Raw genomic sequence first — 55203 nt, 5'->3', positions numbered from 1 at the left:
GAACTTCTGTGCGCCCGGCTGCGCTGGGTCAGCGGCGAACTCGGCGACCAGGCCTTCTTCGGCATCGAGGCGAGGCTCGCCAAACGCCTGGTCTTCCTGGCCAAGGTGATGGCCGACAGCGCCGGCTGGATCCCGATCTCGCAATCGGAACTCGGAGAGTTCCTCGGCGCCACGCGCGAGTCCGTCAACAAGACGCTCAACGACTGGCGCAACCGCTCGTTCATTGCCATCAAACGCGGCGGCCTGCGCATCACCGACACCGGGGCACTGCGCCACATCGCCGAGTCGCAGGACGACGACTGACGCCGAATCAGAGCCGCGAAATCAGGTAGCGCAGCGCCGAGCGGCTGGGCATGAAGAAATATCCACCCCCCTTGGTGGTGACGAATTGCGGCATGTCACGGAGCGTCGTGACCTTTTCCCATGACGGAATGGTGAACCTGCCATCGCCGCCGCGCGAACCAATCGTCGGGTCCTTTTCAGCGACGAGGCCCTGGAACGTGGCCGACGAAACCCAGGTCTGCTGAATGAATTCGTACTGGCGCTCTATGTCGGCGTTGAGGCACATGAACAGCAGCCCCTTTTCGACCTTGCCATTCTTGCCGTCCTGCTTCTGATAGGTGCGGCCGACCCGCAGGATACGATGGCGCTTGCCGATATTGATCTGCGTATCGCGGTCCTCACCCAGCGAGTCGCGTGGGTTGGAACGGCGAATGTGGGCACCAAGCGGGCAGCGATGGCCTTGCGGATCCTCGGCGCCAGCGGCGAAGTTGTTGTCGATGACGCGTCCCGGATGATCGGGGTTGCGCACCAGCGAGCTACCGTTCTGCCAGCGGCCGAGCATCTTGGCGGCAATCCAGTCTTGCGTGATGGCTTGGTTGCCGAGTTGGCTCGCGACCAAGGCTGCAGCCTTTTTGCAGTAGTTGTTGAAGACGTCGACGTGCTGCTCGAACTGGCGAATAACCAGGAATGAACCGTTGCGCCCGAAATCGCGCGGCGGTGGCGGCAGGCCCGGAATCAGCCGGCTACGGCGCACCTGCGAAAGGATTCCAGTCCGATCGCGTGATGCGCTTACCGAGGGCGAGGCTGGATAGAACCCATGCTCATCACGATAGCCGAACAGGAACTCGCCGGGCGCGACCAGATGCATGGGCGCGGCGCCCCTGCTGGCGCGGGTCGTGCCCCGGACAATCGGCTGCGAAATCCCGTCCGCGAAACCGAAATGCTCGTAGGCTGGCCCACGTTCCGACCGATCGTCACGCTTTGCCCCGTCGGACGATTTCGTCTTCGTGTCGGTCGGACCCCGGTTTACGGCGAGCGGCAGTTCGGCAACGACCTTCATGCCTGCACCGGTCGTCTTTCGTCTCACGGTGGCAATCTCGGTCTTCAACCGTCCCGGGTCTTCAGCATAGCAGACGATGACCAGGTCCACAGGGTTCTCCAGCGACCCCCACTCCCATTCGTCCGGGCCGTCGCGGCCTCGGTCGTCCAGTATGCGCCCACGCTCGGGGTTGCCCATGCCATGGCGAAAGGCGATCGGAAATGTTTCCAGTGGATCGCCCTCCACACCCTCGTCGAGCCCAAACTGCCGCAGGCCACCGGGACCAAAGGCGACTATCATAGCGCGCCCGGCGGGCCTGCCTTCGCCGAAACTCGTCTGCTCGACAACGAAATCGAGCCAGGCTCTGCGCTTGGGCGCCGGCAACTTGTCCGGCACCCGGATCGCAAGCATATGCGAATAAGCGAGCGGGCCGAGCGGGCCGAAGAAGATGGACTGGATCTCGCCGGTTTCCAGCTGCTGTTCGAGAGGCGCCGGAAAGGCAGAGCTGATATTGGCCAGCAGCGAAGTGGTCTTTTGAACGGTGGTTGTTTCGCTCGCCGGGCGCCGTAGCGAACCGAACAAGCTCAGCCAGTCGCGCGCCTCGTTGCCGACGGCGGAAGCAATGCCGCGCCTGACCCGGGAATTGATCCGGATGCGCTCTGTGTTGATTTGCGGATAGGCGGAGTACCAGAACAGGGTCGGCACCTGCTGGCGCCGCGCCCAGCGCTTGAAACGATCGCCGTCGCGCGCGCCGTCCAGGAACAGCCATCGTGTGCGTGGATAGCCCACGGTGTTGCTCCACACGCCGGTCAGGCCAGCGGACGCCTTGGCGATGAAGTCCTCAAGATAGCTTTCCCAGCTGCCGCCGTAGTTGGAGAAGAACATCAATCGGTTGGAGCCGGGCAGCAGTATCCAGCGGGCGAAATGGATGGTGTTGATGGTGTTGAGGAAGCCTGGCTTGAATACCTTCTGGGCAGCTATCGAGATCAGGTAGAAAGAAAACCTGAGCGCCAGCCGCCGCAGAATGCCGGCCTTCATCGTCGAAATCGCAGTCAGATGGTTTTGTGCCGCGTGGCCCTCCTTGACGAGTATCGCGTTCAATTCAGATATGCCGATCGATGTGCTTTCCGGCCGATCCCTGTCCTCGCGGCGTCGCAGCGCCAGCAAGCACGAAAACGCCAGCAGCGCCGCTGCCACCAACACTCCAAGTCCCGACAACAGAAGTGAGGTGATTGCTACCGCTATGGCGGTGAAGGAGATTTCCTGGGAACTGATGTCGATAGATCTGCCGAACACCACACTGTAGGTCATGTACCAGCAAGCAGCCCAGATGATCGCCACCGTGACGAAGACCGGTGGTACCAGCAACGTCGTCATCAGGGCACGGCCCCAATGACCCGGCGGCTTTTCGAGCAGGCTTTCGGCCGGCTCGAACGCCCAGGCAAACGTCCCTAATGACTGGACACGCTGGCGAACTTCAGCGAGCACGGCAGGAGCGTTGCCGGCCCCTTTGCGTGGCCGCTCGACGATGTCGCGCACGGCTTCGAAAAGCTGCTGCTCGGCCTTGATACGCTGGACCGAGTGCCCCGGCGTGCCCGAAAACACCAGTCCGGCATTGCTGCCGAAGGACGGCGATATGTCGACATTGTGCTTGCGCAGGAAATCGTTCAATGCGCCGCCATCGCGCAGATCGCAGACATCCTTGAAGATCGGCCGCAGCCGGTGCCCGATGGCGTGCGTGACCGCATCGATGACATCGTCGATGCTGCCGTCACCGGAAATCTCGAGAACCAGAGCTCCTTTTTCCTGACCGGAATCAGCGCCGATCTCGCCGGTGCCGACCACGGTCAGGCTGGTGAAGTGGACGGTGCCGGCAATGTCGAGCGCGGTGCGGATCTCTTCGACGGCCGGGTTGCCGAGGCTGGCAACCTTGTCGCGGACAGCATCCAGCGACGCGGATCGGGTGACCGGGCAGACCACCGTCACCATAGACTGCGTTACGGTGCGGCAGAGTTCTGCCCGTTCGAAATCGACCTTGAGCGTTTCGGGATAGGCGCCGATGCGGGTCATCCGCCCGGCCTTGCCGGGCATGCGGCGCACGCCCTGCTTCTGGAACAGGGCGCGCAGGCTTTCGCCGATCTGGATCCTGGCAATCTCGGCGCCGATGCACTGATGAATGCCGTGGCCGAAGACCATGTAGTCGCGATACGGGCGCGATGTGTCGAACTGGTCCGGGTTCTGCACGGCGTCGGCATCGAACATCGCCGACAGCGTCGCCGGCATCACCACCGTGCCGGCCTTCACCAGGCGCTCGCGGCGCGTACCCTTGCCGATGATCGCGTCGCGGGCCGTGTAGCGCCAGGGGCCGACCCAGATCGGCTTGAAGCGCATGGCTTCAAGGACGGCCCTGTCGAGCTTGGCGGTATCGTTTTCGGCCAATGCGGCATCGATAGCCTGCCGTGCGTCGGGCCGCGACAGGATCACGTCGAGGCAATTGCCGGCGGCCAACACATTGGTCGGGACGAAGCCGGCGATCATGCCCAGCATGATCGAATTGAGGTCGTCCCGCGACAGGCGGCCCTGATCCGTCTGGACAACCAGCCTCGCCAGCGGTTGCTCGGCCTTCAAGCCCCGGTCCCTCGCCGACTGGATGGAGCGATCGATGACTTTGAGAAGACGGTCGCCCGCCACCACTGCGAGTTCGCGCATGACGGGGCTCGCCGTCGGGTCCGAAAAGAACAGCGCACTCAGCGCGATCGCCCAGTCGGCGAATTCGGATTCATCGTCGATCTCGACGCCGAAATAATCGCGGCAGATGTGCACCGGGACGATCTTCATCAACCTGGAGATCGCATCGAAGCCGGGGCTGGCGCGCGTCATGATCTCTTGCGAATGACGCGCCGCGATCGGCCTGACGGCGGCTTCGACCTCGGCCGGCGGGAATGCACTCAGCACCGACGATTTCATGCGCCGGTAGTCGGCGCCGTCCTGCATGCCGAGGATGAAGTTGGATCCCCGGGCAAGCTCGGTCATTTCCGGGCCGTATGGGGTCTGGAATTCGTCGCCGCGCTCCAATATGTCGCGGACATCGGCGTTCTTGGTGACCACGAGAACACCGAAGAGCTTGCCGGTCGGCCGGAAACGCCGCAACAAGGAAAGCGCCCAGCGGGGGTCTTCGGCCAGAGACCCGACGATGCGCGCAATCAGCCCTGTCTTCCGGATCCGGCCGAGATCGAAGGGCGGCATTTCCGACAGCGGGCGCTGGTTTTTCTGGGCCGCGCGAATAGCGTCGAAATACTTCAGTTCGGTCATGCGCGTTCAAGCCCCCCGGCTATCCACGTTATTGCGATGCCGGCCGTTCAACGCCTAGGTTTGCATCGGTTGCACGTATGTGAATCTTTTCACAGTTGGTCCATGTTCCAGCCAGCATTGACGCCATGTTCATTTGGCCAGTCGGAAATTGGCGACGAGGAACTCGTTCGCGGCCTTGTCGGTGAAAGGTATCCAGCGCACACGCTGTTCTGAAAAATCAGGATGCCGGGTGGTGAAAATGGTCATCTCGCGCCGCGCCTGTTCCGGCCGGCCGCTTCGCATCAGCGCGCCGATCTTCAGGAACCTGGAATAAAAATAGCCGGGAGACAGGTTGAGCGAGCGATCGGCGGCAGCGATCGCCGCCGGCCAGTTCTCGACCAAACAGTAGGCCGCCGTCAGTTCCCCCAGATTGTGGAAGCGGTAGAGGTCGAACGGGCTCAATCGCTCGGTATCGAGAAAGAACGGTATCGCTGACGCGGCATTGCCGAGCAGCAGCTGGGCGCTGCCCATGGCCGAGCGCGCGAAGGCAAAGCTCGGATTGATGTGGATCGCTTCCTCGAAATGGTCGACGGCCGATCGCGGTTCGCCGCGCATGATGTCGACGGCGCCGAGATGGGCGTGCGGGCGTGCATCCAGGCTGTCCACCAGCAACGCCTTGCGGGCAAACTGCTCGACCTTGTTCAAATCGTCGCTGTCGCCGAAACGCAGCCATGCCCGCCAGAAATACCACCACGCCAGTTCATTGAGCACGGCGCTCGAGTTGGCGTCCTCGCGGTACGCCTTCTGGAAGAACTCGAGTGCGGTTTCGGTGTCGCCACGGGTGCGCCGGTTCATGTGCCAGCGGCCGCGTCGCACCAGTTGCCAGGTCTCCAGGCTTTCCCAGGGAACCTGGAAGGTGCGTGCCTGTTCCGCCCGGTCGACCTCCTTGTCGAGGATCGAAACAATCTCAGCGCCGATCTGGTCGCGCAGGTTGAAGATGTCGACCAGATCGCGATCGAAGCGCTGCGACCACACCAGCCGCCCGTTGGACGCGTCGGCCAGCGAGGTGTTGAGGCGGATCTGGCCACCATTGCGCATCAGCGTGCCGCTGACGATGTAGCGCGCGCCGAGCGCGTTGCCGATCACCCGGGTGCCCAGCGTGTCGTCGCGGAACTGGAAGCTGGAGCCCTTGGCGATGACCGAGAGCCATCTGGTGTTGGATAGACCATAGATGATGTCCTCGGCGATGCCGTCGGCCATGTAGCCGATGTCATGCTCGCCGCCATCGGCGTGGAAGGGCAGGACGGCGATCGCCGGCGGCCCCTTGGACGACAGCTTCTGCTGCGCATTGGCCTGGGGAATGGCCGCGAACGACGCCGCCGGCGAGGATCCGTTGCCGCTGCGGCCGGCGATCAGAACGCGCACCGGCAAGGCGATGTTCTTCAGCCTGAATTCGCCGAGATCGGTGAATTCGGCCGCCGTCTTGTCCTTCACATGGTGCCAGGTCGTCTCCGAAACGGCGAGACCGTCGCCCGGCGCGAATTCCTGGATTCTCGCGGCGATGTTGACGTCGTCGCCGTAGAGGCGGCCACCACGCACGATGACGTCGCCGGTGTTGATGCCGGCGCGAAACGGCATGCGCATATCGTCGGCAACCTCGGCGTTGAGGGCGACGATGCGGCCCTGGAAATCAAAGGCCGCGCGCAACGCCTCGATCGGATTGCCGAACTCGGCCATGATGCTGTCGCCGGCGTCGCCGAACGTGCGGCCGCCAAATGTGCCACAGCTGTCGGCGATGATGTCGCGCCGTTCCTCGAATGCCGCGACAGCAGACTCGTCGTCGATGCCCATCAGCCGGGAGAACCCGACGGCATCGATAGAAATGATTGTCGCCAGCTGACGGGTGTAGTTCCGTACAGCCATGTTCGAGCCCCCGCTCCCTTTCTGGTTCTGGTCCAGCACAGGCGACGACCCGTTCCTGAAACACTTCGCCGCGCGCTGAGAGATGAAGATTCCGGCGGGGTTGGCGCGCCATGCCACCCCGCCAGGACCAGAAGTCTAGCAGGGTCTTGGGCAAAGCTCTACCACCATCGGGTTGTCCAGCGCGGGCCGTGGCAGCACTCATGGTTGGCCGGCGGTTGGCGCAAATATTGGCGTGCCGTAGCTCTGAGCGCGGCGATCCAGGGCTTCACGGAACCTGCGCGACGTCAGCACTCGGAACAAACTGTGCTGCCTGCGAGTTTCCGGTGCGGTTCATACCAACGTGAAATGAGGGTAATCATGCGAAATCTTGTTCTGGCGACCGGCGTCGTCGTTCTTCTGGCCGGCTCGACGGCCTTTGCCGCGGATGACAGCCCACTGCCGCCGACGAATGCCCAGAAACTGTCGGCAATCATCGCCAAGGTCGAGCAGCGCGACGGCTTTCGCTATGTGAAGGAGGTCGACTGGGACAAGGACGGGTACACCGTCACCTATTACACCGCCGACAAGGCGAAAGTCGAAATCACCTTCGATCCCGTAACAGCCGAACCGAAATAGCGCTGATACCGCACCGCTTCGGCAATTCCGTCCGCCGCGTTTTTTGCCTACGATGGTGGCAGTTGTCGGACAACGGCGCGACCATGCTTTCTTCCAATCGAATTGCCAACTCGCTTGCGCTTGTCGTTGCACTGGCTGGCGCGGCGGTCTGCCTTGGTCCAGCGCGTGCCGACGGGCCATCCTTCGACTGCCGCAAAGCCAGCCTGCCGGTGGAAAAGGCGATCTGTGCCGACCCGCAACTGTCGGCAATTGATGCCTTGGTCGCCAAGGCCTTTACGGGTTTCGAGCCAGCCTTTGGCCGCGACAAGCGCAAGATCGCCCGTGCGCTCATCACTGACAGGAACGCCTGCGGGCAGGATGCCGCCTGCATCGTCAGCGCCCAGAACAATGCGCTGCAGACCTACGGCAATGCGCCGTCCTGGGTGCAGGATTACAACATCGCCCTGATCGGCAAGAAGGCGCTCGACACCGCAGCCCGCCATCCAGGCAGCCCCGACCAGCCCCTGCCCTCGTCGATCGGGCAATGCGCCTTCACCCACATCACGGCGCTGACTACGCGGCTTGGCGACGACCCGCTGGAAACGGCCAGTCCTGAAGCCGGCAGTGTGACGCGGTTCAGCAATGGCGGCGCCGGGGTTTCCTACGAGCGGGAGCCTGGCCTTGCCAGTTCGAAAGCCGGCGATCCTGTCGTCATGTGCCTGATATCGATCCCGAGGGATTGTCCGCAGGGCGACGAGCGCGGGCGGGTCTATTACGGCGTCGACCTCACGATAAAAGGCACATGGATTTTGCCGGATTCGCAACATCTATGCGGCGGCGCCTGAAGATTTGCCGCAAAGCACTGCTGGATGCACTCTTGCGCCGATCCGCCTTTGATGGCTGAGTGCGCGTAACAGTTGCAGGGCACGGGGGTGCATGGCCATGGTTAAGCATGTTTTGAAGCGCATCCTGATGATGCTTGCCGGCTATTTCGTTTCGGTGCTGATCGGATTGTTCGCGGTCGTGGCGATATATTGCGCACTCGCCGTATTGCCCAACGCGCCGGACTATTTCGGCGCCATGCAATTTTCGCCCATTGTCGTGCTGCTGTGGCCGCCGCTCGGCATGGTCGTCTATTTCTTGACGATCGTGCTGACCGGCCTGCAGACGCTGATCTTCGCGCTGCTCGCCGAATTCTTTGCCCTGCGCAATTTCCTGGTGCACATGCTGTTTGGCGCCGCTGCCGCTGCAGCCGGCTTTTTCCTGGTCTGGCCGGCCGCGGAAGAGGATGCCGGACGCTGGGCCGATATCGGCATCATCGCCGCCGCCGGCCTCGTAGCCGGTCTGGTCTATTGGCTGATCGCGGGCCGCGACGCCGGCTTCCGGCGTCCGCTCATCCAGCGCTGATCGCAGGAAACGGGCGACCGTCCATCGGCCAAAAATCTAATAAAACCAGAGAGACAAAGTGAGTTCCTCGTTCGTTGAACGAGGAACTCCGCTGGTTTCAGCTCGTCGGCGAGCGCACCGCTTCAGTCGCTTCCAGCGCCTGCATCAGCCGCGTGTCGCGGTCGTAGACATCGTTGAAATATTCGACTTTGCCGGACAGGTCCGGCCAGGCAGTGAAGTAGGAGACATAGACGGGAATCGTGCGTGTCACGTCTTCGCTGGCATGGCCGTGCTTGAGCTTTTCGGCGATGTCGTCGACCGAGACGCCGAGCACCGCCGCCGCCATCCCACGTGGATCCTGAAGGCGAATACAGCCATGGCTGAGCGCCCGCATATCGCGCTGGAAGAAGGATTTTTGCGGCGTGTCGTGCATGTAGATGGCGTGCTTGTTGGGGAACAGGATCTTCAGTTCGCCCAGCGCATTGGCTTCGCTCGGCTGCTGGCGCACGCTGTAGGGAATGTTGGCGCCGTAGGCGCCCCAATTGACCGAGGAAGAGGGAACCCGCCTGCCGCGCGAGTCGGTCACCTCGTAGCCGGCACGGTCGAGATAGCCCGGATCGCCACGCAGCCTTGGCAGCATCTCGTTGACGATGATCGACTGCGGCACGCCCCAATAGGGATGGAAATCGACCTGCTTGATCTCCTTGAAGAAGAAGGCGGTCTGGTTGGTGGTCCGGCCGATGACGACGCGGGTCTTCAGCTTCTCCTCGCCATTGTCGATATAGCTGGCGGTGAAGGCGGGCTGGTTGATGAACACCCGCGGGCTGCCGAGATCGGACGGCATCCAGCGCAATTCTTCCAGCGCGACCTGCACCTTCTGCAGCCTGTCGGCCTTGGACGTGCCGGCGAGCGAGGCGACGGTGCGCGGGCCGATGACCCCATCGCCCTTCATGCCGGCCTTCACCTGCACGGCCTTGATGATCGGAACCAGTTCGGGAACATAGACATCGCTGGTGCCGAGACGAGACAGGATCTCGCCATAGGCGCCGCCCATCTCGTCGTCGAGATTGCGCGCGATCAGCGTCAGCAGCTTCGGCAGTTCGGCGCTGGTCTCGCCGGGCTTCAGCAACAGCTTGGGATCGACGACGATTTCGTTTTCGGCGCTCGCCTGCAGCGATTCAAGTTCGACGCGCAGCGCCTGATATTCCGCGTTCTCCGGGTGCCGCGATTCGAGGTAGGTGCGCACTTCCTGGGTGTGGGCCAGCGTCTTGAGCGCGCCTTCCATGTCGACCGGCTTCGGCGGAAATTCATAGTAGCCGGTGATACGATTGGGATCGACGCGCCCGCTCTGGGCGTCACGGGCATAGCGCAGTACGCGCGCCGACAGCGCCATCTCGAAGCGGACGAGTTCCTTCAGATGGGCGTCGGCATCGACTGCCGATGCGTTGGCTGCCGGCACCTCGACCGTGTAGTCGGCCGACGTGAGACCATAGCTTGCGGCTTCGCCAAGCACCCGCACCGCATCCTGGGCGCGGGCATTGGGATTGCCCTCGTTCACCCAGATGAAATCAGGATTGGCAGAGTAATAGGCAATCAATGCCTTGGCGATATCGGGCTCGGCATAGAGTTCATAGTCACTAAGGCCTGCAGCGGCTTCGCGGAAGGCAGTGCTGGTCGCCGACGGCACAAAGGCGGCGTCTTCAGCTGTTGCCACCTGGGGAGGTGCTGCCACCAACGCGGCAAAGTCGACGCGCACCAGCCGGTCGGCCTTGTAGGTGTAGTAGGACGGGCTGCTGATCCTGGTGCCGCCGCCGCCCGATACGGCGGGCTTCGGCTTGCGCTTTGGCGGCGGCGGGAATTCGCCTTGCGGCCTGTGCTTGACGCCACCGCCGAACAGCATGTCGAACAGGCCCTGCGCGCTTGCCTGCGGCACACCGAAGGCCAGTGCTGCCGCCACTGCAAGCGGCATCACGGTGGCTTTATTTCCGAGGAATTTCATTAATCACCCGCTCCGGCTGCAAGCCGGCTCCCGTTCCGCGCCGCTAGACGATCTTGCCAACCGCATGGCGGATGTAAGGCGCTACTATACCGATTCATACCGATTTCGTTAAGCTTCCATAAATTTCCGCAGGCCTGTTGCAGAACGGTTTCACAACATCGTGACGTCTGGAGCGGCGTTGCCGCTCCAGACCGGTCAAAGCGGCTGCTGCTTCAGGCGTTGGCGCCACCGTCGATGGTGAGCGCGGCGCCGGTGACGAAGTGCCCTTCCGGACCGGCGAGCCAGGCAACCATGCCGGCGATCTCGTCAGCCTTGCCGAAGCGGGGCGTCGCCATCTTCCGCCGCTGGTGTTCGGCATGCGGGCCTTCGGCCGGGTTCATGTCGGTGTCGGTCGAACCGGGATGAACGACGTTGGCGGTGATGCCGCGCGGACCGAGGTCTCGCGCCAGCGCCTTGGTCAGGCCGACCAGCGCAGCCTTGCTGGTCGAATAGGCGCTGAGGCTGGTGTCGGTGACGCGCTCGGCCAGATTGCTGCCGATCGAAATGATGCGGCCGCCCTCGCCCATGTGAGCCGCTGCCGCCTTCGAGGCCACGAACGGCGCTCTCAGATTGACCTCAATGGTCTCGTCAAAGTCGGCCAGCGACATCTGTTCGATGGGCGCCGCGCGCCAGATGCCGGCGCTGTTGACCAGGATGTCGAGCCGGCCGAAGGCATTCACCGCCTCGGTGACCGAATTTTCGATGGCGGCAGCGTCGCGATTGTCGGCTTGGATGGAGATCGCGCGACCACCTGCCGCTATAATCTCGGCGACGACAGCTTGGGCCGGCGCCGCACTGTTGACATAGGTGATGGCGACGTCGGCGCCATCGGCCGCGAGCCGCTTCGCAATCGCAGCACCAATGCCGCGGCTGCCGCCGGTGACGAGTGCTGCCTTGCCGTTCAATCCGTTCGCTGACATGTCATGCTCCTTTTATGTAACGATCGATACATAAATCTGGCAACCTTGCCTCGCGACGTCAAGTGAATTATGTATCGGTCAACACAGAAAAGATCGTCATGCCGGAAAGAGGCCGTCCCCGCACCTTCGATCGAACCGCCGCCTTGCGGCAGGCGATGGAGCTGTTCTGGGCCAAAGGCTATGAGGGCACCTCGATCGCCGACCTGACCGCCGCGATGGGGATCAGCTCGCCCAGCCTCTATGCCGCCTTCGGCAGCAAGGAGGCGCTGTTTCTGGAAGCGACCGAGTATTACACCCGCAACGAAGGCACCGAGATCTGGAGCGCGCTGGACGAAGCGCCGACGGTATGCCAGGCGATCGAGAATTTCCTGCGCCAGACGGCAAAAGCGTACTCTCAGGACGACCGCCCGCAGGGCTGTCTTATCGCGCTGGGCGCACTGCACCAGGATTCAAGCAGCGGCGCGATCTGCGATGATTTGCGCCGCCGCCGCGCCGAAAACCACACCCTCTTGCTGAGACGGCTGGAACGCGGTGTGGCGGAAGGCGAATTGCCGGCGGGCTTCGACAGCAACGCGGCGGCGACCTTCTATGCGACGGTCCAGCACGGCATGTCGATCCAGGCCCGCGACGGCGCCTCGTGCGAAGCGCTGATGGCCACAGTGGCCGGAGCGATGGCGGCGTGGCAGGGGCTGGTCGGAACAGCGTGACAAAGCGCGGAGCTTGTGCTGGAAATCCAGTCGGCGGCGAAATGCGCCGGGAGGGATCATCCGTGAAAAAAGGGTATCGCGAGTTGCTCGACGAGGCCAATGCCGATATCGAGGTGGTCTCGCCCGAGGAAGCGGCCGGGCTGCTCGACGACGAGGACACCATCTTCGTCGACCTGCGCGATCCACGCGAGATCGAGCGGGACGGCCAGATCCCCGGCGCCAAACATGCCACTCGCGGCATGCTGGAATTCTGGATCGATCCCGAAAGCCCTTACCACAAGCCGTTCTTTGCCTCGGGCAAAAGCTTCGTCTTCTTTTGCGACGGCGGCTGGCGCTCGGCGCTGGCCACCAAGACGGCGCAGGATATGGGGCTGTCGCCGGTCAAGCACATCCTTGGCGGCTATACCGCCTGGAAGGCGGCCGGATTGCCCGTCGAGCCGGGCGGCAAGAAGAACGGTTAGCTCACCGCTCCGGCGTTGTCGGAGTCGACAATACACCCATTGGAATCAATGCAGTATCAGCTCGCACTCGTTTTTGACAAAAGTCACAGCGCGTTCGACAACACCTTTGTCGGCGAGAATGCGACGGTGGCCGAGCCCATCGGCCCAGTGCAGCCGCACATGGCTGCCGGCGCCGGCATAACGTGTGGCATGATCGGCGGGGACTTCGCGGTCGTCCGGCGCGTGGATGACCAGCGTCGGCACCGGCGCCTCAGCCAACTGGCGGTCGCCGGTGAATTCATGCAGCGGCCGGCCCGACAACCTTTTCACCTGATCGGCCATGGAAACCTGCGAACGCGGACCGACATTGAGCATGCGGCTGAAGTCGGCGAAGATCGCCGGCAGGGAACTTGGCGCGGCGACCAGCACCAGCCGCTCGGCCGCGACGGGCTGGATACCCTTGATCGAACCGGCAATGGCATTGGCGGCGACGGCGCCACCGAAGGAATGGCCGACGATCGCCTTGAACGGACCGAACCATTCGCCGGCGACCCTGACCGCCTCGACCGCATTGACCATATTGAGATGACGGCCCAGCGACTGGCCATGGCCCGGCAGGTCGAGCGAGGCGACCCGGTAGCCCGCATCGCGAAAGCCTTCGATCAGCGCCCGCATATATTCCGTGCGCGAACGCCAGCCATGGACCACCAGCACCGTGCCGGCGGACGCCCTGCCCGGCTCGGGCCGGAATTCGTGCACCATGACGCAGCCGGCCTTGGTCGGCAGCCGATGATGGCGCGCCTCGGCCATGAAGCCGGCGGCGCGGTCGACCGCACGCCGTTCACCGTCGCTGAGCGCCTTGACGCTGGGCGTGCGGCAGAACAGTTCGAAGGCGGCGCGCCCGCTCAGGCGGGGCGCCACATGCTCGGCGGCGCGGAACACGCCCCGGATGACCTTCAGTCCAAATGATGCCATAGTGGCGATCCATCCATTCCGTTCAAGCATGAACATAATAGTTCAAACATGAACATTAAACAAGAGCTGCCCTGGGACAACCCGCGCTTTCGCAACTGGGTCGCGGTGGCGCGCGCCTGCCATGTGCTGGAGCGTACGCTGGCGGTAAAGCTGGCGCCGCTGGATCTCAAGCCGGCGCAGCTCGACGTGCTGATGAACCTCTATCGCCATCCCGGCATGTCGCAGCACGATCTCGCCCGCAAACTGCTGGTCGGCCGCTCCAACATCACCATGCTGTTGCCGCAGCTCGAGGCGCGCGGCCTGCTGCGCCGCGAAGGCGACGAGAAGGACAAGCGCGTGCTGCGGCTGACGCTTACCGAGGCCGGCACGGAGCTCCTGATGAAAGCGCTGAACGTGCATATGGCGCTGATCGAAAAGGCGATGAGCCAGTCGACAGCGGAACAGTGCGACATGATCGGTGAACAGATGCGCAAGATCTATGACGTACTGAAGGATACCTGAGCCGTTCGATCCACGCGCCTCCCACCTCACCACATCGTCTTCTTCGCCCGCTCCGGCCATTCCTTGTCGTAAGTACCGGCATCGATATTCTTGCGGCTGGTGACTTCCAGGATTGTTCCGGGTGTCGGCAGCGATTTCGGGTCGACGTGCTTTGCCGGATTCCACAGCTCCGAGCGAACGATGGCGCGGGCGCACTGGAAATAGACCGAATCGACATCGACCACGGTGACCGAGCGCGCCGGCTTGCCTTCGACGGCGAAGGAGGCGCAAAGCGCGGCGTCGGTGGTGATGCGGGCGCGGCCGTTGACGCGCAGCGTCGTGCCCGAACCCGGCACAAGAAACAGCAGCCCGACGCGTGGATCGCGGATGATGTTCTTAAGCGAATCGGCGCGGTTGTTGCCGCGTCGGTCCGGCATCATCAGCGTTCTCGGGTCATGCATGCGCACAAAGCCGGCGAGATCGCCGCGCGGCGAGCAGTCCAGCCCTTCCGGCCCGCTCGTCGCCAGAGCGACAAAAGGCGAGGCTTCGATGAAGGCGGCATATTCGGGAATGACGTGGTCGAGTTCCTTGACCGTCGACGCTTCGCCGGGCAGGCCGTAGAGGGCTTCGAGCTGTTCGACCGTGGTGATGTCAGACATTTTCCCGTCTCCGAACCTTTGCCAGCGTTATCCCCAGTCAATGACGTTTTGCGGACAGTGCCGACTAGGAGTCGCGGCTCAGTCCCTTCTCCTGGAGCTCGGCGAGATAGGCATTCCAGCGCGCGTCCCTTTCGTGGCCGAGCGTGTGCAGGTAATTCCAGGTGAAGATGCCGGTGTCGTGAAAATCGTCGAAGGTGATGCGCACGGCGTAGTTGCCGACCGGCTCGATCTTCAGGATAGCAACGTTACGCTTGCCGGGAACCGTCACCCGCTGGTCCGGCGAATGGCCCTGCACCTCGGCCGAGGGCGAAGCGACGCGCAGCAATTCGGCCGGCAGTTCGAACGGCCGATGATCGGGAAAGGTGACGGACAGCAGTTTTCTGTCCTTCGAGACCCTGAGTTCCTTCGGCGCCGTCATTGTTCTGCATCCCGCATCAATCCGCCCTTCCCTACGCTGCTTCGCGCGAGCGGAAAAGGCCATTTGGACCCGGCCGACATCGGATGTCGGCCAGGGAATGTCACCAAAGATCGAGAGCGGCTATCTTGAATGGCGGGTTGGATCGTATCACATAGCCGTATATAACGGCACCACTCGCAGCATTGGAAACGCTTGAACGCATGGACATGATCGATCCCTTCGGTCGCACGATCAGCTACTTGCGCGTGTCGGTCACCGACCGCTGCGATTTCCGCTGCACCTATTGCATGGCCGAGGACATGGCGTTCCTGCCCAAGAAGGACCTGCTGTCGCTCGAGGAACTCGACCGGCTCTGCACCGTCTTCATCGAAAAGGGCGTGCGCAAACTGCGCCTCACCGGCGGCGAGCCGCTGGTGCGCAAGAACATCATGCATCTGGTGCGCCAGTTGTCGCGGCACTTGAAGAGCGGCGCGCTGGAAGAGTTGACGCTGACCACCAATGGCTCGCAGCTGTCGCGCTTTGCCGCTGAGCTTGCCGATTGCGGTGTCGAGCGCATCAATGTCTCGCTCGACACGCTCGATGCCGACAAGTTCCACGCCATCACCCGCTGGGGCCATCTAGACAAGGTCATGCAAGGCATCGATGCCGCGCAGGCGGCGGGGCTGAAGGTGAAGCTCAACGCCGTTGCGCTGAAGGACTTCAACGACGTCGAGCTGCCGGAGATGATGCGCTGGGCGCATGGCCGCGGCATGGACTTGACCGTCATCGAGACCATGCCGATGGGCGAGATCGACGCCGACCGCACCGACCAGTATCTGCCGCTATCGCTGCTGCGCGCTTCGCTCGAGCGCCAGTTCACGCTGAGCGACATCCCCTACAAGACCGGCGGTCCGGCCCGCTACGTCCATGTCGCAGAGACCGGCGGCAGGCTGGGCTTCATCACGCCGATGACGCATAATTTCTGCGAAAGCTGCAACCGCGTGCGGCTGACCTGCACCGGCACGCTCTATATGTGCCTGGGCCAGGAGGATGCCGCCGACCTGCGCGCACCGTTGCGTACCTCGGAAGGCAACGAACTGGTCGCTGCTGCCATCGACGAAGCGATCGGCCGCAAGCCGAAAGGCCATGATTTCATCATCGACCGCCGCACCAGCCGCCCGTCGGTGTCGAGACATATGAGCGTCACCGGCGGCTGATTTTCTCCGCGATTTGGTGCAAGGAATGTCTCCCATTGTCGGCTGGAGACATCGAATGAAGCGTCTTTCCATTGGATTGGCAGTTGCACTGATCGCGGCAGGCAGCGCCAATGCAGCGCCGTTCACCTACACCAATGCGCGCTTCGGCACGGTCTGCACCTTTCCCGACGACATCTTCACCGATCGCCAGCCCGAGCCGTACAATGGCGACGGACAGCAGTGGCTCAGCGCCGACGGCGCCAGCCTGATCTGCTCCGGTATTTTCAACGTCAGTGACGACACCCCAAAGAGCTTCGTCGCCGAGGAGAAGGCAATCAAGGAAGCGGGCTACCAGATCAGCTACAGCAAGACCGGCAAGAACTGGGCGGTGCTGTCGGGACTGAAGGATGGCAAGATTTTTTACGAACGGCGCCTGTTCGGCAAGGACGGCGTCATCCGCACCGTGCGGATCGACTATCCGCCGGCCGTTAAAGCGAAATACGATCCGCTGGTCGGCGCCATTGCCGGCAGCCTCAAAGGACCGTGAGCTTTTCGGACACACACCAGAAAAAGTCTCATGCGCATATAGCTGGCGGATTTACCGCAAGCGCGTTCGAGCCTAGATTCCTGGACATAGCGGCTCGTCGCTCGGTTTGGGGGAATACGACATGCGCACATTCTTACTTTCTCTTGCAATGCTTGGGTTTGCCGCCGCGCCGGCAGCAGCACAGTCCATCGGTGGCAGCTACACCGTCGCGGGCACCAATTTCGACGGCTCGAAATATGGCGGCGAAGCCACCATCACGCTGACCAGCGAGACCACCTGTACCATCCATTGGGAGACCGGCGGATCATCGTCGGACGGCATCTGCATGCGCAACGACGATGCCTTTTCCGCCGGCTATGTCATGGGCAAGGAAATCGGTCTCGTCGTCTACAAGGTAGAGGATGACGGCTCGCTGCACGGCCTGTGGACCATCGCCGGCAAGAACGGCAGCGGCACCGAGGTGCTGACGCCGAAATGAGCCTGCTGGTCATCCAGCCAGCCCTCTCAGGGATTTCTATTGGCCACGGGTGAAAATCCTTGGCCTATTTCTTTGACGTTGCTGTCTTGCCGCCGGCTGCTACAGGCTTGAGCGGTTCACCGTTTCGCCGAAACGTCGAACCGCTTTATTCTTTGTTTTCACGCAATTCCGGACGGAAAACCGTTTCACACTTTTCCTGGAATTGCTCTTGCAAAACCGGTAACGCCCTTGCCTCTTTCCCCAAACATTCGCGGCGCGCTGTGCATGATGGTGGCCATGATCGGCTTCACCCTCAACGACGCCATTACCAAGTTCTCGTCGGAATCGATGAACATGGCGCAAGTCATGCTGGTGCGGGGCGCCTTTGCGTCGCTGCTGGTCGGCCTGCTCGCCTGGCAGCAAGGTGCGCTCGCACGGCCGGGCTCGATGCTGCAGCCGCTGGTGGCGCTTCGCGTGGTCGCCGAGGCCGGCGCCACCGTCGCCTTCCTTGTCGCATTGGCGCATCTGCCGATCGCCAATGTCTCCGCGGTGCTGCAGGCGCTGCCGCTGGCGGTGACGATGGGGGCGGCACTCGTATTCAGCGAAGCGGTCGGCTGGCGGCGCTGGCTGGCGATCGCCGTCGGCTTCGGCGGCGTGCTGATCATCGTGCGGCCAGGCTTCGAAGGCTTCAGCGTCTATTCGCTGTACGCACTCGTCAGCGTCGCCTGTTGCGCAGTACGTGACCTCGCCACCAAGCGCATCCCGAGGGCTATCCCGACCTTGCTGGTGTCGACGGCAACGGCAATCGCCATGACCATCGTTGGCGCCGTGCTGCTGTCGCCGATGGGTGGCTGGACGCCGATGTCCGGCAAAGGCACGGCACTGTTGGCATTGGCGGCGGTGCTGGTGCTGATCGGCTACCAGTTCATCATCATGGCAATGCGGGCCGGCGACATCTCCTTCATTGCGCCATTCCGCTACACCGCCCTCTTTTGGTCGATGCTGCTTGGCCTCATCATCTTCGGCGATGTTCCCGACCTGCCGATGATCTTCGGCTCCGCCATCATCATCGGCTCCGGCCTCTACGCGCTCTATCGCGAGCGGGTCGCCGGCCGGCAAAAACCCGCAGCCGAAAGCGCTGGACCCGACATGGCGCCGGACGGCATATAGTTTGGCCATGAGCCAAGACATTGCAGGAATTATCCTCGCCGGAGGCCTATCACGGCGCATGGGCGGCGGCGACAAGACTTTGCTGGGGCTTGGCGGGCGTCCGCTTCTCGACCATGTCGTTGCCCGCCTGGCGCCGCAGGTCGGATCGCTGGCGGTCAGCGCCAATGGTGACCCGGCGCGCTTCGCCGCGGCCGGTCTTCCGGTTCTCGCCGATACGGTCGAAGGCTATGCCGGACCTCTTGCCGGAATCCTCACCGGCCTCGAATGGGCGGCAGCGAATACCGCTTTCAAGGCATTGGCGACGGCCGCCGGCGACACGCCGTTCCTGCCGGTGGATCTGGTGGCAAAGCTGGCCGCTGCCGCGACCAGTCGGCCGGGCTCGATGGCGGTTGCCAGTTCCGGCGGCCGGCAGCATCCGACCTTCGCGCTGTGGCCGCTCGGGCTGCGTGAGGCCTTGCGTCATTTCCTGATCGACGAGGACAACAGGCGCGTCTCCGCCTTCATCGAGCGGCACGACTGTGTCGAAGTGGAATTTCCGTTGCTGGCCCACGGCAGTGACGAGATCGACCCGTTCTTCAACATCAACACACCGCACGACCTTGCGGTGGCCGAGCGTCTGTTGCAGAGCATCGGCCCATGAACATCTTCGGCATCACCGGCTGGAAGAATTCCGGCAAGACCACACTGACCGAGAAGCTGGTCACAGAGCTCGTCCGGCGCGGCTGGACGGTGTCGACGGTCAAACACGCCCATCATGAGTTCGACATCGACAAGCCTGGCGCCGACAGCTTTCGCCACCGCCAGGCGGGCGCCACCGAAGTCGCGGTGGTGTCGGGCAAACGCTGGGCGCTGATGCATGAATTGCGCGGTGAGGACGAGCCGACGCTGGAGACGGTCCTGTCGCGGTTGGCCCCGTGCGACATCGTGCTGGTCGAAGGCTACAAGCGCGAGGCGCACAAAAAGATCGAGACCCGGCGGCGGGAGGCCAAGGACCGCTCGCCGCTGTCGGCCAACGACGGACATATCGTGGCGATTGCCGCCGACTTCGCGGTTACCGGCGAAAGCCTGCCTGTGTTCGATCTCGACGACTCGGGAGGGATAGCCGACTTCATCGAGCGCATGACCGGCCTCAAACCTTGAGGCCCCTGCCCTCGCCCGGGTCAGCCGCCCTCTTCAGCCGTTGCATTGTCTAAGCGCGTCGCGCCTGAACGGCCTCATGCGACGCGCTTCAGGTTGTTTTATTTATGCATGTCGTCGTCCCAAAACCGCTGCGCACTTTTGGGCGACATGCATTAACCCGGCGTCGGCATTGGCTGGACCCGCAAATCCCGCAAGCAACGGTTTTACAGTTGCTTTTCTCCCGAAAACAGTGGGAGTATCGCGCCAGCGGGCGGTCAAAAGCACCGCCCCACAGAGCCGTTCCGGAACGACGGCCGGGAGCCATAAAGAGAGGACTATCATGCGTATTGCACTGCGTATCGCGCTCGCCGCATCGGCTGCGCTGCTGACGCTCGGCGTCGCCCAGGCTCAGGAAACGACCCTGAGAATCGGCACCGAAGGCGCGTACCCCCCATTCAACAACCTGACCTCCGACGGCCAGCTCGTGGGCTTCGACATCGACATCGCCAAGGCGCTCTGCGACGAGATGAAGGTCAAGTGCACCTTCGTCGCCCAGGATTGGGACGGCATCATTCCGGCCCTGCAGGCCGGCAAGTTCGACGCCATCGTCGCCTCGATGTCGATCACGCCGGAGCGCGCCGAGAAGGTCGACTTCACCCACAAATACTACAACACGCCGTCGGCGATCGCGGTACCCAAGGATTCGACCCTCAAGGGCGTGACCAAGGAAGACCTGGCCGGCAAGACCATCGGCGTCGCAACCACCACGACGCATTTCAATTATGCCTCGAAAACCTATACGGACAGCACGGTCAAGGGCTATCCGAGCAGCCCCGAAGAGCAGGCCGATCTCGCCAATGGCCGTCTCGACGCGATCGAGGACGATATCGTCGTGTTGCAACAGTTCCTGGATTCGCCTGATGGCGCCTGCTGCAAGATTCTCGGCCAGCCTTCGCCGCAGCCGGTCGATATCTTTGGACCGGGCGCCGGCATCGCCGTGCGCAAGGGCGAGACGGATCTGGTCAACAAGTTGAACAGCGCCATCGACGCAATCCGCGCCAACGGAAAGTACAAGGAAATCAACGACAAGTACTTCAAGTTCGACGTCTTCGGCGCCGAGTCCTGATCGTCTGAAACAAGGCGGCAGGGGAAGTTTCCTGCTGCCGCCTTGGCCTGACAGAAGTGGAGACAAGACCCGTCAATGCCAAGCCAGAACATATGGATACTTCTCACTTGGGGACCCGATGGCTGGATTGACGATATTGCCTATGGCGCACTGGTCACCATTGCGCTCGCGCTGGCGACACTGCCGATCGGCCTGACGATCGGCTTTTTCGTCGCCTGGGCAAAACAATCCGAAGAGCCGTCGCTTCGCGTGGCCGCCAACATCTACACCACGGTGTTTCGCGGACTGCCGGAACTGGTGACGCTTTTCCTGTTCTTCTTCGGCATGCCGATCCTCTTGCAGTATGTCATCCGTCTGTTCAGGCCGGAAGCGACGGTCGATGTCGACAGCTTCCTCGCCGGCATGATCGTGCTGTCGCTGATCTTTTCGTCGTATTCCAGCGAAGTCTTCCTGTCGGCCTTTCGCGCCATTCCGAAGGGCCAGTATGAGGGCGGCTATGCGATCGGGCTGTCGAAATGGCAGACGATGCGCAAGGTGATCCTGCCGCAGCTGCTGCGCATCGCCTTCCCCGGCCTCGAAAATTGCTGGCTGAGTCTGCTCAAGGACACGGCCCTGGTGTCGGTCGTCAACCTGGCTGAAACCTTGCGCAACGCCGGCGTGGCGGCCCGTGTCACCAAACATTCCTTCCTGTTCTACAGCGTCGCGGCGATGGTGTTCCTTATCCTCGCCATCCTGTCGTCGATCGCCACCGGCTTCATCCTGCGCTCGCTCGGGCGGAGGGAGGCACGATGAGCGTCGTAACGCGCGCCGCCGTCGACATCGAGAAGCCACCACCACGGGCGCGGGGCTGGCCGCGGGCCCGTGTCGTCGGCTACGGACTGGTCGGCTTCTGGATCCTGTTCGGCATCGGCATCGCCGTCTATCTGGTTTACGCCTGGAATGGCGAATTCTTCGCCAGATACGCGCCGGCCTATCTACAGGGCTTGGGAACCACGCTTGCGCTGGTGGCCATCTCGATGGTGCTCGGTGCGCTCTTTTCGCTGCCCGTCACCTATGCCCGCATGTCGAAGAACCGCTATCTGTCCGTCCTGGCTTATTGCTATGTCTATTTCTTCCGCGGCACGCCGCTGCTGGTCCAGGTCTATCTCGTCTATTACGGCCTAGGCTCATTCCGGGTGCAGCTCGAATCCGTCGGACTGTGGTGGTTCTTCCGCGACGCCTTCAATTGCGGTGTGTTTGCCTTCGCGCTCAACACCGCCGCCTACCAGGCCGAAATCCTGCGCGGCGCCATCGAGAGCGTGCCGAGAGGCCAATGGGAGGGCGCTGCTTCGCTCGGCCTGCACAAATTGCAGACGCTGCGCAAGGTCATCCTGCCGCAGGCGTTTATCGTCGCGCTCCGGCCCTATGGCAATGAACTCGTCCTGATGATCAAGGCCTCCGCCATCGTTGCCATCATCACCGTCTATGATTTGATGGGCAACGCGAAGCTCGCCTACGCCAAGTCCTTCGACTTCCAGGCCTATGTCTGGGTCGCCATCGTCTATCTGGTGATGGTCGAGATTTTGCGCCACGGCGTCGAATGGATCGAGCGACGGATCACCATTCATCTGATCCGCTGAGCGGTCGGCTGTACCAGTAGATCGGCTTCCACGCGTCTTGACGAATTGTGTGCAGTGCCTAGAGCTTGCGCTGACAATTTCGCTTTCATCTGAAGGGCAAACCCATGGCATCTGTGGCATTTCTCGGTCTTGGCGTGATGGGCTATCCCATGGCCGGGCACCTCAGGAACAAAGGCGGCCACGACGTCACCGTCTACAACCGCACCGCGGCGAAGGCGGAACAATGGGTGGCCCAGCATGGCGGCAAGTCTGCCGCGACGCCGGCGGACGCCGCAGAGGGCCAGGATTTCGTCTTCTCCTGCGTCGGCAATGACGACGATCTGCGCTCGGTGACGACCGGGGCCGATGGCGCCTTCGCCGCGATGAAAAAAGGCTCCGTCTTCATCGACAACACCACCGCTTCGGCCGAAGTCGCGCGCGAACTGGCCGACGCCGCTGAAAAAGCCGGCTTTTCCTTTCTCGATGCCCCGGTCTCCGGCGGCCAGGCGGGCGCTGAAAACGGCATGCTGACGGTGATGGTCGGCGGCGAGCAGGCTGCCTTCGACAAGGCCAGGCCGGTCATCGACGCCTTTGCCCGCATGGTCGGGCTGATGGGTCCGTCGGGCGCCGGCCAGCTCACGAAGATGATCAATCAGATCACCATTGCCGGGCTGGTTCAGGGACTGGCCGAAGGCATCCACTTCGGCAAGAAGGCCGGGCTCGACATCGAGAAGGTCATCGAGGTGATTTCCAAGGGCGCTGCCGGGTCCTGGCAGATGGAGAACCGCCACAAGACGATGAATGCCGGTAAATATGATTTCGGCTTTGCCGTCGACTGGATGCGCAAGGATCTCGGCATCTGCCTCGATGAAGCCGACCGCAATGGCGCCAGACTGCCGGTGACCGCCCTTGTCGACCAGTTCTACAAGGATGTGCAGGCGATGGGCGGCAAGCGCTGGGACACCTCGTCCTTGCTGGCACGCCTGGAAAAATAGGCGTTCGCAATGGCCGAGCTTTCGCCCCAATCGAGCGCCGATGAGATCGTCGCCCATTTGCGCTCGATCGGCTTGGAGGACAATCGCCGCGGTATGCTGCGCTACGGCATCAAGATCGAGCGCGCGCTCGGCATCTCGCATGGCATGCAGCGGCAGATCGCCAAAAAGATCAAGCGCAACCACGAGCGTGCTTTCGAGCTTTGGCAGACCGGCATCATGGAGGCGCAGTTCATCGCTTCCGTCACGGTCGACCCGAAGCGCTTCTCAGCCGCGGATGCACGACAATGGGCCGCGGCCTTCGATTCCTGGGATATCGTCGACGGCGTCTCCGATCTCTTCGTCGACACGGACGCCTGGAAGGAGCTGATCGAAGAGTTCGCGGCGGACGAGCGCGAGTTTGTTCGACGCACGGCCTTTGCAATGATGGCGTGGTCCGTCGTGCACCGGAAGCAGGAGCCGGTGGCGACTTTCCTCGGCTTCCTGCCGATCATCGAAGCGCATGCCACCGACAGCCGCAATTTCGTGAAGAAGGCGGTAAACTGGGCGCTTCGTTCGATCGGAAAGCGATCGTTGGAGATGCACGGCGCTGCCCTTGCCGTCGCCGAACGACTGGCCCAGTCGGCCGACAAGACGGCGCGCTGGATTGGCAAGGACGCCGTACGGGAACTCACCAATGCCAAGATCATCGAGCGGATCGCCGCCAGAAAAGGCTGACCTAGCCAACGTCCGGTTCACCGAGGTGACGCGGCAGACGCGCGCCGATTTCGAAGGCCTCTTCGAAGCGCAAGGCGGTCCGAAGTATTGCTGGTGCATGGCCTGGCGGCCCCTGCCCGGCCGCCGCGAGCATGTCCAGCACGCCGAGTTGAAACGGGCCATGATGGCGCTTGTCGAGGCCGGTACGCCGGTCGGAATCTTGGCCCAGATTGACGGCAAGACCGTCGGCTGGTGCTCGGTCGCGCCGCGCCAGACATATCGGAAGCTGACGTCGCAACAGGACGATGACGAGACCGGCATCTGGTCGATCGTCTGCTTCTATGTGCCAAGGGCGCTGCGCGGCGGCGGGCTGGCGGCAGCGCTGCTTGACGCTGCCATAGATCACGCCTTTGCCAAGGGCGCCGGCGTGATCGAGGCCTACCCGGTCGACGAGGCATCGCCGAGCTACCGTTTCATGGGGTTTCGCGACATGTTCATCGCTCGCGGGTTCCATGAGGTCGGCATGGCCGGCTGTCGCAGACATGTGATGCGGCTCGAGCGTTGACGCGATCGGCCGCGGCGTCTTTACTCCTGCACAAAGGAAGCGGCCGATGAGCAGTCCTCTCAAATCGACCTTAGCGCTTGCAGCCGCGTTGTTGGTGTTCACCGCTACCAACGCCTCAGGCCAAACCGCGCACATCTTCTGGAAAGATCTGCGTCCTGCGACGCAGGCGGTGGCCGAAGATGCCGGCCTGCCGATGATTGCGGCAAAACTGCCCGATCGTGGCGAGACATTGTCGCTCAACCTGCAGGACAAGACGGTACAATTAGCCGGCTATGCATTGCCGGTCGACCGTGATGGCGATCTCGTCTACCAGTTCCTGCTGGTGCCGTGGACAGGCGCTTGCAGCCACATGCCGACGCCGCCGCCCAACCAGATCGTGCTGGTGACGCCGGCCCGTCCCTACAAGATGTCGCAGGCCTATGAGTCGGTTGCCGTGACCGGCGCCTTGCGGCCCGGCTTGGAGAAGAGCCAGTTGTTCATTCTCGACGGCGTCAGCATCATCCAGTCCGGCTACACCCTACGCAAAGCCGATGTGGTGGCAGTCGACACGGTGCCGGACACGATCACGCTGCCGGTCAACTCGCCCTGGAGTTTCCTCAACAAAAATAAAAACTAAGCGCCGCCTGCTTGTGCAGCGTCACCACCCAGTCACGGACAACCGCGCTCAGGCCGCGTTGGCGCCGGATTCCTTGTCCAGCAGCATGTAGTCGAGCGGCATTTCGGTGGTGTACTTGATCTGCTCCATGGCGAAGGACGACGACACGTCGCGGATCTCGATCTTGGCGATCAGCCGCTTGTAGAAGGCGTCATAGGCGGCGATGTCGGGCACCACGACGCGCAGGAGATAGTCGACGTCGCCGCTCATGCGGTAGAATTCGACCACTTCGGGAAATTCCTGGATGACTTCCGAGAAACGCCGCAGCCATTCATGGCTGTGCGAATTGGTGCGGATCGACACGAAGACGGTGACGCGCACATTGACCTTTTCGTGGTCGAGGATGGCGACGCGCCGCTTGATGACGCCCTCTTCCTCCAGCTTCTGGATGCGGCGCCAGCACGGCGTCGTCGACAGGCCGACTTTCTTGGCGACATCGGCAACCGCGAGCGTCGCGTCCTCCTGCAGGAGGCGGAGAATTTTTCTGTCGAGGCGATCCATTAAGGTGCTCCTGGTGCAGGCCGCGTTCCCTCGGGCGCGACGCGCTTTGGGAATAGATTGGCTATACTCCCTCTTATTTCGACCTTTCACAAGAAAGAAATTCTGCCGGATGGCACAAAAGCGAGTGATATCTTGCTTAAAGTCTAATCTATGCGATAGCGGATTTCCGATCTCAGAAACGGCAGCAAATCCATTTCAAACCATGGATTCTGCTTCAGCCATCCTGAGTTGCGCCACGACGGGTGTGGCAGCGGCAGCACTTTCAGGCTGGCCGGCGCATCCCAGATGGTGCGCCAGTCCTTCACGGTTTCGGTCAGCGACGGCCGGCGCGTGGCGCCCATATGCCAGGATTGCGCGTAGGAGCCGATTGTCAAAACGAGGTCGATCTGCGGCATCAGCGCCATCAGCGGCGCGCGCCAGGCCAGCGCGCATTCTCGGCGCGGCGGCAGGTCGCCGCCCTTTGCGTCCTGGCCGGGGAAGCAGAACCCCATCGGCACGATGGCGAATTTATCCGTGTCGTAGAATTCCTCGCTGGTTACGCCCAGCCAGCTTCGCAGCCGGTCGCCGGACGGGTCGGTGAACGGCATGCCGGACGAATGCACCTTTGTGCCTGGCGCCTGGCCGGCGAGCAGGATGCGGGCGCTGGATGATGGCAGCAGCACCGGGCGCGGCTCGTGCGGCAGTGGCCTGCCGACCGGAGTGTCGACGCAGATGCGGCAGGCGCGGACCTTTGCCGTCAAGCGTTCGAGTTCCGCCTCCATCAGGCGGAAGCGCTCGGACGGCTGGAGACGGCGCTGTACCAGCGCAGCACGTTTGTGCACTCGTCCGGCACTTTGATGCGCGCTGGTTTCATGAAATCCATGGCGATCATGCCGGTGATATCGGCGATCGAATAGGCGTCACCGGCGGCGAATTCGCGGTTTGCCAGTTCGGGGTCGAGCAGTTTCAGGAATTCGACCGCTTTCGCCTTGTTGGCCTCGCCCCATTCGGGGATCTGCGGAATTTCCCATTCCTTCATCGCCGGATGGATGTGGCGAAAAGCCTGGGCGACGCAGCTGAGCAGATTGAACTCCATGCGCCTTGCCACATCTCGACCTTGGCCTTGCCGAGCGCGCCTTGCCCGAACAGCGCCGGTTCGGGATGCAGTTCCTCGAAATAGCGGCAGATGGCGACGGATTCGGTGAGGATGGTGCCGTCGTCGAGCTCCAGCACCGGCAGCCGCTGCAGCGGGTTGCGCGACCTGACCGGCTCCTGCTTGTGCCCCATCGCACCCATATCGACCGGCACCAGTGGCACTGCGATGCCCTTCTCGGCCAGGAAAACCCGCACGCGCCGCGGATTGGGGGCGCGGCCGCCATCGAACAGTTTCATGCTTTCCTCCCGATATGGTCCTTCAACTATAGTGCTCGTCACCAGACGCGAAACATCTCTCGCAAGGCGTCACCGACCGAAGCCAGCGTGCCGTGCTTTCTTTCGAGCGGGCCGCCGTGGTGGCTTTCGCGCCAGTCTTGCGGCTCATCGAACGTGCCGGCCCAGATGCCAACCTTGCCGGCGCGGGCAATGGCCTGCTCGGTGTCGAAATCGCCATAGGCAATTGCCCAGCCGGCCTCAACCTGGGCCCGGTTGAGATCCTTTCCACCGGCCTTGCAATCGCCGAGCAGGCGGCCGTAGCGCTCGCGCTGCCAGCCGCTGCAGGTCACCGGATTTCCTGATATCAGCCGCACCAGCGCCTGGCGCGCCAGCCTGCCGCAGGCGTAGTCTGCGCCATCCCTACGGCAGATCTGCTGGTATTCCGGAGCGTCGATGCCGCGCATGCGGATACGTTCGGTGCCAAGAGTGAGTGAATCGCCATCGTTGACGATCGCCACCCCTTCCGCCTTGCGCGTCTCGAAACGGTCAAGGCGTGCGGCGAGCAGGATCAGCAGGCCGAGCAGAATGACCGTCAGCGCGTAATCCAGCAGCTTGCGCCACAGGCTTCGCGGCGGCGGCGGATAGTATCGCCGGCGCGGCCTTGGCGACCACGAACGGCTCATATGGCAAACAGTCTCTTAATCATTCGAACGTAGCTTAACGAATTGAGATCGCTGCGCGCATAAATCGAAGTTTCCATGCCTCTGCTACGCTCGAACACAGCGGATAAATTCATTGTGGACCGCCGGAAACCGCACCGCAACAGCGATGTGGCGCGCGCGGTGCGCAAGACGCGCGACCGTCTTTCGCAGCAGGTCGGCAATCTCGACTTCGACCGCGAGCTGCTGAAGCTGCATGCCGGGACCATGGTGCGCGGCGCAGCCGTCATCCCACTGCTGGTGTTGGCGGTCGCGGCGGCCGGGCTGCTGGCCGGTGTGGACAAACAGATCAGCGTCTGGGCGCTGTTCACCCTGATCTGCTATTCGATCGTCGCCTTCATGGCGCGGCGCGTCGGCCGCACCGAAGCTGCCGAGCTCAACCCTGTTCGCACCCGCAGGGAATTCCTGATCGGCCATTCGCTGTGCGGCCTCGGCTGGGCGTGGTTCGCCTGGCTCGGCTGCGCCACCTGCCAGATCGACCAGTTCCAGGTGGCCAAGGCGGTGGTGCTGCTGCTGGTCATGGCGGCGACCGCTATCATGGCGTCGTCCTTGCGCGGCTCGCTGATTGCCACCTTCGTCGTTCCGGTGGCGGTCTATGCCTATGCCGAGACGAAATTTTGGGTGCCGGTCGGGACGATCATGGTCGCCCTGCTGGTCGCGGCATTGCCGTTCTTTGCCTATATCGCGCGCCATCTCAACCGCTCGTCGCTGATACTTCTGTCCTTCCGCTCCGAAAAGGATGCGCTGCTCGCCGAGGTGGAGACCGCGAAATCGATGTCGGACGAAGCTCGTCGGCGGGCCGAAGACGCCAATCTGGCGAAGTCGCGCTTCCTTGCTTCTATGAGCCATGAGCTCAGGACGCCCCTCAACGCCATTCTCGGTTTTTCCGAGGTGATGGCCAATGAGGTGCTCGGGCCGATGAGCAACCCGACCTATCGCGACTACGCCCGCGACGTGCACGATTCCGGCCAGCATCTGCTCGACCTGATCAACGAAATCCTCGATCTGTCGCGCATCGAGGCCGGCCGCTATCAGCTCAACGAAGAGCCGGTGATGCTGCTCAACATCGCCGAAGATTGCTGCCACATGATGGAATTGAAGGCGCGCAACAAGGACATCCGCATCGTCCAGGATTTCGAAAGTGCCCTGCCGCGGCTGTTCGCCGACGAGCGCGCGGTGCGGCAGATAACGCTCAACCTCCTGTCCAACGCCATCAAATTCACCGCCACCGGCGGCGAAGTTCGCGTGCGCGTCGGCTGGACGGCGGGCGGCGGCCAGTACATTTCGGTCAAGGATAACGGGCCGGGCATACCGGAAGACGAAATCCCGATCGTGCTGTCCGCCTTCGGCCAGGGCTCGATCGCCATCAAGAGCGCCGAACAGGGCACCGGGCTCGGACTGCCGATCGTGCAGGGCCTGCTTGCCATGCATGGCGGCGAATTCGAACTTCAGTCGAAATTGCGCGAAGGCACCGAGGCAATCGCCATTTTCCCGCTCGCCCGAGTGATGGAGGAACTGCCGGCGCTGCCAACCAAGACCGTGGCGGCGGCCCGCCGACGTTGACAGCTTGTTCTAGGCTTTGACCGCCGCCGCCATGCCCGAACTGGTAAGCGCCGCCGCCTTGACCAGACCGGCGGCAAGGGCGGCCCCTACCCCTTCGCCGTGGCTGATGCCGAGATCGAACAGCGGCCTGAGGCCGAGCCGCTCGGCGGCAAGCCTTTGGCCGGGTTCGGGCGACTGGCTGGCCAGCAGGCAATGGTCGAGCGCACCCGGGTTGGCGGCATGCAGCACGGCAGCGGCAGCGGTCGCGGCGAAGCCGTCGAGCAGCACCGGGATTTTTTGCATCCGGGCGGCGAGGATGGCGCCGGCAATGGCCGCAAATTCGCGGCCACCGACCCGGCGCAGTGCTTCCAACGGGTCCTTCAGAGCCGCACCATGGAAGGCGACGGCTTTATCGACTACATCAGCCTTGCGCGCCTGCATGGCCGCGTCCGCGCCCGAGGCGGGGCCGACCCAGTCGGCGCCGCTGCCACCGAACAGGACGGCGCACAAGGCCGCCGCAACGGTGGAGTTGCCGACGCCGAGATCGCCAAGGCAAATCAGATCGGCGCCACCGGCGATGGCTTCCATGCCGAAGGCCATGGTGGCGGCGCAGCCGCGTTCGTCGAGGGCGGCGTCCTCGGTGATGTCGGCGGTCGCAATGTGCAGCGCCAGATCGAACACCTTGAGGCCAAGATTGTTGGCGACGCAAATCTGGTTGATTGCCGCACCGCCGGCGGCGCACAGCTCAACGGCGTTTGCGGTCGCAGCGACAGGGCGCGGCGAGATGCCGTGGCGGGTCACGCCATGGTTGCCGGCGAAGATCGCCACCAGGGGCCGGTTCACCGCCGGCGGGGCGCGCCCGCTCCAGGCAGCAAGCCAGGCGGCGATGTCCTCGATGCGGCCAAGCGAGGCTTTCGGCTTGTCGGCCTTGGAAAATAGGGTGCGCACCCTGTTTTCCGCGACTGTATCGGCAGGCGGCAGGCTCGCCAGCAGATTGCGAAAGTCGTCGAAGGGCAGCGCGCTGGTCATGTCGGTCCTGATCATTCCCTGTGGTTGATCAGCGGCATAACCGCCTTGCCCGGCCGGCACAACTCCCCTCGACATTGGCGCGAAAGCGGTTGCCCGCGCCGCATTCCGAAGGGCTTGCATTGGCTTTGCCGTTGCACCATGTGGAGATGGAGCGAGGGATTCCGGACGGAACCTTCAAGAGAAAGTCATGACGGCCATCGAATCCCCGTGCATCCTGGTCTGTTCGATCGACATGAAAACCGGCTTCTGCTTCGGCTGTGGCCGCACGCGCGATGAAATCGGCGCCTGGATGGGGATGACGCCGGAGGTACGCCGCAGCGTCATGGCCGAGTTGCCGGCCCGATTGGAAACGGTCGAGCGCCGGCCGCGCCGGGAAACACGCCGCAGCCGCATGGCGCGCGAGCGCGACGTCCTCTCTTGAAACGGCAGGTCCAATGAACCGACTGTTCTGGATCGTGATGGCGGCAATCGGCCTCGGGCTGGTGCTGCTGATGATCAACAACGACGCCGGCAGCACGTTCGGCATCGAGAATTACGATTTCAGCCGTCTGGTCTGGCTGGGGGCGATCGGCTTGCTGGTCAGCGCCGGCCTTGTCCGGTCCGGCAGGCCGCTCGGCGTCATGGCCCGCAATCTCGGCACGTGGGCCCTGATCGTGCTGGCGCTCGTCGCCGGCTACCAGTACCGCTACGAGTTGCAGGATTTCGCCAGCCGGGTGACGGCGGGCCTCGTTCCCGGCAGCCCGCTGGCGCTCGGCGTCGAGGACGGCCATGCCACCGTGACCCTGGACAAGGCCGACAGCGGCCATTTCGAGGCCCGCATCACGATCAACGGCGCGCCGATCCGCACCGTCGTCGATACCGGCGCGACCAGTACAGTGCTCACCGCCGAAGACGCGCAGGCGGCCGGCTTCAATCCGGCCGCGCTGAGCTTCACCGTCCCGGTCTCGACCGCCAATGGCATGGCGCGCGCCGCTTCGGTGCGCACCGACGAACTGGCGATCGGCGGCATCGTGCGCAAGAACATGCAGGTGATGGTCGCCGCGCCCGGCGCGCTCAGCCAGAGCCTGCTCGGCATGAACTTCATCGGTTCCCTGTCGGGTTTCGACGTGCGCGGCGACCGGATGATTCTGCGCGACTGAACTGCTTAAGCGGCCTTTTCAACACGGTCGAAATTGACGGCAGCGAACGCTGCCTTCAGCACATCCGGTCCGGCGCCGGGTTTCGTCGCGTCGGTGGACAGTATCTGCCGGAAGCGGCGCGCGCCCGGCAGGCCGTGGAACAGCCCGACCATGTGGCGGGTGACGTGGCCGAGCCGCCCGCCCTGCTCGATATGCCGCGCGGCGTAGTCGGCCATCGTGTCGATCAGCGCGGCAAAATCGTAGGCGCCGGCCTTGTCGCCGTAGAATGCCGCGTCGACGCCGGCCAGGATGCCTGGCGTGTGGTAGGCGGCGCGGCCAAGCATGGCGCCATCGACATGATCGAGGTGGCGAGCCGCCTCTTCGAGCGATTGAACGCCTCCATTGATGCCAATGAATTTGTTCGATTTTCTAGCCTTGAGGCGATAGACCCTGTCATAGTCGAGCGGCGGGATGTCGCGATTTTCCTTCGGGCTCAGACCCTCCAGCCAAGCCTTGCGCGCATGCACCCACAGCGCGTCGGCGCCGGCCGCGAAAACGCCGTCGGCCAGCGCGTCGAGCGCGGGCTCCGGATCCTGCTCGTCGACGCCGATGCGGCATTTGACCGTCACCGGGATTTTCACCGCCGCCTTCATCGCCGCCACACAATCGGCGACGAGGTCAGGCACTTTCATCAGGCAGGCGCCGAACGTGCCGGACTGGACGCGGTCGGACGGACAGCCGACATTGAGATTGATCTCGTCGTAACCGAAGCCCTCGCCGATGCGCGCCGCCTCGGCCAGCTTTTGCGGATCGGAGCCGCCGAGCTGCAGTGCCACCGGATGTTCGGTCTCGTCAAAACCAAGCAGCCGCTCGCGCGCACCATGGATGACAGCGTCCGCCACCACCATTTCGGTGTAGAGCAGCGCACGCTGCGTCAACTGGCGGTGGAAGAACCGGCAATGCCGGTCGGTCCAGTCCATCATGGGTGCAATAGCCAGTCTATGATCTTGATTTTTCAGCATTTTTTCTTTAACATCAAATCGTTAGAGCAGCCCGAGTGCACGCGAATTTACGCCAGAATACGACCCTTTTCGCCACGTTTCGATCTCTCAGTGCACACGGAGCGCACACGAGAAAATGGCCACCTACACAAAACTCTCGTCCGGTTCATGGCGTGTCCAAGTCCGTCGCAAGGGTCGCTACGTTAGCGAGACCTTTCTGCGCCGAGACGACGCCAGGCGCTGGGCAACCTAAACCGAGCGCCAAGTCGATCGCGGTGAGACGCCGACCAAGTCCGTATAGCGCGCCTGAAAACTTTCGGCGAACCCATCGACCTTCATATCGACGACATGTGCGATGTAGGCAAGTCCCCTCGCCGCTCCAAGGCCGCAGCCCTCGATATGCTCCAAACATCTGGGGAAGTGCAGCATCGCCACCCTCGATCGCGAACGGCTCGTTCGCTTCGGTCGTGATCGAGCCGCCCAGGGTGCCGGACGATGAGTCTCGGTATCGACATCACCTAGGGAAAGTCGTTGAGCGTCGTTCCTGGATGATCTGCCTGGTCGTGATCGCGACAGCCGCTGGCGAGAGCCGCCAAACTCGCATGAGATTGTCTGAAGCGGAGGACCATCCATGGAAGGACCCATTTCGACCTATTTTGCATCGATTGAACCCGTGGCCCCCGACGTTTTCTGGACCGCTTGCTGCATCCGGCGCGGCATTTCAAACATCCCCACGACGTTTTGGCCGACGTTGCCCTGGACGCTCAGGAGAAGCGCGCCATTCTTTCGTCATGGGCATCGGATGCCTGCGCCGTAGAATCCGTGCCAGCGCTTCGCATGCTGCCGGGAGCGGGTGAACCGGTCAGCTTCGACACGATCATGGATGCGTTGCAACAGTTGGATCAATCGGATGAGCGTGCCGGTCCTGACTGCAGTGACAGCGCGGCAGTGGCCGCGTTCGTACCATTCGTCGATCGGATTTAAGGGCGACGTAGTTGTCTTGCACCATGGACCCGTCGGCGAGTGACCCCGCCGGCGGGATGGGTGTGGCATCGGTGCGTTCCCCCAGATTGCCGATGAAAATTTTCCTATTCTTGCTCTTGAAGGTGCAAGTCGCGATTCTAAATTGATGGTCGCCGGCAGCCTAATGGGGCCGGCAATACCAGGAGGCGGCAAGGCTCTTGGCGCCTTCTGTTGTCCATGTTGCTCAAAGGAGAATGTGGCTATGAAGACAAACCTCGATTTTACCCCTCTATACCGGTCCAGCATCGGCTTCGACCGCATGGTCGACATGCTTGAAAGTGCGAGCCGTGTGGCCTCGTTCGACAACTGGCCGCCCTACGATATCGCCAAGGTTGATGATGATCAGTATCGCATCACGATGGCGGTCGCCGGTTTCTCGCAGGACCAGCTGACCGTCACCCACCAGCCCAACATGCTGGTTGTGAGCGGGTCGCAATCCGGCGATGAGAACGGCCGGTATCTGTACCGCGGCATCAACGGGCGCGCTTTCGAGCGTCGGTTCGAACTGGCCGATCATGTCAAAGTCGAGGGCGCCAGCCTTGAGAACGGGCTGCTGAGCATCGATCTCAAGCGCGAGGTTCCCGAGGAGATGAAACCGCGCAAGATCGAAATCTCCAGCGGGGCTCCCATGCCGAAGATCGAGGCGCCCAAGGTCGAGACCGACAAGCTGGCCGCCTGAGCAATCCACCATGAAGGCTTTCGCTTGAGCCGGGCGTCCCGCCCGACTCAGAGACCTCCAAAAGGAGAAAGACAATGAGCGTACGTGACTTGATCCCATGGGGCCGGGGCAACGGAAACTCGGCGCCCAGTCTCTTCCCCGACGGAGATCGAGACCCCTTCGTCTCCCTCCACCGGGAGGTAAACCGGCTGTTCGATGACGCCTTCCGCAGCTTTGGCGCCAGACTGCCGGCCTTCGGTCCCTCTTTCGCCGCCAGTTGGCCGAGTGTCGAAATCTCCGACACGGACAAGGAAGTCCGCGTCACGGCGGAAATACCTGGCCTGGACGAGAGCGACATAGAAGTCCTGCTGGAAAATGGGGCGCTCAAGCTTAAAGGCGAGAAGCGTTCCGAGACCGAGGACAAGGACCGGCAGTTCTCCGAGCGCTTCTACGGTCGCTTCGAGCGCCTCATTCCGCTCGGCTACGAGGTCGAAGAAGACAAGGTCAACGCCACCTTCAAGAACGGGGTGCTGACCGTGACGTTGCCCAAGACCGAGCGGGCGCAGGCGAAGGCCAAGCGGATCGCAATCAACGGGAAGAACTGACGGATGCAGTATGGGTGGCGGCCCTTACGGCCGCTGCCCGTGCGACCCTTCATAACGGGAGGGACAGGCAATGGAGACAGTTCAAAGCAGCGACAACATCAGGAACCCAACCAAGACGTCCGTCCGGCCGGACAATGACAATCGGCCTCGTCTAGACGGGCCGGCTTTGTCAATGGGACGGTCAGTGTTTCCGGAGGGCGCAGTGGCGCGGATCTACCAGCCCTGCCGCTCGGCCATGACCTCGGCAAAGCCCCACAGGGACTGGCGATTGGTCTTCGAACGCCGCACAGCCCCGTTCATCGAGCCGCTGATGGGCTATACCGGTGGCCGGGACACCCTGACCCAGGTTGAACTGAACTTTCCGACGCTGGAAGCGGCGATCCGTTATGCCGAGCGTCAAGGCCTCAATTACGTGGTGCAGGCGGCACCTCCTGCTTCCCCGGCCAAGATCAGGAGACAACATGTATCGGAGGAAAAACAGGCCTTTTCCGACCTGGTTTGGCAGCGGCTGCAGTTGGCTTGGCTCCAGGCAAGTCACGGCTATGGCGCCGGTGCACAGACAGCGCACATACAGACGGCGCTTTCGGAGCCCGAGACATTCTACGCCTCTCCGATGGAGGTCGTGGACGACCCGGTGCTCGCACCCGACGAGAAACGCGCCGTGCTCAAGAACTGGGCCTGGAACGAGTATCTGATCGACCTGGCCACAGCCGAAGGCATGCCGGAAAATGCACGCCCGTCGCGATTGGACGAGGTCGAACTCGCCTTGCTGGCCTTGGAAGTCCGAAACCGGGGCTTCCAGACCAGGACCAGCCCGGTGCACTCCCGGATAGCCGCATGATAAGGCAAGAAGGAACCCACGGATCGTCTTCGACGCCCAACGGACCATCCTGAACCTCTTCCCGCTTGCGGTCGCGGCAGCGGGCGGGCGCGCGCCGACAACTTTCCCAATGCGTGGGCGCCCGATTGCGCCTCGGCAGAACTCGGCCCAGTTGTTAGGATCGCGCTGATATGGACTCCAATGAATTGGCGACAGCGGTTCCTATGTATCAATCCTTCAACGGCTCCGCCCATCCCCTGGCACCGAAAGAGATCGCGATCGCTGCCGTCCCCGAAGACGAGCGTGTCTGGGTCCCACAGGCGGAGGGCGTGTGGTTCCGACCACTTATGCTCAACACAATGCAGGGGCAGTGGTGCAATCTGCTCCGCGTACGCCGGGCCGGGATATTAAGCCGTCATCTGCATCCGGCCCCCGTGCATGGATATGTGATCAAGGGGCGTTGGCACTATCTTGAACACGACTGGGTGGCAGAGACGGGATCTTACGTTTTCGAGCCGCCCGGTGAAATCCACACGCTCACGGTTCCAAGCGACGTGCCCGAGATGATCACCTTCTTCAACATTTCCGGCTGCATGGTTTACCTGGACAAGGATAACAAGCAGATTGGTTTCGAGGACGTTTTCACCAAGATCGACATGTGCAGAAATCACTATGCGAGCGTGGGTCTCGGTGACGATTTCGTCGATCAATTCGTGCGGTAGACATCCGCCCGTTTGCCTTCCGCTGCGGTGAGTTCGCGGTCCGCCACAGAGGCGAAACGAGGAGATCTTGGTGACCGACTCCATATGGGCCATGCCCTTCTTCGCGGGCAAGACCGTCGTCATTACCGGAGGCACGACAGGTATCGGAAACGGCATCGCCATGGCGTTCGCCGAGGCCGGGGCAATTGTCCACGCGACGGGGGCCACGGCCGCCGAGGTAGCGGCCGCTCGTGCATACGGCACCGCCGTCTCGTATTCAGTACTCGACGTCCGGGACATGACTGCGGTCGAAGGATATTCCAGTCAGTTCACATCCGTTGCAGCGCTCGTAAATTGCGCAGGGGTAAACCTGCGCGCCGCCGAATTCACTGTCCAGGGTTTCGAAACGGTGGTCGATATCAATCTCACCGGCTCCATGCGGAGTGCGAGCGCGTTCCGAGGGGCACTCTCGAACGGGGGCGCCATCGTCAACATCGCCTCGATGTTCGCGTTTTTCGGCGCGGCTCATGCCCCGGCTTACGCCGCATCCAAGGGCGCCATCGTGCAACTTACCAAGTCGCTCGCCATCGCCTATGCCGGGGATGGCATCCGCGTAAACGCATTGGCGCCTGGCTGGATCGAGACCGCCATGACCGCCGCGCCACGGGCCGATCCAGTTCGCAACGCGGAATTGATGAAACGCACTCCGATGGGTCGCTGGGGTACGCCGGGCGACCTGACCGGCCCCGCCTTGTTCTTGTGTTCTCCGCTCGCGGGGTTCATCACTGGGGCAATTCTGCCGGTTGACGGTGGCTATCTCATTGCGTGAGGCGTTGGCTATGCTGCGCGACCGATCTCCAAGCCTGTGTCGTCGAGATCAAGATCGAACGCGACCAATCGACCATGCCTGACCGCAATTGCCGCCACCAACTCCGCAAGCTCGCCATCCGTATGCTCGCAAAAAGCTGCCTGTTTCCTGACAATCGTGACCGCATCCCGGGTCGATACGACAGAGAACGGCCTCCGGGATCTCACGAATGATTCCGCAACCTCGGCGACGGATGAAGCTCGGTCAAAATTATCTTGCATACTTGCACCTCTGTACGACGCTAGCCCAAGCTCGGCCCGCGCAAATTGTTCCCATTGGCCTAATGCAGCCAGTTAGCATCCGGCTTGGGCTCCTTTGTGTGCGAAGGCCGGGAGCAACGCGACATGGCCGTCGCCGTCTGCCTTAGACAGTCGGCTGGACGCATTCGTCTCCGAATACGAACACGGGGCCGGACGCCTAAAAACGAGGAGGATCAGATGTGTCTAAGCCGCTCGCCAAAGTTTCCGATCCTCGGATCACCGCAGTTCCCGCGCAACAAGTCGCCGGGAGGACTGTTTGCTCGCGTTAATTGCGGTCGACCGACTCTGGCTCATTCGCCGCCTCGCCAGTTGGCTCCGGTCAGCCGGCCTCGTCCGTCTCCGTCATCGCTGGCCGGCGGACGATCCAATCCACCAAACCGGCTTCGGTCTGCTCGCAGGCCACGAATTCGCGCACCAGACTTCGCGCCAGCTCGCGCCATTGACACTCGGGCACGTTCATCTCCGCGATCAGATCTCGGCATGCAGCGCGTATGATGTCGGCATCGAAGGCTGACACGGCGACAGGACCACGGTCTGCATTCTTTGCTCGAGCAGTGTCGTCGCCCTGACGTTCGCGAAAGCGCCTCAGCACCTCGCGCGATGCGGCGATCGCTTGTCGGGTTTGACTCATAGCCTCGTAAAATCCAACTTCGCGGACCAGTGAGCGGTGCCGCGATAGAATGAAGTCCTCCATAACCGCATGCGCAGTGTCCGTACGCGTTGCAACCATCGCCGCCTCCCTGCAGGCGCACCCAATGCTTGCAGCTTCTGCCGGTGTTCGGGCGGCCGCCTGCATTTGTCGTGTCGCTGCTATGATCGCGTGAGTTAAAGCCGGTGAAGCGTCCCTGCAATTACAAATGTAAGTGTGGCATCCGATAAGCGGTATGCCCGCTGGCTGCGGCGGCGGCGAATTCGTTCTTCAGACGGTCGAAGTCTTCCTGTCGAAGGGCTCTCCGCGTTGCCGGAACGAGGAATCAGGATCCGGACAAAATGCATGCGGCCGTGCCGCCGTTCAGGGGGCGCTATTGGCGAAAATCCGCCAATTTGCGCCAGTCGAAGACAACGCCCACTCCAGGCTCGTCGGGTGCTATCGCCAAACCATCCTGAAGCCTAAGCGGCTCGGTGGTGTAAAGGTCAATATCGAAACTATGCGCCTCCACCCAGCCGGCATTTGTCTGACCTGCAACGAGGCTGACATGAAGTTCCTGCATCCCGTGACTGCAGACCGGAATGCCAGCCTTGCGTGAGAGCGCTGCCACGCGCAACCAGCCCGTGACCCCGCCGCAGTTGGAGGCGTCGGGTTGGATGTAGGCGAGATTCGACCAAGCGAAGGCATGCTCGAACTCCTCGATGACATGCAGGTTTTCTCCCATTGCCAGGGGCATTCCGGTCGCCTTGGCAATGCTGGCGTAACCCTCATAGTCGTCGGGTATGATGGGCTCCTCGAACCACAGCAGATCGTAGGCGGCGAATGCTCTCGCTGCCTCGATCGCTCGCGGGACGTCGAGCGCGTAGTTGGCGTCAACCATAAAGGTGATGTGATGTCCTATGCGCTCGCGAACTGCTTTCACCCGGGCCACATCCTCGGCCAGGTCGTCCTTGCCGACCTTGATCTTCACCCCGGTGAAGCCGGCATTGAGATAGGAATCGATGCTGGCCAAAAGCTGATCGAGGGTAAAGTTTAGGTCGATGCCGCCGCGATAGGCCTTGGCACTCTTCCCGGCCCCGCCCGCCATCTGCCAAAGCGGCAGGCCGCTACGCCGGCCCTTGAGGTCCCATAATGCGATGTCGACCGCCGAGATCGCGAAAGAAGCGATGCCGCCGCGCCCGACATAGTGGATGTGCCAGAGCATGCCGTCGTAGATCGTGTGGATTTGCGTTGCGTCGCGTGCCTTGAGGAACGGCGCGAGGTCGTGATCGATCATTGCCTTGATGGCATAGCCGCCCCTGCCGCCGGTGTAGGTGTAGCCTGTGCCCTCGGTGCCGTCGGCAAGCCTCAGCGTGACGGTGACCAGCTCGAAATGCGTGTGCGCGCCGTGCTTGGCATCGGTCATCACCTCACGCAGTGGGACCCGGAACAGCCGGGTCTCGACTTCCTTGATTTCGGTGCGGCTCATGCTGCGCTCCATTCAGGTTTTTTCATCGGACCATAATTGCACCGGCAGCGCTGACTGGCAACAATGTGGCTGATCTTTCAGCGGTTCTGAAGCCAGTCTGTCATTTTGGTCCTACAAAAGCATCAATCCGCTTGTGCTTTGGTCCGATTTACCTTCTAATAACAGAACCATCTGGGAGGAAAAGGCTTGCTGGATACGGAAGAGCGTCCTGAGATGCCCGCGGCTATTCTCGCCGCCCGCGCGGCCGACGCGATGGTGGCCGGCATAGAGGCCGACATCACGTCCGGAAGGCTTGGCGACGGCAGCTACCTGCCGGCCGAGCGCGAACTGATGATCGAGTATGGTGTCGGCCGGGGCGTTGTGCGTGAGGCGATTGCGCGCCTGGCCAGCCGCGGCCTGGTGGAAGCGCGTCCGCGGTTCCGGCCCGTGGCGCGTCGGCCTGGCCTAGATGCCGCGCTCGGCGCCCTCGACGGCATTGTAGGACATCTGCTGAGCGACCAGGCGGGCGTGAAGAACCTCTACGACATGCGCGTCTTCCTCGAGGCGTCGCTGGCGCGCAACGCCGCCATCCATGCCCGCAAGGATGACGTCACAGCCCTGAGGGCGGCGCTGGCGATGAACGAGGCGGCCATCCCGGATTCCGAGAAATTCTATGCGACGGACGTGGCGTTCCACGCAGCGCTCTATGACATCGCGCGCAACCCGGTGCTGCCTGTCGTGCACAAGGCATTTACCGCATGGCTGTCGCCGCATTGGATGCGCATGCCACGGTCGCCCGAGCGCAACCGCGTGAATTTCCTCAGCCATCGTGAAATCTGCACGGCCATCCTTGAGCGAGATCCTGAGGGCGCCGAGCGGGCGCTGCTCAACCACCTCTCGGCGGCCTGGGAGTATGTCCGCGGAACATTCGAAAGCCGTGAGGCGCCGGAAGCATGACGCAGTCCTACGACCATATCGTGGTGGGCGGCGGAGCAGCCGGCTGCGTCGCGGCGGCAAGGCTTGTCAAAGCGGGACGGCGAACCCTGCTGCTGGAGGCCGGCCATTCCCATCATCACCCCTTGCTCGACATGCCGCCCGGCATCTTCAAGATGATCAACGGCTCGAAATTCATGCGCTATCACCGCACCGAGCCGCAGGCCCATCTCGACGGGCGCGTCCATGAAATCTCGCAAGGCAACGTGCTGGGCGGCGGCACCTCGGTCAACGCCCAGGTCTACATGCGAGGCCGCTCGGCCGATTATGAGGAGTGGGACGAGCTGCTGCGCGGCAACAATGCCGGCGTACGCTGGAACTGGCAGGCGGTGCTGCCGCATTTCACCGGCATGGAGGGAAACAACCGCCTCGGCGGCGAACTGCATGGAAGCGAAGGTCCGCTGCTGGTCTCGGATCCAGGCCACATCGATGATGTTTCCCGTTGGTTCGTCCAGGCCGTCCAAGGCCTTGGATTGCCGTACAACCATGACTTCAACGGACCGTCGCAGCGCGGGGTCGGCTTCTACCAGTTCATGAACCGGCGGGGAAAGCGAAGCAGCGCCGCCTATGCCTTCATCGAGCCGCTGACGAATGATCCCAAGCTGACGCTGAAACTCAATTGCACAGTCAGCCGGCTGCTGATCGAGAACGGTCGGGTCACCGGCGTCGTCTATTCGGATGCGTCGGGCGCCGAGCATACCGTCCATGCAGATGCCGACGTGATCGTCTCGTCCGGTGCCCTCGTCTCGCCGAAACTGCTCATGCTGTCCGGCATCGGCCCCGCCGAGGCGCTTGCCGGGCACGGCATTTCCTGCGTCGCCGACCTGCCCGGGGTCGGCGAAAACCTGATCGACCATCCGGAGGTGCCGATCATCGCCACCGCAAACGGCCCATACGGCTATTTCAGGCAGGGCCAAGGCTGGAGGATGATCAGGAACGGCCTGCATTTCAAGCTCTTCGGCACCGGCACGATCCTGTCAGCGGGGGTGGAGGCCGGAGCCTTCGTCAATCCGGCCGATCCGGAGGGCGAACCGACGATCCAGGCCTTCTGCGTGCCGCACGTCTATCTGGACCGCGATATCCTGACCTTGGTCGAGAACACCTATGGGCTTACCGTGACGACAGTGGTGGTGAAGCCAAAGTCGCGCGGTTTCGTAAGGCTGCGTTCGGCGGATCCGAAGGACATGCCGATCGTTTCGCCGAACCTGCTTAAACATCCCGACGACATGAGGGAAATGATCTCCGGCCAGCGTTATTTCCTGCAGGCTTTTCAGACCAAGCCACTCGCCGATCGGGTCAAGGCCATTGCCGTGCCAAGCCAGGATGATCTCAGCGACGAAGCCATGACAAAGCATTGCAAGCGCTTTGTGAAGACCAACTACCATCCGGCCGGGACATGCCGGATGGGCTCGGACAGCGACCGGATGGCGGTGCTGGACGCGGCGCTGCGCGTGCGCGGAATAGACAATCTGCGGGTTGCCGACATGTCGGCCTGCCCCAACATCAATGCCGGCAATACGGCGGCGCCCGCCATGATGCTGGGCGACCGCTGCGCCGACTTTATTTTGGAGGCGGCATAGCGCCGGATCCAGCTTGCCGACGGCGTCATCGCCGAAGCCGTCTGGGCCGATATCGTGAGGAAATTACACAGTCGCTGAAAGCGACAATAAAGGAGGAAAGAGCATGAGCATTACCCGTCGAAAACTACTGGTTGGCTCCGCCGCCGGCGCGGTCGCGCTGACACTCGGCTCACGCGCCTTCGCGGCGCTCCCGCCACTCGCCAAGAAGGACAAGTACAAGGTCGGTTTCGCCCAGACGGAAAGCAACAATCCGTGGCGCCTTGCCGAGACCAAGAGCATGCAGGACGAAGCCGCCAAGCTCGGCCATCAGCTGGTCTACACGGATGCCGCCGGTTCGTCGGCCAAGCAGGCCTCCGACGTGAACTCGATGATCGCGCAGGGCGTCGACGCAATCTTCCTGCCGCCCCGCGAAGACAAGCCCCTGGTGCCGGTCATTCTTGCCGCGCGCGATGCCGGCATACCGGTGTTTCTGGTCGACCGCGACGTTGATCACACCATGGCCAAGCCGGGCGAGGATTATGTCTGCTTCATCGGTTCGGATTTCATCGAGGAGGCGACCCGCGTCGGCGAATGGCTGGTCAAGAACGCCAATGGCAAGTCGAAAATCATCGAGCTGGAAGGCACGACCGGAGCCTCGGCCGCTACCGACCGCAAGAAAGGCTTCGACGATTTCATCGCCAAGCACTCGCAGTTCACCATCCTGGCATCGCAGTCCGGCGACTTCGCTCGTGACAAGGGCCGGCAGGTCGCCGAGACGCTGCTTCAGGCGCACCCTGATGCGGATATCATCTACGCGCACAATGATGAGATGGCGCTGGGCGCCATCGCCGCTTTGGAAGCAGCCGGCAAGACCCCGGGCAAGGATGTGCTGATCTTGTCGATCGACGGCGAGAAGGAAGGCGTCCAGGCGATCATTGACGGCAAGATCGGCGCTATCTGCGCTTGCAGCCCGCTGTTCGGGCCGAAGGCCTTCGCAACGATGGCCGACTATGCGGCCGGCAAGAAGATCCCGCCGTTCATCAAGAACGAGGATGCCTTCTTCGACGCCACGAACGCGAAGAAAGACTTCGATATTGCGTTCTGATATCCACTTTCTTTCCAGTTGCCCTACCCGCTTCGGCGGGTAGGGTTTGGGAGTTTGACGATGACCGCTCAGCCGGACCAAGCCGCGCTGCTCCTGGACATGCGTGACATCCAGAAGCGTTTTGCCGGCATCCCTGCCCTGGCCGATGCCTCGCTCCAGGTTCTTCCGGGCGAGATCCACGCACTCATCGGCCAGAACGGTGCGGGCAAATCGACGCTTATCAAGGTGCTCACCGGCTATTACCGCCGGGATGCGGGGCAGGTGCTGTTCGAACGGAAGCCGTTCGAAGTTGGGTCTCCGCATCAGGCGCAGGTCAGCGGCATCAGCACCATCTACCAGGAGATCAATCTCGTACCGCTGCGCTCGGTGACCGAGAACATCTGCCTTGGACGCGAGAAGCGCCGCCGCGGCCTGCTCGACTGGAGCGCGATGCATGCGGAAGCCGAGCGCCTGCTCAGCCGCTTCTCGATCGGCATCGACGTGCGCCGCCCGCTCAGCGATTTCAACACCGCCACGCAGCAGATGGTGGCGATCGCCCGCGCCATCGGCTTTTCCGCCCGCCTCGTGATCATGGATGAGCCGACCTCCTCGCTGGACGAGCGTGAAGTCTCGGTCTTGTTCAGCGTTATCCGTCAGCTCAAGGCCGACGGCGTCTCCGTTCTGTTCGTCAGCCACAAGCTCGACGAGTTGTATGAGGTCTGCGACCGGGTCACGATCATGCGTGACGGCCGCACGGTGCGAAGCGCGGCGATGAGCGACATCGGCAAGCTGGAGCTGGTCGCGGCCATGCTCGGCCGCGACGTCGCAGCCGTCGAAGGCCATGCGACCGCGTTCGGTGAACGCGATCGGTCGAGGATCGGTGATGTGCTGTTTACCGCGCAAGGGCTGGCGGCCGGCCAGTTGGTGCGTGACGTGAGCTTCGACCTGCGCCGCGGCGAGATCGCCGGCTTTGCCGGCTTGCTCGGCGCCGGCCGCACCGAAACAGCCCGCCTCGTATTCGGCGCCGACCGCCGGAGCGCAGGCGAGATGACGATGGAGGGCGCGTCCTACCATCCCGCACGTGCCGCTGATGCCATCGCCGCAGGGATGGGCTTCTGCACTGAGGACCGCAAGGCCGAGGGCATCGTGCCGGAAATGACCGTCGCGGAGAACATAACACTGGCACTGCTGCCGAAAATCAGCCGCAATGGCATCCTGAACGAGGCCCGGCAGAAGGAGATCGTCGAGCGCTTCATTCGTGAACTCGACATCAAATGCTCGGGGCCTAACCAGAAGGTCCGCGAGTTGTCGGGCGGCAACCAGCAAAAGGTGCTGCTTGCCCGCTGGCTGGCAATGAACCCGAAGCTGCTCATTCTCGATGAGCCGACGCGCGGCATCGATGTCGGGGCCAAGGCCGAGATCCAGCGCCTCATCCGCAAGCTTGCCGATGACGGGCTCGGCGTGCTGATGATCTCCTCGGAACTCGAGGAAGTGATGGAAGGAGCCGACCGCATATTCGTGCTGCGCGAAGGAGTGAGGGTGGCCGAACTGGAAGGCCAGGCAGCCAACGAGGAGGACGTGCTCGCGGCGATGGCGCATGGCGGCGCGGCGAAGGAGGCAGCGTGAGCGATCTGGCCACACCATCCGCAGCCAACGACGCTGGAAACCGCCGCTTTGATGTGTTCGGTTTCCTGGCGCGCTACGGCACGGTGATCGCGCTTGTGCTGCTGGTGGTCTTCAACCTTGCCTATACGCGCAATTTCGCGACGCTGCAGACACTCAACGTCAACCTAACCCAGGTCTGCACGATTGTGATCGTCGCGGTGGGGATGACCCTGGTGATCGCCACCGGCGGCATCGACCTGTCGGTTGGTTCGCTGATGGCGATCTCCGGCGCATTGGCGCCGATGATCTTCATGGGCACGATCTTCCCGGTCGGAAACATCTATCTGGCGGTAGCCGTCGCGATGGTTGCCTCGATCTTCGTCGCCGGCCTGTTCGGGTTGTTCAACGGCTGGTTGGTCTCGCGCTTCCGCATCCAACCGATCGTCGCAACGCTCGTGCTGTTCATCGCCGGGCGCGGGATCGCGCAGGTCATGACCAACGGCAATCTGCAGACCTTCCGCGTGCCGCAATTCCAGTGGATCGGACTTGCCCGCCCGCTCGGCATTCCCGCGCAGGTCATCATCATGGCCGTGCTGGTTGCGGCGGCCGCTTGGGCCCTTCACCGCACGGTGTTCGGGCGAAGCATCCTGGCTGTCGGCGGCAATGAAAAGGCCTCTGAACTGGCCGGCATCGCCGTATCGAGGATCAAGCTCGCCGTCTATGCGATCAGCGGCCTGTGCGCGGGGCTGGCCGGTCTCGTCGTCATTGCGATCAACTCCTCCAGCGACGCCAATCTCGTGGGGCTGGGCATGGAACTCGACGCCATCGCGGCGGTCGCGGTGGGCGGCACGCTGTTGAGTGGCGGAAAGGCCACAATCATCGGCACCCTGCTGGGCGCACTGACCATCCAGTTGGTGCGCTACACGCTGCTCGCCAATGGCGTGCCCGACGCCGCTGCGCTCGTCGTCAAGGCCGGCATCATCGCATTCGCCGTCTGGCTGCAGCAGCAACACCGGGTGTAATCCATGAACAGCGCCAGACTGGTTCGCATCATCGGCACTTACGGTGTCGTCATCGCGCTTGCAGCCCTCGTCCTGTTCGGATTCCTGCGCTACGACCGCTTCCTCGGCCTCTTCAACGTGATGAGCGTTCTGCGCTACAACTCGATGTTCGCGCTCGTCGCGCTCGGCATGTGCTTCGTGATCATGACCGGCGGCATAGACCTGTCCGTCGGCTCCGTCGCCGCCTTGGGCAGCGTCGCTTCCGCCCTGGCGAGCCCGCACGGCATCGCGGCAGGCCTTGCAGCGGGCGTTGGCGCCGGCCTGGCAGCCGGGCTGATCAACGCGCTCCTGGTTACGCGCGGAAACCTGATGCCATTCATCGCCACGCTTGCCACCATGCTGGCCGCAAGCGGCTCGGCGCTGCTTCTGGCCGGCAACCAGACCGTTTCGGTGTCTTATGATTCGGGTTTCACCGCCATCGGCCAAGGGAATTTCTGGATTTTCCCGATTCCGGCAGTCATCGCCCTGGTTGCCTATGCCGTCGGCTCAGTGGTCCTGAACTACACCAGCACGGGACGGACGGTGCTGGCCATCGGCGGTGGCGAGGATGCCTCGCGGCTGATGGGGCTGCGCACTGACCGCGTCAAATTTCTCGTCTATGTCGCAAGCGGGTGCCTGGCCGGGCTCGCCGGCGTCGTCCTCGCTTCTCAGTTCGGCGCAGGCCAGCCGATCGAGGGCGTCGGCTGGGAGCTGTTTGCCATCGCAGCCGTGGTCGTGGGCGGGACGCTGCTGACCGGCGGCTCGGGCTCGGTGTTGACCACGCTGGCCGGCGTGCTGTTGCTCGGGATCCTTTTCAACGTCCTGAACTTCGAAAACGGCATGGGTTGGATTTCGCTGTCAGCCTACTGGCAGTCGGTGATCCGCGGGCTGTTTTTGCTCGTCGTCGTCCTTCTCCAGGCACGGCTTACGGCAAGGCGCGAAACTGCCTGAGGATGGCGAGCGCCTTCGAGCACGATGGCGCTGCAGAATCAGTGCGCGTTGCGCACCCGGCCGATGAGCGCATCCCGCAGACTTTCTGCGGCGATGCTTCCCCGGTGCACCTGGGGTCCGACACCCTTGGAGCGGGATCCGCAAGCGGATCCTGGTGCAGTCACATGGCCGTCCTGGTCATTTCCCGGCGACCGCCACGAACACGGACTGCCCCTGCCTTTCCAGCCGAAACAGGATGGGCTTGCTCTGCCGGCGAGAGTTCGCCCATTCCTCGACGATATCCGAAGGCTCCGTCACGCGGCGATTGTTGGCCGATATGATGACATCGCCGGGCTGCAATCCGCTCCGGGCGGCAAGGCCATCGGGAACCACTTCCACGACGAAGACGCCGGTTGTTCCTGATTTGATGCCTAGCTGCTGACGCGCCTGATCCGGAATCGGGCTGAGGGATAGGCCGAGGCCTTCGGCCGCCGACTTCTTGTCGGGAACAGCGCCGGTCTTCACCTCCGCATCCTTGCGCTCACCGATGACAAGCGCGATCTCCTGGTCCTTTCCGCCGTTACTCCGTGTCAGAGTGGCCTTGCTGCCAGGCTTCTGGCTAGCCGTCGCAAGCGTGAGGTCATGGACACCCTCAATGCCCTTGCCGTTGAACCGGGTGATCACGTCACCCGGCTTCAAGCCGGCTTTCTCCGCCGGGCTGCCGGGCTCGACCGAAGCAACCAGCGCGCCCTTGTCATCTTTCATCCCGAGGGCCTCAGCCAGCGACGGCGTGATGTCCTGCAGGCGGACCCCGATGAAGCCACGCTCGATCCGGCCGGTTCTGATCAACTGGTCGGCGATGCTTTGGGCGGTGCGCGATGGCACCGCAAACCCGATCCCGATGCTGCCGCCGGACGGCGAGACGATGGCGGTGTTGACGCCGATCACCTCGCCACGTGCGTTGAACAGCGGACCGCCCGAGTTGCCTCGATTGATCGACGCGTCCGTCTGGAGAAAATCGTCATACGGCCCGGCTTGAATGTCTCGCGAGCGGGCCGAAAGAACGCCGACAGTGACAGTCCCTCCGAGCCCGAAGGGACTGCCGATCGCGATTGTCCATGCGCCCGGCTGCATTGCATCCGAGTCACCCCATTTGGTCGTGGTCATGTTGGGCCGCGGGTCGACCTTCAGCACCGCTATATCGGTGGCGGGGTCACGGCCGACCAATTGCGCCGGCGCCGTTTCCTTGTCGGAAAATACGACATGGATCTCTGTCGCATCGGCAACGACATGGTTGTTGGTGACGATGTAGCCGTCGGCACTGATCACAAATCCGGAGCCAAGCGCCTCCCTCACCTGCGGCTGAACGGGTCCGAGGCCCTGGCCGTCGAACGGACTTGTAAAGTCGCCCGCCGTCGTCTGGTCCTGGACAACCTCCCGGGTCGTGATCGCGACCACGGCCGGCAATTTCTGCTGGATGATCGCTGTGAAGTCGGTCGGGGTATCCTGGGCCAGGACAGGCGCCACGCCACTGGCCGAGAGCATCAGCGCAACCGCGATCAAGCGCGTTGCAAATCGTCTTTGCATATCGTGAGACATTGCTGGACCTCCTGCCGGACAGCCCCGGCCGCTCGGCCGCGCCGCGCGGAGCCGGTGCTCCGGACGCTAGAACTGCCAACAAAGCTGTTTGTTTCAGCCCCCCGGAAAAATGGCACGGCCAGGAAAAATAGCCCGACCGCGGGGGTCCGGAAGGCAGCAGCCGGGAACCATTGAGGCCGTTGAGTTCAACCGTCCACAGGACTGGTCCCGGACGTGGCAGAAATCAGCAAAGCGACTGCGTCAGCTCCGGCAAATGCCCGATATGCCGATGGAGCCAACCTAGCGGCTGAGGTGCCTCTACCGGGCCTGGTGCGAAAAGGATCTGCAATGAAAGAGGGAGCTCCACAGCCGCCGAGAGACGCGGCTGTGATCACCACCGCTCGAACTCCCTCAAGGGAACAAAAGGGTACCAACTAAGTTCGGCCCCCATAATGAGGATGCCTATATGGACCTGTTGCCCCAGTCAGCCGAACACACCGTCTCCCCGCCGCCCGCTCCAGACCTTCACCGGCTTTTGTTCGATCCAAACTTGCGTATACACGGCTTGATTGATGACACTGTCGTCACCAAAGCCTTGGACGATTTGAAAGCCGTGCGTTCCGGGGAAGACGATCTCTACGTTGAAATCGACACGCCCGGAGGCGACGCCGACGGCGCGCGACGTCTAGCTCTAGAGTTCAAACTTTTTCTGAAACACTCGGGCCGCAACGGCTACATCATTGGCAAGAATACGGTTTACTCTGCCGGGGTAACGGTCCTTGCCGCTTTCCCGAAAGCCTGCAGGTTCCTTTGCCCGCAAGCAGTCCTGCTGATTCATGAAAGAAGGCTTGAGAAAGACTTGGTTCTGAATGGACCAATTCGAAGCTGTCTTCAGATCGTTCGCGAACAACTTGCGCTGTTGGAAACGGCAGAGCGACTCGAGAATGAAGGGTTCGCCGATCTCGTCCAAGGTTCTCGAACATCGCTGGAAGAGCTGCGCGACCATGCCCTGAACAGCTGCTACCTGATGGCAGCAAGAGCTTTGGAGCTAGGCCTTGTTGAAGACATTGCCCATTAACTTGATGCCTCGATGCAAACAGCAGAGCGGAGTCCAACACGCTTCCCTCACTCATGTCGGCGGCGACCATGAACGACGAGGTTGACAAGATAGAGCGGACCGGCGGCTGTCTTTGCGGGTCTGTGAGGTATGTTGTTACCGGCGCGCCGTTGCGCGTTGGCTTGTGTCATTGCCAGGATTGCAAGCGAACCAGCGGCAGCACCTACAGTGCCTTTGCCGTGTGGCCGCGGTCGGCTTACCAGTGCAAGGGCGAGCTTGCGGCGTTCAACGGCAGAGGTTTTTGTCCGGCATGCGGGTCGCGCGTGGTGAATCTCCGCGACGACGAAGCCGAGATCATGACCGGCACTCTCGACGATGCGCCAAACGACCTTCTCCCGACATACGAGCTTTGGACCCCCCGGCGCGAAGCCTGGCTCCACAACCTGCCTTGGGCTGACCAATTCGCGGGCGATCGCACCGAAGAAGGCCAAAATTGGCGCGAAGCCCGACGAGTATGACCATGCTCGAATGGCCCTCCACCCCGTGAACCGTGAAAGTCAGCTTGATGCGCGATGAATCACTCAAGTTCTTGAAGGAAATTGTGGCGACCCCGTCGCCGAGCGGCTTTGAGCAACCCGTAGCGGAGCTTTTCCGCGAGTATGTTCGTCCCTATGCCCACAGGTTGACGACGGACGTCATGGGCAATGTCACGGCGATCATCAATCCTGAGGCGTCTATGCGCTTCATGTATGCCGGGCACATGGATGAGGTCGGCTTCATCGTCCATTACATCGACGATGACGGCTTTCTTTTCTTCAGCACCATAGGTGGAACGGACGTTGCCACTGAAATCGGCCAGCGTGTCTGGGTGCACGGCAAGGAGCCGATCCTGGGCGTCGTAGGTCGCAAAGCAATCCAGACCTTCAAAGCCTCTGACACGTCTCAAACTCCCTCGCTGATGGAACTATGGATCGATATCGGCGCGAGTTCGCGAGAGGAAGCGTTGAAGGTCGTAGAGGTCGGCAGCGCGGTCACTATCCACGGCGAGTTTGCGGCGCTACAGGCCAACCTTGCTGTCGGACGAGCGTTCGACAACAAGGTTGGCCTCCTCATCGGCGCCGAGGTCCTGCGCTGCCTCTCCGAGGAGGGAGGCGTTCACCCCGGCGTGGGCCTCTATATCCTGGGTACGGTTCAAGAGGAAATTGGGTCCCGAGGCGCGATGACCTCAGCGTTCAACATCGCACCTCGAACCGGCCTCGCAATCGATATGGGCGTGGCGATGGACTATCCGCGCGCTCGCGCCGAGGATCAGGGCAAACTGGACCTTGGGAAAGGGCCGGCAATCACTCAAGGCGCGAACACCAACCCGGTGGTGTTCAATCTGCTGAAGTCGGTGGCCGAGAAAGAGGGCCTACCTTATCAGCTTCAGGCGGTGGGCAGCTCAAGCCCTACCGACGCGCGTGTCATGCAGCAGAACCGAGGCGGCGTGGCAAGTGGAGTGCTCTCGGTGCCTTTGCGTTACATGCATACCCCGTCCGAAGTTGTTTGCCTGGATGATGTGCAAACGACGATTGACCTTGTTTGTGCATATTGCCGGCAATTGACGCCGGAGATCGACTTCACGCCAAGATGATCGCGGCGGGATTGATTGTGGAAGTCCTAGCTCCAACAGTCGCTGATCTGGTGCCTGTCGGCCACCGCCTGGTGCGTCGGTCACCGCGCACCTGAGAAAACCCAACTGCAGTCCACTGGGGAGCGCGCCTCAGGTCACCCCCACCGCTTCCACCAAACGCCTGAGGAAGTCCGTCAGACCGGCTTCAGGATCATCACCTGCGCCAACGAGCACCGAAATACCCCAGCGCCCAAGCACGGCCTCCTCCACAGGGTTGCGGCTGGGCATGAAGATGAACGAAGGGGGACGATCTTTCTCATATCCAGACCGGTGCCAGGTCTGCCAAAGCCGGTGCAACAGCAGCCGGATGTTTGGATCGGAGAGGCTATAGCCAATGAACAGGATCGTGCTGCCGAGAGCATCGGAGCGAAAGCGGACATCAAGGGGAGAATTGAAGGACAGGCGGTCAAGATAGTCGGTTTCGGTGAGGACAAGGGAAGAGTCCTCGTCAAAGTCGCCGTGAAATTTCACGATGTGCGTTACGCCTCGACGGGCCTGCGCAACGTGCCGTGCGTTGGCCACTTTCACGTACTCTCGACCGTGGATTTCAAAAGCGAGTTCCAGGTTCCGGTCATAGTTCGTCGTATAGATGACGGGAAAATCGAGCGTCACGATGAGTCGGTGCAATTCCGATTTCTCAATCCGTTCCTTGGCGACAGACCAGTTTCTGTCCATCCAACTGCGAAGTGGTCCGATACTGCCATGCTTGATCCGATAGTATTCGGCCAAGGTCTGAAATCGATCGCGTCGCGTGGAAAATTCATCGTCGACGCCGAGCTCCTTTGCCATTCGCTCGATGAGTTTCTCCCAAGACGGAAGTCCGACGCTGATCGATACCCCCGCCCCCACAAACAAAATTGCGCTGCGATGACGAATTGCATTGGCGAGCGAATCTATAGGATCATCATCGTTCATGGATAGGTCCTCCGAAGCCACTCGCGTGGGCCGGACCTAAGGTGCGTGCCCCGGTGCGGGGATCGTGGACGCGGCTCCCCAATTCGAGCCAGCGTGCTCCGCCCTCATCGACGAAATCGGGTCGACCACGCACCAGCCAGCCCAGAGGGGGCGGCCCTTGCAGTCCTGCCGAGCCGCTTGCCACCCGAACCGAGGTAGCGGCCGCGAGGACACTGGCTGTGAACTGGAACCGGCGGTGTTGCGGTTTACTGGCCACGTTGATTCAGTTCTGCGCCAGCCATATTGCGCAAAACTCTATCGAGTTTCGCATTCACCAAGAGGTTGCGCCGCTTCGCGCCGATAAAGATGGCGAGAGAGTAAATCATTGTAAGAACAGAGATCATCGTCATTCCGGCCTAAACATCAGCGGCCGGAGATGTTCCATGCGCCCGGAAATATTCCAGTGCAGGTGTTTTTAAATCGCCGAAGCTACGCGCTCAATGCGCGGTTGGTTTCGTGTCCAGGGCGGACGAATTAGCGCAAGGCGGTATTCATCCTCCTACATCGGCGGCGGACTGAAGCGAAATGCTGGTTGTGTCCCCCAGAATTGCAATGAAACGCCGATGCTTTGCATGCGGCCCGGAACAAATGCTCGCTTGCACAGTTCGAGCCATGCAGCGGTCGACCCCCGCGCTGCAAGATCGGTAGCCCGATCGCCCGCGCCGGCCCCTCCCACGGCGCGGGCTTTCGTTTGAATTCACGCTGTCGGGGTTGGAGTCGCTCCGCCGTTGTCGCGAGCCGGCTGATATACGCGCTGTCTGGGGCTCGCGCGGTGTCGGCGACATCGGCATTCGCGCAGTCCGGCAGGTCAGCCCATGCACGGGAACAACGCGGCACTGTGATGGTTTGGTGGCCTCGGAAGGTGGCAGAGAACGATGGGCAAAAAGCCCAAACAGCACGCAAAATCTACGGCGGATCGCGAAAAGGCGATCGAGGCGCTCTACTTCGCGCGCAAGTGCGGCCTTACGAAGGAAGAGGCACTCAAGATGCTCAGGGAAGCCCCGATCGGGATCGACGATGAAGCCGAAGAGCGCTCCGGCCGTTAGAGGTGACCGCCAATCGCGCATCGCAGCCGGCCGCGGCGCATGATCTTCTTCACTTCCGATACGCATTTCAACGATCCGCGCATTCTGCGCCTCGACCGGCGTCCCTTCGCCTCGTTGGTCGAGCATGACCAGGCGCTGGTTGCGTTTTGGAACGAAACGGTTGGCCCGAACGACGAGGTCTGGCACCTCGGCGATTTCGCCAAGGGTCCAGCCGAGACCGTCTCTTCACTGCTGTCGTCTCTTAACGGGTCCAAGCACCTGATAATTGGCAACAATGATGGCGCTGCCACCATTGGCGACCCGGCCTGGGCGAGCGTGCACCACTATATGGAGCTTCTTGTCGAGGGCAGCTTGCTGGTTCTGTGTCACTATCCTTTTCGCACCTGGAACCAGATCGGCAAGAGATCGGTAAACCTGCACGGTCATTCGCACGGTCGTCTGAAGCCGATGACGCGCCAGCATGATGTCGGCGTCGACGCATGGGGGTTTCGTCCGGTAACCTTTGCTGCCATTCAGGCCAGTCGCCGCCGGGGCTAGCTCGGCAGAACGCCGGGTGAGCGAAGGTCTTCAGCTTTGCGGGATTCGAGCCGAGAGAGGCCGTCTGTAATCCTGCCGGGCCCGCAACAACGCGACAATCCTGGTTGGGCGACTTCAAATGGGAGAACTGCCTCATATATACGGTTTTCGCGGTACGCGGACCGCGCCACACCATCAGCTTGAGTGCGGCGAAGTCTTAAGGAATCCCCACCGGCCGTCGTAGCGCGAGATCGAACGCATCGCCTGAGCTCAGCACGTGAACCCTCAGATCATGGATGGAAAGGGCGGCATCAGGCTCACCTTCCGCGATGTTGGAATGCGTCACGCCGGCTGCATCGACCAGATAGACAGCGCCGCTGCCGATGACCTTGAACATCTCGCCCTTCACCACGATCGCCGTGTCTTCATCGATGCCGATGCCGAGGACGCGCGGGTTCTGCGACACCGCCCCGATGAGCCGCCCAATGCGGCCCCGTTCCGCAAAGTGCTGGTCGATGATGACATTCGGCAGCAGGCCCAGTCCCGGCGCCATCCGAATGTGGCCGATCCGAAAGGACGCTGCGTTCGGCCCCTTCACCATCATTGTGTCGCTCATGACCGACGCGCCCGCGGAGGTGCCGGCAATGACGCCTCCGGCTTCATAGATTTCGTGCACCCGCTCGTCGATGGGCGTGTCGCCGATCTGGCTGGTGATCCGGAGCTGGTCGCCGCCGGAGAAGAACACCGCGCTCACGTCTGCAAGCGCACTTATTTTCTTTTCATGAGCTGCCTCGAGGCGGTCGTTGACGTAGAGCTCGATGACATCCTTGATGCCCAGCTCACCGAAGGACCTCTGATACTTCTCGAGATAGCCATCCGGCTCATGAGACGCGATGGTGGCAAGCACCAGGCGGCCGTTCGGAACCAGGCTCGCCACCTCCTTCAAGATGACACGATCGCCATCATGGTCCTCGTGGCCGCCGATGATGACGAGCGTTCCGGCTTTACCGTTCGAGGATCGTTTTTTCTTCTTGTCGGTCATTTGCCCACGTCTTTCTTGCGCAGGAAAACGTGCGGGTGGTTGTCCTCGCTGGTCATGAAAGCGACTGCGAACTCCCTGCTGTTATGCGCCCATCCAGACACGCCGGTCGCGGTAAGCACTATGGCTCCGGCTTCGCCGCCGATCGCCTCGACTTCCTTGAGCGCGGGATTCAGCACCTGCTCCAGGCCGCCTTCAGCCTGCCCCGAGGACAATGCCTGCCGCGCCGAGAGTGCCTGCATGACACGGGCCGCGAGAGCCTTTCGCGCAATATGCTCACCATCTCCCGAGAAGGCGACGGCTCCCAACCGGTTGTCGGCATAGTAGCCGCAACCGGGTTGCGGAGAATCCCCCACACGACCCGGAGCACTGCCGTCCAGTCCGCCGGTCGAAGTGCCGACGGCGATGTCCCCGTACTGATCCAGGGCAACCACACCGATCGTATCCTTCGCCTCCGACTTGCTGGAGGCGTCGCGCTGCTGCGGCGTGATCAAATCCGCCGGATCGCAAAGCTCCAGCTGCTTCTCGGCGGCGAAACGCCGGGCCCCCTCCGACGCCAGCAGGATCGGCTCCTCATGCAGCATGGC

At 62.4% G+C, this 55203-nt stretch carries 58 protein-coding genes and 1 pseudogene (2 of these 59 only partly in view); 40 read left to right on the top strand and 19 right to left on the bottom strand.

The window, feature by feature from the left end; translation table 11 throughout:
• On the top strand, positions 1-303 hold the end of the coding sequence (locus NKK50_RS14740; RefSeq protein ID WP_023668987.1) for a Crp/Fnr family transcriptional regulator. It extends 384 nt beyond the left edge of the window; 303 of the gene's 687 nt are visible here — the last part of the coding sequence; its start codon lies beyond the left edge, outside the window; its stop codon occupies positions 301-303.
• A 7-nt stretch (positions 304-310) separates the two neighbouring features.
• On the opposite strand, the gene NKK50_RS14735 is transcribed toward NKK50_RS14740, so the two are convergent.
• The gene (locus NKK50_RS14735; RefSeq protein WP_352543596.1) at positions 311-4633 is read right to left on the bottom strand and encodes a cytochrome P450; all 4323 of its coding nucleotides are present in this window, start codon (positions 4631-4633) and stop codon (positions 311-313) included.
• Positions 4634-4762: 129 nt separating this feature from the next.
• A complete protein-coding gene (locus NKK50_RS14730; protein ID WP_023668989.1) occupies positions 4763-6535 on the bottom strand; it encodes an adenylate/guanylate cyclase domain-containing protein in 1773 nt (590 codons plus the stop codon).
• 357 nt (positions 6536-6892) lie between these two features.
• Here NKK50_RS14730 and NKK50_RS14725 point away from each other — a divergent pair, with 357 nt between their 5' ends.
• From NKK50_RS14725 to NKK50_RS14715, 3 genes are all read left to right on the top strand, one after another.
• Positions 6893-7150: a PepSY domain-containing protein gene (locus NKK50_RS14725; RefSeq protein ID WP_023668990.1), complete on the top strand. Its 258-nt coding sequence runs from the start codon at positions 6893-6895 to the stop codon at positions 7148-7150.
• Positions 7151-7233: 83 nt separating this feature from the next.
• Positions 7234-7974: a lysozyme inhibitor LprI family protein gene (locus tag NKK50_RS14720; protein WP_023710496.1), complete on the top strand. Its 741-nt coding sequence runs from the start codon at positions 7234-7236 to the stop codon at positions 7972-7974.
• A 91-nt stretch (positions 7975-8065) separates the two neighbouring features.
• Complete coding sequence (locus tag NKK50_RS14715) at positions 8066-8536, top strand: hypothetical protein (RefSeq protein WP_023668992.1); 471 nt, start codon at positions 8066-8068, stop codon at positions 8534-8536.
• Between the two features lie 97 nt (positions 8537-8633).
• Here the strand turns inward: NKK50_RS14715 and NKK50_RS14710 are convergent, their stop codons facing one another.
• The gene (locus NKK50_RS14710) at positions 8634-10514 is read right to left on the bottom strand and encodes a L,D-transpeptidase family protein (RefSeq protein WP_352543595.1); all 1881 of its coding nucleotides are present in this window, start codon (positions 10512-10514) and stop codon (positions 8634-8636) included.
• Between the two features lie 212 nt (positions 10515-10726).
• Positions 10727-11473: a 3-oxoacyl-ACP reductase family protein gene (locus NKK50_RS14705; RefSeq protein ID WP_352543594.1), complete on the bottom strand. Its 747-nt coding sequence runs from the start codon at positions 11471-11473 to the stop codon at positions 10727-10729.
• Positions 11474-11571: 98 nt separating this feature from the next.
• Here NKK50_RS14705 and NKK50_RS14700 point away from each other — a divergent pair, with 98 nt between their 5' ends.
• Both NKK50_RS14700 and NKK50_RS14695 read left to right on the top strand, forming a co-directional pair.
• Positions 11572-12180 carry a TetR/AcrR family transcriptional regulator gene (locus NKK50_RS14700; protein ID WP_352543593.1) on the top strand — a complete coding sequence of 203 codons (609 nt, stop codon included), beginning with the start codon at positions 11572-11574 and terminating at the stop codon, positions 12178-12180.
• A 62-nt stretch (positions 12181-12242) separates the two neighbouring features.
• Positions 12243-12641 (top strand): rhodanese-like domain-containing protein, encoded by a 399-nt coding sequence (locus NKK50_RS14695; RefSeq protein WP_352543592.1) that lies wholly within the window; start codon positions 12243-12245, stop codon positions 12639-12641.
• Between the two features lie 45 nt (positions 12642-12686).
• On the opposite strand, the gene NKK50_RS14690 is transcribed toward NKK50_RS14695, so the two are convergent.
• Positions 12687-13595 carry an alpha/beta hydrolase gene (locus NKK50_RS14690; protein ID WP_352543591.1) on the bottom strand — a complete coding sequence of 303 codons (909 nt, stop codon included), beginning with the start codon at positions 13593-13595 and terminating at the stop codon, positions 12687-12689.
• A 48-nt stretch (positions 13596-13643) separates the two neighbouring features.
• Here NKK50_RS14690 and NKK50_RS14685 point away from each other — a divergent pair, with 48 nt between their 5' ends.
• Positions 13644-14096 carry a MarR family winged helix-turn-helix transcriptional regulator gene (locus NKK50_RS14685; protein WP_352543590.1) on the top strand — a complete coding sequence of 151 codons (453 nt, stop codon included), beginning with the start codon at positions 13644-13646 and terminating at the stop codon, positions 14094-14096.
• Positions 14097-14122: 26 nt separating this feature from the next.
• Here the strand turns inward: NKK50_RS14685 and NKK50_RS14680 are convergent, their stop codons facing one another.
• Together NKK50_RS14680 and NKK50_RS14675 are read right to left on the bottom strand one after the other, a co-directional pair.
• Positions 14123-14734, bottom strand: coding sequence for a pyridoxamine 5'-phosphate oxidase family protein (locus NKK50_RS14680; RefSeq protein WP_023682499.1), 612 nt, complete (start codon positions 14732-14734; stop codon positions 14123-14125).
• Between the two features lie 64 nt (positions 14735-14798).
• Positions 14799-15152, bottom strand: a complete 354-nt coding sequence (locus NKK50_RS14675) for a gamma-butyrobetaine hydroxylase family protein (protein ID WP_352543589.1) — start codon at positions 15150-15152, stop codon at positions 14799-14801.
• 200 nt (positions 15153-15352) lie between these two features.
• On the opposite strand from NKK50_RS14675, the gene moaA reads away from it, so the two are divergent.
• From moaA to NKK50_RS14610, 13 genes are all read left to right on the top strand, one after another.
• On the top strand, positions 15353-16348 hold the full coding sequence (moaA, locus tag NKK50_RS14670; RefSeq protein ID WP_352543588.1) for a GTP 3',8-cyclase MoaA: 996 nt from the start codon (positions 15353-15355) through the stop codon (positions 16346-16348).
• A 55-nt stretch (positions 16349-16403) separates the two neighbouring features.
• A complete protein-coding gene (locus NKK50_RS14665) occupies positions 16404-16874 on the top strand; it encodes a hypothetical protein (protein ID WP_023726592.1) in 471 nt (156 codons plus the stop codon).
• 121 nt (positions 16875-16995) lie between these two features.
• Positions 16996-17352, top strand: a complete 357-nt coding sequence (locus NKK50_RS14660; RefSeq protein WP_023669002.1) for a hypothetical protein — start codon at positions 16996-16998, stop codon at positions 17350-17352.
• A 228-nt stretch (positions 17353-17580) separates the two neighbouring features.
• The gene (locus tag NKK50_RS14655) at positions 17581-18501 is read left to right on the top strand and encodes a DMT family transporter (RefSeq protein ID WP_352543587.1); all 921 of its coding nucleotides are present in this window, start codon (positions 17581-17583) and stop codon (positions 18499-18501) included.
• Between the two features lie 7 nt (positions 18502-18508).
• Positions 18509-19141 (top strand): molybdenum cofactor guanylyltransferase MobA, encoded by a 633-nt coding sequence (gene mobA / locus NKK50_RS14650; protein WP_023829844.1) that lies wholly within the window; start codon positions 18509-18511, stop codon positions 19139-19141.
• Positions 19138-19641, top strand: coding sequence for a molybdopterin-guanine dinucleotide biosynthesis protein B (gene mobB / locus NKK50_RS14645; protein ID WP_023714210.1), 504 nt, complete (start codon positions 19138-19140; stop codon positions 19639-19641). The genes mobA and mobB overlap by 4 nt, the downstream gene beginning before the upstream one ends.
• A gap of 319 nt (positions 19642-19960) precedes the next feature.
• A complete protein-coding gene (locus tag NKK50_RS14640; protein WP_023688509.1) occupies positions 19961-20746 on the top strand; it encodes an ABC transporter substrate-binding protein in 786 nt (261 codons plus the stop codon).
• Positions 20747-20821: 75 nt separating this feature from the next.
• Positions 20822-21538, top strand: a complete 717-nt coding sequence (locus tag NKK50_RS14635) for an ABC transporter permease (protein WP_023669007.1) — start codon at positions 20822-20824, stop codon at positions 21536-21538.
• The gene (locus NKK50_RS14630; RefSeq protein WP_352543586.1) at positions 21535-22365 is read left to right on the top strand and encodes an ABC transporter permease; all 831 of its coding nucleotides are present in this window, start codon (positions 21535-21537) and stop codon (positions 22363-22365) included. Before NKK50_RS14635 ends, NKK50_RS14630 begins: the two co-directional genes overlap by 4 nt.
• 104 nt (positions 22366-22469) lie before the next feature.
• The gene (locus tag NKK50_RS14625) at positions 22470-23339 is read left to right on the top strand and encodes an NAD(P)-dependent oxidoreductase (protein ID WP_352543585.1); all 870 of its coding nucleotides are present in this window, start codon (positions 22470-22472) and stop codon (positions 23337-23339) included.
• Positions 23340-23348: 9 nt separating this feature from the next.
• Complete coding sequence (locus NKK50_RS14620; protein WP_352543584.1) at positions 23349-24053, top strand: DNA alkylation repair protein; 705 nt, start codon at positions 23349-23351, stop codon at positions 24051-24053.
• The gene (locus NKK50_RS14615) at positions 24013-24597 is read left to right on the top strand and encodes a GNAT family N-acetyltransferase (RefSeq protein ID WP_023745087.1); all 585 of its coding nucleotides are present in this window, start codon (positions 24013-24015) and stop codon (positions 24595-24597) included. The genes NKK50_RS14620 and NKK50_RS14615 overlap by 41 nt, the downstream gene beginning before the upstream one ends.
• Before the next feature lie 46 nt (positions 24598-24643).
• Positions 24644-25213, top strand: a complete 570-nt coding sequence (locus NKK50_RS14610; RefSeq protein ID WP_023745088.1) for a DUF3299 domain-containing protein — start codon at positions 24644-24646, stop codon at positions 25211-25213.
• Positions 25214-25261: 48 nt separating this feature from the next.
• Here the strand turns inward: NKK50_RS14610 and NKK50_RS14605 are convergent, their stop codons facing one another.
• The 4 genes and pseudogenes from NKK50_RS14605 to NKK50_RS14590 form a co-directional block, all read right to left on the bottom strand.
• Complete coding sequence (locus tag NKK50_RS14605; protein ID WP_023669013.1) at positions 25262-25753, bottom strand: Lrp/AsnC family transcriptional regulator; 492 nt, start codon at positions 25751-25753, stop codon at positions 25262-25264.
• Positions 25754-25896: 143 nt separating this feature from the next.
• Positions 25897-26514 carry a uracil-DNA glycosylase family protein gene (locus tag NKK50_RS14600; RefSeq protein WP_023688514.1) on the bottom strand — a complete coding sequence of 206 codons (618 nt, stop codon included), beginning with the start codon at positions 26512-26514 and terminating at the stop codon, positions 25897-25899.
• A pseudogene (locus NKK50_RS14595) lies at positions 26514-27124 on the bottom strand (glutathione S-transferase). Before NKK50_RS14595 ends, NKK50_RS14600 begins: the two are co-directional and overlap by 1 nt.
• Before the next feature lie 38 nt (positions 27125-27162).
• Positions 27163-27786 carry a thermonuclease family protein gene (locus tag NKK50_RS14590; protein WP_023745089.1) on the bottom strand — a complete coding sequence of 208 codons (624 nt, stop codon included), beginning with the start codon at positions 27784-27786 and terminating at the stop codon, positions 27163-27165.
• A 75-nt stretch (positions 27787-27861) separates the two neighbouring features.
• On the opposite strand from NKK50_RS14590, the gene NKK50_RS14585 reads away from it, so the two are divergent.
• Complete coding sequence (locus NKK50_RS14585) at positions 27862-29385, top strand: sensor histidine kinase (protein ID WP_023745090.1); 1524 nt, start codon at positions 27862-27864, stop codon at positions 29383-29385.
• 9 nt (positions 29386-29394) lie between these two features.
• Here NKK50_RS14585 and NKK50_RS14580 read toward each other — a convergent pair whose 3' ends face one another.
• Entirely contained in the window at positions 29395-30393 is a 999-nt protein-coding gene (locus NKK50_RS14580) for a nicotinate-nucleotide--dimethylbenzimidazole phosphoribosyltransferase (protein ID WP_023710483.1), read from the bottom strand.
• A gap of 187 nt (positions 30394-30580) precedes the next feature.
• Here NKK50_RS14580 and NKK50_RS14575 point away from each other — a divergent pair, with 187 nt between their 5' ends.
• Entirely contained in the window at positions 30581-30814 is a 234-nt protein-coding gene (locus tag NKK50_RS14575; RefSeq protein WP_023824914.1) for a DUF1289 domain-containing protein, read from the top strand.
• Positions 30815-30827: 13 nt separating this feature from the next.
• A complete protein-coding gene (locus tag NKK50_RS14570) occupies positions 30828-31532 on the top strand; it encodes a TIGR02281 family clan AA aspartic protease (protein ID WP_023726599.1) in 705 nt (234 codons plus the stop codon).
• Positions 31533-31537: 5 nt separating this feature from the next.
• Here NKK50_RS14570 and dusA read toward each other — a convergent pair whose 3' ends face one another.
• On the bottom strand, positions 31538-32533 hold the full coding sequence (gene dusA / locus NKK50_RS14565; RefSeq protein WP_023745091.1) for a tRNA dihydrouridine(20/20a) synthase DusA: 996 nt from the start codon (positions 32531-32533) through the stop codon (positions 31538-31540).
• Between the two features lie 678 nt (positions 32534-33211).
• Here dusA and NKK50_RS14560 point away from each other — a divergent pair.
• The 6 genes from NKK50_RS14560 (at position 33212) to NKK50_RS14535 (ending at position 37148) form a co-directional block, all read left to right on the top strand.
• Positions 33212-33496, top strand: a complete 285-nt coding sequence (locus NKK50_RS14560) for a hypothetical protein (RefSeq protein ID WP_023688522.1) — start codon at positions 33212-33214, stop codon at positions 33494-33496.
• A 241-nt stretch (positions 33497-33737) separates the two neighbouring features.
• Entirely contained in the window at positions 33738-34214 is a 477-nt protein-coding gene (locus NKK50_RS14555) for an Hsp20 family protein (RefSeq protein ID WP_023743380.1), read from the top strand.
• Between the two features lie 74 nt (positions 34215-34288).
• Positions 34289-34798 carry an Hsp20/alpha crystallin family protein gene (locus NKK50_RS14550; RefSeq protein WP_023682476.1) on the top strand — a complete coding sequence of 170 codons (510 nt, stop codon included), beginning with the start codon at positions 34289-34291 and terminating at the stop codon, positions 34796-34798.
• A gap of 70 nt (positions 34799-34868) precedes the next feature.
• Positions 34869-35639, top strand: a complete 771-nt coding sequence (locus NKK50_RS14545; RefSeq protein ID WP_023682475.1) for an NADH dehydrogenase ubiquinone Fe-S protein 4 — start codon at positions 34869-34871, stop codon at positions 35637-35639.
• Between the two features lie 203 nt (positions 35640-35842).
• Positions 35843-36340, top strand: coding sequence for a 2,4'-dihydroxyacetophenone dioxygenase family protein (locus tag NKK50_RS14540; RefSeq protein WP_023710477.1), 498 nt, complete (start codon positions 35843-35845; stop codon positions 36338-36340).
• A 70-nt stretch (positions 36341-36410) separates the two neighbouring features.
• Positions 36411-37148 (top strand): SDR family oxidoreductase, encoded by a 738-nt coding sequence (locus NKK50_RS14535; RefSeq protein WP_245263955.1) that lies wholly within the window; start codon positions 36411-36413, stop codon positions 37146-37148.
• Between the two features lie 618 nt (positions 37149-37766).
• Here NKK50_RS14535 and NKK50_RS14530 read toward each other — a convergent pair.
• Both NKK50_RS14530 and NKK50_RS14525 read right to left on the bottom strand, forming a co-directional pair.
• Positions 37767-38177, bottom strand: a complete 411-nt coding sequence (locus NKK50_RS14530; protein WP_023736597.1) for a hypothetical protein — start codon at positions 38175-38177, stop codon at positions 37767-37769.
• 292 nt (positions 38178-38469) lie between these two features.
• Positions 38470-39564 (bottom strand): mandelate racemase/muconate lactonizing enzyme family protein, encoded by a 1095-nt coding sequence (locus NKK50_RS14525; RefSeq protein ID WP_352543583.1) that lies wholly within the window; start codon positions 39562-39564, stop codon positions 38470-38472.
• Between the two features lie 186 nt (positions 39565-39750).
• Here NKK50_RS14525 and NKK50_RS14520 point away from each other — a divergent pair, with 186 nt between their 5' ends.
• The 6 genes from NKK50_RS14520 (at position 39751) to NKK50_RS14495 (ending at position 46775) form a co-directional block, all read left to right on the top strand.
• Positions 39751-40500 carry an FCD domain-containing protein gene (locus NKK50_RS14520; RefSeq protein ID WP_352543582.1) on the top strand — a complete coding sequence of 250 codons (750 nt, stop codon included), beginning with the start codon at positions 39751-39753 and terminating at the stop codon, positions 40498-40500.
• Positions 40497-42116, top strand: a complete 1620-nt coding sequence (locus tag NKK50_RS14515) for a GMC family oxidoreductase (protein WP_023815751.1) — start codon at positions 40497-40499, stop codon at positions 42114-42116. Before NKK50_RS14520 ends, NKK50_RS14515 begins: the two co-directional genes overlap by 4 nt.
• 103 nt (positions 42117-42219) lie before the next feature.
• On the top strand, positions 42220-43200 hold the full coding sequence (locus NKK50_RS14510; RefSeq protein WP_352543581.1) for an ABC transporter substrate-binding protein: 981 nt from the start codon (positions 42220-42222) through the stop codon (positions 43198-43200).
• Between the two features lie 60 nt (positions 43201-43260).
• Positions 43261-44805 carry a sugar ABC transporter ATP-binding protein gene (locus NKK50_RS14505; RefSeq protein WP_023682466.1) on the top strand — a complete coding sequence of 515 codons (1545 nt, stop codon included), beginning with the start codon at positions 43261-43263 and terminating at the stop codon, positions 44803-44805.
• Complete coding sequence (locus tag NKK50_RS14500; RefSeq protein ID WP_023730098.1) at positions 44802-45806, top strand: ABC transporter permease; 1005 nt, start codon at positions 44802-44804, stop codon at positions 45804-45806. The genes NKK50_RS14505 and NKK50_RS14500 overlap by 4 nt, the downstream gene beginning before the upstream one ends.
• A gap of 3 nt (positions 45807-45809) precedes the next feature.
• Positions 45810-46775, top strand: coding sequence for an ABC transporter permease (locus NKK50_RS14495; RefSeq protein WP_352497368.1), 966 nt, complete (start codon positions 45810-45812; stop codon positions 46773-46775).
• A 177-nt stretch (positions 46776-46952) separates the two neighbouring features.
• Here the strand turns inward: NKK50_RS14495 and NKK50_RS14490 are convergent, their stop codons facing one another.
• Positions 46953-48353, bottom strand: a complete 1401-nt coding sequence (locus tag NKK50_RS14490) for a Do family serine endopeptidase (RefSeq protein WP_023707500.1) — start codon at positions 48351-48353, stop codon at positions 46953-46955.
• A gap of 445 nt (positions 48354-48798) precedes the next feature.
• Here NKK50_RS14490 and NKK50_RS14485 point away from each other — a divergent pair, with 445 nt between their 5' ends.
• The 3 genes from NKK50_RS14485 to NKK50_RS14475 all read left to right on the top strand — a co-directional run bounded on the left by NKK50_RS14485 (position 48799) and on the right by NKK50_RS14475 (position 51022).
• Positions 48799-49410, top strand: coding sequence for an ATP-dependent Clp protease proteolytic subunit (locus NKK50_RS14485; RefSeq protein ID WP_023672669.1), 612 nt, complete (start codon positions 48799-48801; stop codon positions 49408-49410).
• A 68-nt stretch (positions 49411-49478) separates the two neighbouring features.
• Positions 49479-49907, top strand: coding sequence for a GFA family protein (locus NKK50_RS14480; protein WP_050587750.1), 429 nt, complete (start codon positions 49479-49481; stop codon positions 49905-49907).
• A 47-nt stretch (positions 49908-49954) separates the two neighbouring features.
• Entirely contained in the window at positions 49955-51022 is a 1068-nt protein-coding gene (locus NKK50_RS14475) for a M42 family metallopeptidase (RefSeq protein WP_023696168.1), read from the top strand.
• A 129-nt stretch (positions 51023-51151) separates the two neighbouring features.
• On the opposite strand, the gene NKK50_RS14470 is transcribed toward NKK50_RS14475, so the two are convergent.
• Positions 51152-51976, bottom strand: a complete 825-nt coding sequence (locus NKK50_RS14470) for an SIR2 family NAD-dependent protein deacylase (RefSeq protein ID WP_023696169.1) — start codon at positions 51974-51976, stop codon at positions 51152-51154.
• A gap of 914 nt (positions 51977-52890) precedes the next feature.
• On the opposite strand from NKK50_RS14470, the gene NKK50_RS14465 reads away from it, so the two are divergent.
• Together NKK50_RS14465 and NKK50_RS14460 are read left to right on the top strand one after the other, a co-directional pair.
• Positions 52891-53061: a hypothetical protein gene (locus NKK50_RS14465; RefSeq protein ID WP_352543580.1), complete on the top strand. Its 171-nt coding sequence runs from the start codon at positions 52891-52893 to the stop codon at positions 53059-53061.
• A 39-nt stretch (positions 53062-53100) separates the two neighbouring features.
• On the top strand, positions 53101-53598 hold the full coding sequence (locus NKK50_RS14460; RefSeq protein ID WP_023702861.1) for a hydrolase: 498 nt from the start codon (positions 53101-53103) through the stop codon (positions 53596-53598).
• A gap of 196 nt (positions 53599-53794) precedes the next feature.
• Here the strand turns inward: NKK50_RS14460 and NKK50_RS14455 are convergent, their stop codons facing one another.
• Together NKK50_RS14455 and NKK50_RS14450 are read right to left on the bottom strand one after the other, a co-directional pair.
• The gene (locus NKK50_RS14455; protein ID WP_352462495.1) at positions 53795-54619 is read right to left on the bottom strand and encodes a cyanophycinase; all 825 of its coding nucleotides are present in this window, start codon (positions 54617-54619) and stop codon (positions 53795-53797) included.
• A protein-coding gene (locus tag NKK50_RS14450) for an isoaspartyl peptidase/L-asparaginase family protein (RefSeq protein WP_023730105.1) crosses the window boundary here: on the bottom strand, positions 54616-55203 show its 3' portion. It continues 312 nt past the right edge of the window; 588 of the gene's 900 nt are visible here — the last part of the coding sequence; its start codon lies beyond the right edge, outside the window; the stop codon is at positions 54616-54618. The genes NKK50_RS14455 and NKK50_RS14450 overlap by 4 nt, the downstream gene beginning before the upstream one ends.

It is taken from the genome of Mesorhizobium sp. M0001 (assembly GCF_040324255.1).
In the GTDB taxonomy this organism is placed as follows: Bacteria; Pseudomonadota; Alphaproteobacteria; order Rhizobiales; family Rhizobiaceae; genus Mesorhizobium.
This window is presented reverse-complemented; position numbering and strand designations above follow the sequence as displayed.

What these genes read in the sequence shown, in the direction of transcription:
- NKK50_RS14665 (WP_023726592.1), top strand. Translation starts at nt 16,404, where the DNA reads ATGAAGCGTCTTTCCATTGGATTGGCAGTTGCACTGATCGCGGCAGGC.
- mobB (WP_023714210.1), top strand. Translation starts at nt 19,138, where the DNA reads ATGAACATCTTCGGCATCACCGGCTGGAAGAATTCCGGCAAGACCACA.
- NKK50_RS14575 (WP_023824914.1), top strand. Translation starts at nt 30,581, where the DNA reads ATGACGGCCATCGAATCCCCGTGCATCCTGGTCTGTTCGATCGACATG.
- NKK50_RS14700 (WP_352543593.1), top strand. Translation starts at nt 11,572, where the DNA reads ATGCCGGAAAGAGGCCGTCCCCGCACCTTCGATCGAACCGCCGCCTTG.
- NKK50_RS14515 (WP_023815751.1), top strand. Translation starts at nt 40,497, where the DNA reads ATGACGCAGTCCTACGACCATATCGTGGTGGGCGGCGGAGCAGCCGGC.
- NKK50_RS14490 (WP_023707500.1), bottom strand. Translation starts at nt 48,353, where the DNA reads ATGTCTCACGATATGCAAAGACGATTTGCAACGCGCTTGATCGCGGTT.
- NKK50_RS14525 (WP_352543583.1), bottom strand. Translation starts at nt 39,564, where the DNA reads ATGAGCCGCACCGAAATCAAGGAAGTCGAGACCCGGCTGTTCCGGGTC.
- NKK50_RS14660 (WP_023669002.1), top strand. Translation starts at nt 16,996, where the DNA reads ATGCGCACATTCTTACTTTCTCTTGCAATGCTTGGGTTTGCCGCCGCG.
- NKK50_RS14630 (WP_352543586.1), top strand. Translation starts at nt 21,535, where the DNA reads ATGAGCGTCGTAACGCGCGCCGCCGTCGACATCGAGAAGCCACCACCA.
- mobA (WP_023829844.1), top strand. Translation starts at nt 18,509, where the DNA reads ATGAGCCAAGACATTGCAGGAATTATCCTCGCCGGAGGCCTATCACGG.
- NKK50_RS14530 (WP_023736597.1), bottom strand. Translation starts at nt 38,177, where the DNA reads ATGGTTGCAACGCGTACGGACACTGCGCATGCGGTTATGGAGGACTTC.
- NKK50_RS14640 (WP_023688509.1), top strand. Translation starts at nt 19,961, where the DNA reads ATGCGTATTGCACTGCGTATCGCGCTCGCCGCATCGGCTGCGCTGCTG.
- NKK50_RS14580 (WP_023710483.1), bottom strand. Translation starts at nt 30,393, where the DNA reads ATGACCAGCGCGCTGCCCTTCGACGACTTTCGCAATCTGCTGGCGAGC.
- NKK50_RS14605 (WP_023669013.1), bottom strand. Translation starts at nt 25,753, where the DNA reads ATGGATCGCCTCGACAGAAAAATTCTCCGCCTCCTGCAGGAGGACGCG.
- NKK50_RS14555 (WP_023743380.1), top strand. Translation starts at nt 33,738, where the DNA reads ATGAAGACAAACCTCGATTTTACCCCTCTATACCGGTCCAGCATCGGC.
- NKK50_RS14675 (WP_352543589.1), bottom strand. Translation starts at nt 15,152, where the DNA reads ATGACGGCGCCGAAGGAACTCAGGGTCTCGAAGGACAGAAAACTGCTG.
- NKK50_RS14635 (WP_023669007.1), top strand. Translation starts at nt 20,822, where the DNA reads ATGCCAAGCCAGAACATATGGATACTTCTCACTTGGGGACCCGATGGC.
- NKK50_RS14510 (WP_352543581.1), top strand. Translation starts at nt 42,220, where the DNA reads ATGAGCATTACCCGTCGAAAACTACTGGTTGGCTCCGCCGCCGGCGCG.
- NKK50_RS14615 (WP_023745087.1), top strand. Translation starts at nt 24,013, where the DNA reads ATGCCAAGATCATCGAGCGGATCGCCGCCAGAAAAGGCTGACCTAGCC.
- NKK50_RS14715 (WP_023668992.1), top strand. Translation starts at nt 8,066, where the DNA reads ATGGCCATGGTTAAGCATGTTTTGAAGCGCATCCTGATGATGCTTGCC.
- NKK50_RS14540 (WP_023710477.1), top strand. Translation starts at nt 35,843, where the DNA reads ATGTATCAATCCTTCAACGGCTCCGCCCATCCCCTGGCACCGAAAGAG.
- NKK50_RS14600 (WP_023688514.1), bottom strand. Translation starts at nt 26,514, where the DNA reads ATGGAGGCGGAACTCGAACGCTTGACGGCAAAGGTCCGCGCCTGCCGC.
- NKK50_RS14545 (WP_023682475.1), top strand. Translation starts at nt 34,869, where the DNA reads ATGGAGACAGTTCAAAGCAGCGACAACATCAGGAACCCAACCAAGACG.
- NKK50_RS14485 (WP_023672669.1), top strand. Translation starts at nt 48,799, where the DNA reads ATGGACCTGTTGCCCCAGTCAGCCGAACACACCGTCTCCCCGCCGCCC.
- NKK50_RS14460 (WP_023702861.1), top strand. Translation starts at nt 53,101, where the DNA reads ATGATCTTCTTCACTTCCGATACGCATTTCAACGATCCGCGCATTCTG.
- NKK50_RS14480 (WP_050587750.1), top strand. Translation starts at nt 49,479, where the DNA reads ATGAACGACGAGGTTGACAAGATAGAGCGGACCGGCGGCTGTCTTTGC.
- NKK50_RS14730 (WP_023668989.1), bottom strand. Translation starts at nt 6,535, where the DNA reads ATGGCTGTACGGAACTACACCCGTCAGCTGGCGACAATCATTTCTATC.
- NKK50_RS14705 (WP_352543594.1), bottom strand. Translation starts at nt 11,473, where the DNA reads ATGTCAGCGAACGGATTGAACGGCAAGGCAGCACTCGTCACCGGCGGC.
- NKK50_RS14495 (WP_352497368.1), top strand. Translation starts at nt 45,810, where the DNA reads ATGAACAGCGCCAGACTGGTTCGCATCATCGGCACTTACGGTGTCGTC.
- NKK50_RS14625 (WP_352543585.1), top strand. Translation starts at nt 22,470, where the DNA reads ATGGCATCTGTGGCATTTCTCGGTCTTGGCGTGATGGGCTATCCCATG.
- NKK50_RS14735 (WP_352543596.1), bottom strand. Translation starts at nt 4,633, where the DNA reads ATGACCGAACTGAAGTATTTCGACGCTATTCGCGCGGCCCAGAAAAAC.
- dusA (WP_023745091.1), bottom strand. Translation starts at nt 32,533, where the DNA reads ATGCTGAAAAATCAAGATCATAGACTGGCTATTGCACCCATGATGGAC.
- NKK50_RS14680 (WP_023682499.1), bottom strand. Translation starts at nt 14,734, where the DNA reads ATGTCTGACATCACCACGGTCGAACAGCTCGAAGCCCTCTACGGCCTG.
- NKK50_RS14710 (WP_352543595.1), bottom strand. Translation starts at nt 10,514, where the DNA reads ATGAAATTCCTCGGAAATAAAGCCACCGTGATGCCGCTTGCAGTGGCG.
- NKK50_RS14585 (WP_023745090.1), top strand. Translation starts at nt 27,862, where the DNA reads ATGCCTCTGCTACGCTCGAACACAGCGGATAAATTCATTGTGGACCGC.
- NKK50_RS14590 (WP_023745089.1), bottom strand. Translation starts at nt 27,786, where the DNA reads ATGAGCCGTTCGTGGTCGCCAAGGCCGCGCCGGCGATACTATCCGCCG.
- NKK50_RS14725 (WP_023668990.1), top strand. Translation starts at nt 6,893, where the DNA reads ATGCGAAATCTTGTTCTGGCGACCGGCGTCGTCGTTCTTCTGGCCGGC.
- NKK50_RS14570 (WP_023726599.1), top strand. Translation starts at nt 30,828, where the DNA reads ATGAACCGACTGTTCTGGATCGTGATGGCGGCAATCGGCCTCGGGCTG.
- NKK50_RS14505 (WP_023682466.1), top strand. Translation starts at nt 43,261, where the DNA reads ATGACCGCTCAGCCGGACCAAGCCGCGCTGCTCCTGGACATGCGTGAC.
- NKK50_RS14685 (WP_352543590.1), top strand. Translation starts at nt 13,644, where the DNA reads ATGAACATTAAACAAGAGCTGCCCTGGGACAACCCGCGCTTTCGCAAC.
- NKK50_RS14610 (WP_023745088.1), top strand. Translation starts at nt 24,644, where the DNA reads ATGAGCAGTCCTCTCAAATCGACCTTAGCGCTTGCAGCCGCGTTGTTG.
- NKK50_RS14455 (WP_352462495.1), bottom strand. Translation starts at nt 54,619, where the DNA reads ATGACCGACAAGAAGAAAAAACGATCCTCGAACGGTAAAGCCGGAACG.
- NKK50_RS14465 (WP_352543580.1), top strand. Translation starts at nt 52,891, where the DNA reads ATGGGCAAAAAGCCCAAACAGCACGCAAAATCTACGGCGGATCGCGAA.
- moaA (WP_352543588.1), top strand. Translation starts at nt 15,353, where the DNA reads ATGGACATGATCGATCCCTTCGGTCGCACGATCAGCTACTTGCGCGTG.
- NKK50_RS14475 (WP_023696168.1), top strand. Translation starts at nt 49,955, where the DNA reads ATGCGCGATGAATCACTCAAGTTCTTGAAGGAAATTGTGGCGACCCCG.
- NKK50_RS14620 (WP_352543584.1), top strand. Translation starts at nt 23,349, where the DNA reads ATGGCCGAGCTTTCGCCCCAATCGAGCGCCGATGAGATCGTCGCCCAT.
- NKK50_RS14690 (WP_352543591.1), bottom strand. Translation starts at nt 13,595, where the DNA reads ATGGCATCATTTGGACTGAAGGTCATCCGGGGCGTGTTCCGCGCCGCC.
- NKK50_RS14720 (WP_023710496.1), top strand. Translation starts at nt 7,234, where the DNA reads ATGCTTTCTTCCAATCGAATTGCCAACTCGCTTGCGCTTGTCGTTGCA.
- NKK50_RS14550 (WP_023682476.1), top strand. Translation starts at nt 34,289, where the DNA reads ATGAGCGTACGTGACTTGATCCCATGGGGCCGGGGCAACGGAAACTCG.
- NKK50_RS14470 (WP_023696169.1), bottom strand. Translation starts at nt 51,976, where the DNA reads ATGAACGATGATGATCCTATAGATTCGCTCGCCAATGCAATTCGTCAT.